Source organism: Pseudomonas sp. DVZ6, from assembly GCF_024259445.1.
In the GTDB taxonomy this organism is placed as follows: Bacteria; Pseudomonadota; Gammaproteobacteria; order Pseudomonadales; family Pseudomonadaceae; genus Aquipseudomonas; species Aquipseudomonas peradeniyensis.
Genome location: NZ_JANCLM010000048.1, coordinates 1 through 44491 on the forward strand (window position 1 = coordinate 1; position 44491 = coordinate 44491).

The following is a 44491-nucleotide window of genomic DNA, read 5'->3' on the forward strand; positions in this document are numbered from 1 at the left end:
GACTTTTTGATCCTTCAAAAAGTTACCCGCCGTAAGGGCGGAAAGGTGAATAAGCGTCGACATCACAAATGAATGCGCATACAACCCTCAAAACAACCAGTTAACCAATCAAAACAAAATCACCGAGCTTCCATGTGAGCAATCATCAACTGCACACTCTCATTCCCCCGAAACTCATTCACATCCAGCTTGTAAGCCAACTCCACCCACCGCACAGTAGGATTCGGCCAAACCTCCCGATCAACCCCAAAGGCAATCCCATCCAACCGCACCACCCCACACTCGCTCTTGAGCACCACTTTCAGATGCCGCTCCCCGACCACCCGCTGTTCGACCAGCTGAAATACCCCATGGAACAACGGCTCGGGAAAATGCTGCCCCCACGGCCCGGCATTGCGTAATGCCCGCGCCAGGTCCAGGTGAAACTCCTCGACCGCCAGGGTGCCATCGGACAACAGCCGACCGGTCAGGTCATCCTCACGCAGTTGCCGCCGCACCTCTTCATCGAACGCCTCGGCAAACGCCGGGAAGTGCTCGGCCGGCAGCGACAACCCCGCCGCCATCGCATGCCCGCCAAACTTGCTGATCAAAGCCGGATGCCGCGCCGCCACGGCATCCAGCGCATCGCGGATATGAAACCCCGCTACCGAACGCGCCGACCCCTTGAGCATCCCCTCCCCCGCATCAGCGAAAGCAATGGTCGGACGGTGGTAACGCTCCTTCAACCGTGAGGCGAGGATACCGATCACCCCCTGGTGCCAGTCGGCGTCGAACAGGCACAGGCCATAGGGCATGGACTCGACCGGCAGGTCCTTGAGCTGGGCCAGCGCCTCACGCTGCATGCCCTGCTCGATGGACTTGCGATCCTGGTTCAGGCCATCGAGCTGCTGGGCCATGTCCAGCGCCAGCGCCGCGTCATCGCACAACAGGCACTCGATGCCCAGGCTCATGTCGTCCAGACGCCCGGCGGCATTGAGCCGAGGGCCGAGGATGAAGCCCAGGTCGGTGGAGGTGATGCGTCGATGATCGCGCCGCGCCACCTCGAGGATGGCCTTGAGCCCGGGGCGGGCGCGGCCGGCGCGGATGCGCTCCAGCCCCTGGTGCACCAGGATGCGGTTGTTGGCATCCAGCGGCACCACGTCGGCGACGCTGCCCAGCGCCACCAGGTCGAGCAGCTCGCCGATGTTCGGCTGCGGCTGCGTCTCGTAGCGTCCCAGGCTGCGCAGGCGCGCGCGCAGGGCCATCAGCACGTAGAAGATCACCCCCACGCCGGCCAGGGACTTGCTCGGGAACCCGCAGCCCGGCTGGTTCGGGTTGACGATGGCATCGGCGGCGGGCAACTGTTCGCCAGGCAAGTGGTGGTCGGTGACCAGCACCTTGAGTCCGGCAGCCTTGGCCGCTGCGACGCCGTCGACGCTGGAGATACCGTTGTCCACGGTGATCAGCAACTGCGGCTGGCGCTGCAGGGCGACCTCGACAATCTCCGGGGTCAGGCCATAGCCATACTCGAAGCGATTGGGCACAAGGTAGTCGACATGCGCCGCGCCCAGCAGGCGCAGACCAAGCACACCGACAGTACTGGCGGTGGCGCCGTCGGCGTCGAAGTCGCCGACGATGAGAATGCGCTGGCGCTGGTCGAGCGCCTCGACCAGCAGGTCCACCGCCACTTCGATGCCCTTGAGCTGCTGGAACGGCAGCAGGCGCGCCAGGCTCTTGTCCAGTTCAGCCTCGGACTGCACGCCACGGGCGGCGTACAGGCGGGTCAACAGGGGTGGCAGGTTGCCCAGCAATGGCAGGGGCGACGGCAGGGGACGAGGTTCGATACGCATGGGGTCTTCGATAATCCAGTGTGAATCGGGTCAGCCGCGCTCGCCGAGCAGCCACTCCAGTTGCACTTCGTGCTGGCCACGGTCGTCGGTGACGAATACGGTACCTTCGCTGATCATCACGTCCCACTTGATGGCACGGGGCATATCGGTGGCCAGGGTTTCCAGCACTTCTTGCGGCACGGCGGCGACGTTCAGGTTCTTCAGCCCCTTCACCGCGCCCAGCACCTTGGTCGTCCAGACCCGCAGGCTGCCATAGGCCAGCAGGCTGGTGCGCTCGGTACGACGCGAGCACCAGGTCAAGCGATCGGCATCGGGCTGGCCAACCTCGATCCAATGCAGGATGCGGTCATCCAGGCTCTTTTCCCACACCGCCGCTTCATCGACATCCGACAGGCCCCGGCCGAAGGACAGGTTTTCGTTGTACCAGAGGGCATAGGCCAACAGGCGCACGGCCATCCGCTCTTCGGTTTCCGAAGGGTGGCGGGCGATCGTCTGCTTGACGCTCTCGTACACGCCGCGGTCGAGGTCGGTCAGATTCAGTTCGAACTTGTAGGTGGTGGACGGCTGGGCCATGGGCGCTGGGCTTCTTGCGGGGGAAAAGTCGCACAGTCTAACCGATCCAGGCCATCTGCGCCGGATCAGACAACGCCGATATACCTGCCACCGCCGAGCTGTGATACAACCTGCGCTCACGCCCAGCCGCCACGGATGCCCCATGCCTACGCCCAGCAAACCCCTCGCCGGCCTGAAAGTCATCGAGCTCGGCACCCTGATCGCCGGCCCGTTCGCCTCACGGATCTGCGCCGAGTTCGGCGCCGAGGTGATCAAGGTCGAATCCCCCGATGGCGGCGATCCGCTGCGCAAATGGCGCAAGCTCTACGAGGGCACCTCGCTGTGGTGGTTCGTCCAGGCCCGCAACAAGCAGTCGCTGACCCTCAATCTCAAGCACCCGGAAGGCCTCGACGTGCTCAAGCGCCTGCTGGCCGACGCCGACATACTGATCGAGAACTTCCGCCCTGGCGTGCTGGAGAAACTGGGGCTGGGTTGGGACGTGCTCCACGCCCTCAACCCGCGTCTGGTCATGGTGCGCCTGTCGGGCTTCGGCCAGACCGGGCCGATGAAAGACCAACCGGGCTTCGGCGCGGTCGGCGAGTCCATGGGCGGGCTGCGCTACATCACCGGTTTCGAGGACCGCCCGCCGGTTCGTACCGGGATCTCCATCGGCGATTCCATCGCCGCCCTGTGGGGTGTAATCGGTGCGCTGATGGCCCTGCGTCATCGCGAGGTCAACGGTGGCGCAGGCCAGGTGGTGGACGTGGCGCTGTACGAAGCGATCTTCGCCATGATGGAGAGCATGGTCCCGGAGTTCGACGTGTTCGGCTTCATCCGCGAACGCACCGGCAACATCATGCCGGGCATCACCCCCTCCTGCATCCACACCACCGCCGATGGCCGTCACGTGCAGATCGGCGCCAATGGCGATGCGATCTTCAAGCGTTTCATGCAGGCCATCGGCCGTGACGACCTGGCCAACGATGCCGCACTGGCCACCAACGACGGTCGCGATGCGCGCCGCGACGAGCTGTACGGGGTCATCGACCGCTGGGCCAACAGCCTGCCACTGGCCGAGGTGATGCAGGCGCTGAACGATGCCGAGGTGCCAGCCAGCCGGATCTACTCCGCCGAGGACATGCTGGGCGATCCGCAGTTCCTCGCCCGCGAGATGTTCCTCCAGGCCCGACTGCCGGACGGCAAGCCATTCAAGATGCCGGGCATCGTGCCCAAGCTGTCCGACACGCCGGGCTCCGCCGAGTGGGTCGGCCCCGCCCTGGGCGAACACACGGCCACGGTGCTGGCCAGCCTGGGCTACGACGCAACCACCATAGCCCGCCTGCGCGCGGCCGGTACGGTCTGACCCAGGCCCCATGCGTATCCGCCATCTGCCCATCGTGCTCTGCCTGTTGCTGACCGCACTCGCGGGGCAGGCGGTCGAGGCCAGGGAGCGCCTGCTATGGCTGGTGCGCGACCTGCCGCCGTTCACCATCTTCGAAGGGCCGGCCAAGGGCCAGGGGGTGATCGACCAGCTGTTGCCGATGCTGATCGCCCGGATGCCCGAGTACGACCACAGCATCGTCCGGGTCAACCGGGCCCGGGGTATCCAGATGCTCCAGGAGCCCAGTTTCACCTGCGACCCGACCCTGCTGTGGACCCCCGACCGCGCCAGATACGTGCATTTCTCCCAACCATCGCTGGGCGTACTGAGCAGTGGCCTGATCGTACGCAAGCAAGACCAGGCGCTGCTGGCGCCCTACCTGGAGGGCCAGCAGGTCGACCTGCAGCGCTTGCTGGCCGAGACCCGCCTGAAGCTGGGCATCGTCGCCGAGCGCAGCTACAGCGTGCAGGTCGATGAGGTCCTCAGGCAACTGCCTGATACCGCGTTCAGCCGACACTATGGCAACGATGCCACGGCCAGCTTGCTGCAGATGCAGCAATTGGGGCGCCTGCAACTGGTGCTCGGCTATTGGCCCGAGATGCGTTACCTGATCCAGCAGCAAAATGGCTCGCTGGACGACTACAGTTTCCACCCCATCCTTGGCGTGAACCGTTACCAGTTCCTGCATGTAGGCTGTTCGGATACTCCGCTGGGGCGCGAAGCGATCGCCCATATCGACCAACTGCTGCCGGCATTGCGTCGCGATACCTTGCCCGAGCTCTACGCCCACTGGCTGGACCCTGGGCTGCAGGAGGATTACCTGGAGCAGGCCAGGCACTTCTTCGAGCAGGGTGAACCGTCGCCGCGCTGAAGCGCCCTGAAGTCGATGGGACAGGGGCGTTTTGAAGTCGGGGCAAAAAGAAACCCCGGCCGCTGGGGAGGACGACCGGGGTCAAGCGAAAGCCCTTGGGACTTCCAGTGACAATCTGCACGGTACCGGAGCAAAGCACCATCAGACGGCCCTTGCTGAATCTGATGGGTCTGTCAGGCAAAGGTTCCTTGTATCTGCCGCTGATGTTGCAGGTCGGCGATCACACAGGGCTGCAGGCGGCCTTCGGCGATCTGCAAGTCACGGTGCAGGCCATCGACCAGATCAACCAGCAACTGCTGCTCCGCCAATTGACGAGTGCAGACCCCGCGCTGCAGGATCCGCACCCCGTGCTCGTCATAGAGTGTCAACTGGCGACTGCCAAGGCTGTCGGGCGTACCAAGCTCGGCCTGGTATGGGGAAAGAGCGTCGTTGAGCAGTCTGCAGATTCTTTCCATCCGGATCACTCGCTGGCTAAGGTTCGAGGAAACTGACCATCGGGCCCGACGGAAAGTTCGCCGTGGCCCGTTACCGCGAGCATGCGCGGACAACATGACAGTTTCGATGCGCCCACCCAGCGTCCGATCAGAGGCGCTCCAACACCTGTTCCAGGCCTACCATCGACATCGGCCATGGCAACTCTGCCAGCACATTCAAACCGTACTGGCGGGCCTCGAGCGCCAGATCCATTTCCCCCGCGCCAGCACACCCGACGAACAGCAATCCCCCCGCGCAGGAAGCCTGCACCAGGTACTTGAACAGGCGCCGGGCATAGCCCCTGGGCATGCGCTGGTCGAGCACCAGTACATCCACCGGGCGCTGCCGCGCCGTCGCGGTCGGCACGTCATCGGTGACCCGGACGCTGTAGACGCCCTGGGCATTGAAGGCCTGATGCAGCAGCATCTGGTGGTAGGGCCGAGCCTGGTGGATAAGAACATTGAGCTGACGCATGAGCTTCCCCCGGAACAGTGTGGCGTGTAGGTTGGAGCGACCACTTTAGTAGGGGTATGTATCGAACTACATGGGAAAAGTCTGAAAGATCCAAACCCTGTGTCGTGGACATGAAAAAGCCCGTCTAGGACGGGCTTTTTCGCGTAGTGCTCGGCTTACAGCGGCTTGCCGCGGTTGCCATGCTGGCTGACGAAGGCCTGCACCGTCTTCAGGTCGTTGGCCAGCACCGTGCAGCGCTCTTCGCGGCTGAACAGGTCGCTCAGGTGCGCCGGCAGTTCCAGGGCCTTGTCGACACCGGCCTTCTCCACCGCCTCGGGGAACTTGACCGGATGCGCGGTGCCCAGCACCACCATCGGCGTATCTAGGCTGCGACGGCACTCGCGGGCGGCCTTGACGCCGATCGCGGTGTGCGGATCGAGGACTTCACCGGTGGCCTTGAACACCTCGGCGATGGTCTCGCAGGTCTGCTCGTCGGTGACGGCCAGCGAATCGAACAGCTTGCGCGCCTCGGTCCAGCGATCCTGCTCGACGCTGAAGCCACCGCCTTGCTTGAAGGTGTCCATCAGCTGGGCGACCGCGGCGCCATTACGACCGTGCAGGTCGAACAGCAGGCGCTCGAAGTTGGACGAGACCATGATGTCCATCGACGGCGACAGGGTCGGATGCAGGGCATCCTTGACGTACTGGTTGCCGCTCATGAAGCGGTGCAGGATGTCGTTGCGGTTGGTCGCCACCACCAGCTGGCTGATCGGCAGGCCCATGTTGCGCGCCAGGTAACCGGCGAAGATGTCGCCGAAGTTGCCGGTCGGCACCGAGAACGCCACCGAACGGGCCGGGCCGCCGAGCTGCAGGGCGGCGTGGAAGTAGTAGACGATCTGGGCCATGATCCGCGCCCAGTTGATCGAGTTCACCGCCACCAGGCGGGTGCCCTTGAGGAACGACTGGTCGGCGAAGCTGGCCTTGACCATCTCCTGGCAGTCGTCGAAGTTGCCTTCGATGGCGATGTTGTGGATGTTGTCGCCGAGGATGGTGGTCATCTGCCGGCGCTGCACTTCCGACACACGCTGGTGCGGGTGCAGGATGAAGATGTCGACGTTGTCGCAACGGCGGCAGCCTTCGATGGCGGCGGAACCTGTGTCACCGCTGGTGGCACCGACGATCACCACGCGCTCGCCGCGCTTGACCAGCACGTGGTCTAGCAGACGGCCGAGCAGTTGCAGGGCGAAGTCCTTGAAGGCCAGGGTCGGGCCGTGGAACAGCTCCATCACCCACTCGTTGCCGTTGAGCTGGCGCAGCGGCGCGACGGCGGCGTGGGCGAAGTTGCCGTAGGTCTCTTCGAGAATCTTCTTGAAGTCGGCGTCGGCAATGCTGCCTTCGACGAACGGGCGCATCACCCGGAAAGCCAGTTCGTGGTACGGCAGGCCCGCCCAGGAGGCGATTTCTTCCTGGGTGAAGCGCGGCAGGTTCTCGGGCACGTACAGGCCGCCGTCGCTGGCGAGGCCCGCCAGCAGGACGTCTTCGAAGTTCAGGGCCGGAGCCTGGCCGCGGGTACTGATATAGCGCATGGGTGCAAACCTTCGATGCTGGGCGCGGGCCGCCGTCGCGGCCCGCCGCCGAAATTAATTGAGCTGTTCGACGCGGATGCGCACGACCTTGCCGACCACGTCCTGAAGCGCTTCCAGGGCGACGATGGCGTCGTCGATGCGTTGCTCGACCACACGGTGGGTCAGCAGGATCATCGGTACCAGGCCGTCCTGCTCCTCGGCTTCCTTCTGCATGATCGACTCGATGTTGATGCCGCGCTCCGAAAGAATGCTGGCGACCTGGGCCAGCACGCCCGGGTGGTCCTTGGCCTGGATGCGCAGGTAGTAGGCACTTTCGCAGGCTTCGATCGGCAGGATCGGGTGGGCCGACAGCGCGTCCGGCTGGAACGCCAGGTGCGGCACGCGGTTCTCCGGGTCGGAAGTCATGGCGCGGACCACGTCGACCAGGTCGGCGACCACCGACGACGCGGTCGGCTCCATGCCGGCACCGGCGCCGTAGTACAGGGTGGAACCGGCGGCGTCGCCGTTGACCATCACCGCGTTCATCACGCCGTTGACGTTGGCGATCAGGCGATCGTTGGGGATCAGCGTCGGGTGCACGCGCAGCTCGATGCCGTCGGCGGTGCGACGGGCCACGCCCAGGTGCTTGATACGGTAGCCCAGGGCCTCGGCGTAGTTCACGTCGGCGGTGGTCAGCTGGGTGATGCCCTCGGTGTAGGCCTTGTCGAACTGCAGTGGGATACCGAAGGCGATGGACGCCAGGATGGTCAGCTTGTGCGCGGCATCGATGCCTTCGACGTCGAAGGTCGGGTCGGCCTCGGCATAACCCAGCGCCTGGGCTTCGGCCAGCACGTCGGGGAAGGCGCGGCCCTTGTCGCGCATCTCGGTGAGGATGAAGTTGCCGGTGCCGTTGATGATCCCGGCCAGCCAGTTGATGCGGTTGGCCGACAGGCCCTCGCGGATCGCCTTGATCACCGGGATGCCACCGGCCACGGCGGCTTCGAAGGCGACGATGACGCCCTTCTCGCGGGCCTTGGCGAAGATCTCGTTGCCGTGCACGGCGATCAGCGCCTTGTTGGCGGTGACCACGTGCTTGCCGTTTTCGATGGCCTTGAGCACCAGGTCGCGGGCGATGGTGTAGCCGCCGATCAGCTCGATGACAATATCGATCTCGGGGTTGCTCGCGACTTCGAACACATCAGCGGTAATGGGGGTACCGGTAATCTGGCAGTTCGGGTTCTGCGAGCGCATGGCAATCTGTGCCACTTCAATACCGCGCCCGGCACGGCGGGCGATCTCCTCGGCGTTGCGCTGAAGTACATTGAAGGTTCCGCCACCGACGGTCCCCAACCCACAGATGCCTACTTTGACCGGTTTCACTGTGAACTCCCCATAGAACGGCCGGCACCTGCGCCGACCGTGAAACATGCCGTCACCCCATGACGACGGCGTACTGAATTGATTACTTGCTTTCGGCCAGGGCCAGCTTGGCCACTTGCGGCGCCGGCTGGTAACCCGGAATCACCTGGCCATTCTGTAGAACGATCGCCGGCGTGCCATTTACACCAATCGATTGGCCCAGCTGGAACTGCTTGCTGACCGGGTTGGCGCACTTGGCGGCCTTGATCTCCTTGCCGTCGACCATCTTGTCCAGCGCCGCGCGGCGATCGCTGGAGCACCATACCGCCTGCAGCTGCTCGTCACCCGGCGAACCCAGGCCCTGGCGCGGGAAGGCGACGTAGCGCACTTCGATGCCACGGCGGTTGAGTTCCGGCACTTCGGCGTGCAGCTTGTGGCAGTACGGGCAGGTGGTGTCGGTGAACACGGTGATGTGCGACTTGGTTTCACCCTTGGCCGGGTAGACCACCATCTCGCCGGCCGGGATGCCGTTGATCAGCTTGGCAATGCCCTGGCGCTCGGTCTTCTCGGTGAGGTTGACCGGCTTGCCGTCCTGGATCTGGAACAGGTAGCCCTGCATGACGAACTGACCGTCGGCGCTGGCGTACAGCACGCGCCCGCCCTGCAGCTTGACTTCGTACAGGCCATTGAGCGGGCTGCTGCTGACGCTCTCGACCGGCACTTCCAGCGCGAGGTTCTGCAAGGATTTGCGGATCGCCTGCTCGGCACCGGCATTGGCATCGGTGGCCGCGGCGACGGCAAAGGTACTGGCCAACGCCAGGGCGGCGGCGGCGAAAATCTGGGTCACGCGCATGGGGTACTCCTGAAGGCGGACGGGGCCGTGGGGGCGTTGCTTGACCCTGGCGGGTAGCGAACATTCGGCCCTTGCAACAAACCGTCCAAGCCTACCACAACAAACTGGCGCAGTAGGGGTACTCAGGCACCGGTCGGCGGAACATGAAAAGCATTCATCCACGTGGGTGGTGTTCGGCGTGCAGCTGTTGCAGCCGGGCCTTGGCCACATGGGTATAGATCTGCGTAGTGGACAGGTCGCTGTGGCCCAGCAGCATCTGCACCACGCGCAGGTCGGCGCCATGGTTGAGCAGGTGCGTGGCAAAGGCGTGGCGCAGCGTGTGCGGCGACAGCGGCTTGTCGATGCCGGCCACCCGCGCCTGGTGCTTGATGCGGTGCCAGAAGGTCTGCCGCGTCATCTGCTCACCGCGCTGGCTGGGGAACAGCACGTCGCTAGGGCGCCCGCCCAGCAGCTCGGCGCGACCATCGCGCAGGTAGCGCTCGATCCACACCACCGCCTCCTCGCCCATCGGCACCAGGCGCTCCTTGCTGCCCTTGCCCATAACCCGCAGCACGCCCTGGCGCAGGTTGACCTGGTCCAGGGTCAGGCTGACCAGCTCGGTCACGCGCAGGCCGCAGGCATAGAGCACCTCGAGCATGGCACGGTCGCGCTGGCCGATGGACTCGCCGAGGTCCGGTGCCTGCAGCAGGGCCTCGACATCGGCCTCCGACAGCGACTTGGGCAGCGGCCGGCCCAGTTGCGGCATGTCCACCTGCAGCGTCGGGTCGACTGTGACCAGCCGCTCGCGCAGCAGGTAGCGGAAGAACCCGCGCACCCCGGAAAGAAAGCGCGCGGTCGAGCGTGGCTTGTAGCCCTGGTCGAAACGCCAGGCCAGGTGGTCGAGGATCAGCTCGCGGCCGGCATCGGGCAGTGCCACGCCATGTTCCTGAAGCCAGCCATTGAACAGCGCCAGGTCGCTGCGGTACGACGAGCGGGTGTTGTCGGACAGCCCCTTCTCCAGCCAGAGGGCATCGAGGAACTGGTCGATCAGGGGGTGGTCCAGTGCTGGCATGAAGACTCGGTGGCAAACGACGAAATGACGCTTAGTCTTTCATAACACGGCATGCAGAGGGAGCCCGCGTGAACGAACAGCAGATTCTTTTGAGTGTCGGCGGCATCGGCGCCGCCGCCCTGCTTTGCCAGTGGCTGGCCTGGCGCCTGAAGCTGCCGGCGATCCTGTTCCTGTTGCTGTGCGGCATCCTCGCAGGGCCCGTGCTGGGCTGGCTGCAGCCCCAGGCGCTGTTCGGCCCGCTGCTGATGCCGCTGGTGTCGCTGGCGGTGGCGCTGATCCTGTTCGAGGGCAGCCTGACCCTGCACCTGTCGCAATGGCGCGAGATCGGCAGCGTGGTCCACCGCCTGGTCACCGTCGGCGCGCTGAGCACCTGGCTGGTGATCGCCCTGGCCACCCATTGGCTGCTGGGCTTCGACTGGCCGCTGGCGATCCTGTTCGGCACCCTGACCCTGGTCACCGGCCCCACGGTGATCGTGCCCATGCTGCGGGTGGTGCGGCCAAAGGCGGCGATCGCCAACATCCTGCGCTGGGAAGGCATCGTCATCGACCCGATCGGCGCGCTGCTGGCGGTGGTGGTGTACAGCTTCATCATCGCCAGCGCCGCCGGCGAGGGCCTGAGCCACAGCCTGGCGACCTTTGCCGGGGTGATCTTCTGCGGCAGCGCGCTGGGTGTTGCCGGTGGCTGGCTGCTCGGTCAGGTCATGCGCGAGCAGTGGCTGCCGGAATACCTGCACAACCTGGCCTCGCTGGCGGCGGTGCTGGGCATCTTCATCGCCGCCAACCAGATCGTCCATGAATCGGGCCTGCTGGCGGTCACGCTCATGGGCATGTGGCTGGCCAACATGCCCGGTGTGGACGTACGGCAGATCCTGCATTTCAAGGAGAACCTCAGCGTGCTGCTGATCTCCGGGCTGTTCATCCTCCTGGCCGCGCGGCTCGACTTGCAGGCGCTGCTGGCCCTGGGGCCGGCGGTGCTGGCGCTGTTGCTGGTGATCCAGTTGCTGGCGCGGCCGCTGAACGTCCTGCTGTCGACCCTGGGCTCGCCGCTGAGCTGGCGGGAACGGGCGTTGCTGGCCTGGATCGCGCCACGGGGCATCGTGGCCGCGGCCGTCTCGGCGATCTTCGCCATTCGCCTGGACCAGGCCGGGCACGACGGCGCGCTGCTGCTGGTGCCGCTGACCTTCGCCGTGATCATCGGCACCGTGGTGCTGCAAAGTGCCACCGCCAGGCCCCTGGCGCGCCTGCTGAAGGTGGCGGAACCGGCGCCGAGCGGGTTTCTCGTGGTCGGCGCCAACCCGCCTGCGCGGGTCATCGCCAAGGCCCTGCAGCAACTGGGCTGCCGGGTGCTGCTGACCGACTCGAGCTGGGAGAACATCCGCGCCGCGCGCATGGACAACCTGCCGACCTACTTCGGCAACCCCGCCTCGCAGCACGCCGACGCCCACCTCGACCTGGTCGGCCTGGGCCACCTGCTGGGGCTGTCACCGGCAGGCGAGCTCAATGCCCTGGCCTGCGCGCGTTTTCGTCATGACTTCGGCCAGGCCCGGCTGTTCGTGCTGGCCAGCGGCCTGGAAAAACAGCGCAGCGACAAGCACCGGGCCAGCGAGGAGCATCGCGGGCAATTGTTTGGGTCGAGCCCCATGACCTATGGGCAGCTGGCCAAGCTGCTGCACCAGGGTGCCGAGCTGTACAGCACCACGCTGACCGAGGCCTTCGGCTGGAGCGACTACCAGCAACTGCATGGCCCGCGGGCCACGCTGCTGTTCGCCCGGGACGGCCAAGGCTGGGTGCATGTGGCCAGCCCGGACAATCCGCTCAAGCCGCAGCCTGGCTGGACACTGGTGGCGCTGGTGGAGCCGGAGCTGACCGAGCAGCCTGTGGCGCATTAACCTGTAGGAGCGGCTTTGGCCGCGATGCAGGCGTCGCGGAGCCTGGCACCCGCCTTGCGGGTGATCGCGGCTGAAGCCGCTCCTACAGGGTCCACGTGAGGGCAATCAAGCCAGCGGCAGCACCGGTACCGGGCGCTTGTCCTCGTCGATGGCGACGAAGCTGAACACGCCATGAATCGCCCGCTCGCGGCCGTCGAGGTACATGTTCTCGACGAACACATCCACCTGCACCTGCAGGCTGGTGTTGCCGACCTTGATCACCGTGCCCACCAGCTCGACGATCGAACCGGCCGGGATCGGGTGCTTGAAATCGATACGATCGGTGGACACGGTCACCAGGGGCAATCGACAGAATCGGGTGGCGGCGATGAACGACACTTCGTCCATCCATGCCAGGGCGGTGCCGCCGAATAGTGTGTTGTGGTGGTTGGTGGTGTTAGGGAACACCGCCTTGGTCACGCGGGTCACCGACAGTTCGGTGCGGCGCTGGATTTCCTGGTCTCGGGGCGTCGTCATGGGATTCACCTCGCAAAGTCTGAAAGCAAGGTCGCCTGCTTCGCGGGTAAACCCGCTCCCACAGAGGGCGATAAACCTGTGGGAGCGGGTTTACCCGCGAAGCAGCCAACACAAATCGCAAAATGCAAAAAAGCAGCCCGAAGGCTGCTTTTTTCTCGCAAGGCGGCCTAGGCCGCCAGGCAAACTGTACTCAGGACAGTTTTTCCTTGATGCGAGCGGCTTTGCCGGACAGGTCGCGCAGGTAGTACAGCTTGGCTTTACGCACGTCACCACGACGTTTCACGGCCAGGCTGTCGATCTGCGGGCTGTAGGTCTGGAAGGTACGCTCTACGCCAACGCCGCTGGAGATCTTGCGCACGGTGAAGGCGCTGTTCAGACCGCGGTTACGCTTGGCGATAACGACGCCTTCGAACGCCTGCAGACGCGAGCGGTCGCCTTCCTTCACTTTAACCTGGACGACAACGGTGTCGCCTGGTGCGAAGGTCGGGATCTCTTTGCTCATCTGCTCGGCTTCGAGCTGCTGGATGATCTTGTTGGTCATGCTGTGCTCCTAAGATGGATACTTGATCCACCATCGATACGTTTAACTATCGTCCCGCTCGCGGATGTATTCCTCGAGCAGCTTCTTCTCTTCTCCAGAAAGCGAGCGACTTTCCAGAAGATCGGCGCGTCGTTCGAAGGTCCTACCAAGGGACTGCTTCATCCGCCAACGCCGGATATGTGCATGGTTGCCACTTAGCAACACGTCGGGAACACGCTGATCCGCATACACCTCAGGTCGGGTGTAGTGCGGGCAATCCAGCAGACCGTCGGTGAAAGAGTCTTCCTCCGCCGAGTCCACATGCCCTAAAGCTCCGGGCAGCAGCCGTGTAACCGCATCGATCAGTACCATGGCCGGCAGCTCGCCACCGGAAAGCACATAGTCGCCAATCGACCACTCCTCATCGACATGAGCCTCGATAAAGCGCTCGTCGATGCCTTCATAACGACCGGCGATCAGGATCAACGATTCCTGTTCGGCCAGGCCTTTGACCGCCTGCTGTGTCAGCTTGCGGCCTTGTGGCGAAAGGTAGATCACCTTTGCCGATGCTCCGGTCGCCTGCCTGGCGCTAACCAGGGCGTCTTCCAGAGGCTTGATCTTCATCACCATGCCCGGACCACCGCCAAACGGCCGATCATCCACGGTGTGGTGGCGATCTGTGGTGTAGTCCCGCGGGTTCCAGCAGGTCACTTGCAGCAACCCCTGTTTCACCGCGCGGCTGGTAATGCCGTACTCCGTGATGGCCGAGAACATCTCGGGGAACAACGTGATGACGTCTACGCGAAGGTTACCCATCGTCTAGAAGTCCGCGTCCCACTCAACCCGCATCACGCCTGCTTCCAGGTCGATTGCCAGCACGCACTGCCCGGTATAGGGCAACAGACGCTCGCGATCATCCAGGCTGCCTGCGCAGGGCTTGACCACCATTACATCGTTCGCGCCGGTCTCCAACAGGTGATCGATCTTGCCGAACAGCTGTTCGTCCTGATTGATGACCTTCAGGCCCACCAACTGGTACCAGTAGTACTCGTCGGCTGCCAGGTTGGGCAAAAGGCTCCGCGCAATGCAGATTTCGTAACCGCTCAGAAGACGGGCTTCATCACGATCATCGAGGCCTTTGAGTTTCACGACCAAGCCCTTCTGGGAGCCACGACCGCTGACCAGCTCGACCTGCTTTACCTTGCCTTCGTGCCGAAGCATCCAGCGCGGATAATCCAACAGGTTTTCAATCGGATCGGTAAAGGAGTACACCTTCACCTCGCCGCGAACGCCGTGAACCGAAAAAATCTTGCCAACGACGATGAGGTCGTCAGCCTTTTCTGGCGTCGCGTTCATACTGCTCAGGCTGCAGCCTTGGCAGCTTCCTTCAGCAGCTGAGCAACGCGCTCAGACGGCTGTGCGCCCTGGCTCAGCCAGTAGGTGACGCGCTCTTGGTTGACCGACAGCTTGACTTCGGCGCCCGATGCGATCGGGTTGAAGAAGCCAACGCGCTCAACGAAACGGCCGTCACGGGCGTTACGCGAGTTGGTCACGGTCAGGTGGTAGAATGGGCGCTTTTTCGAGCCGCCACGGGCCAGACGGATGGTTACCATGTGAACATCGTTCCTATAGTCGGTGCTGCAAAACTGAATGCCCAATGGGCACACGGGTGCCCAAAAGGCCGCATATTCTCGGGGAATACACGGACATTTGCAAATGCCTTTTTCGGCAATGCCGGGGCCTGCCGCTCAGTCCTGCCGGTTTGGGCCACCTCGCGGCGGCCATGATCCCGCCGGAGCGGGGGTCTGGCGGGCTTCCTCATATAAAGAGGCCCACCGGATTCTTTTACAGTTTTGGCATGCCGCCACCCGGCAGCATCCCGCCAAGGCCGCGCATCATCTTGGCCATGCCGCCCTTGGCGGAGAATTTCTTCATCATCTTCTGCATCTGCTTGTGCTGCTTGATCAAGCGGCCGATGTCCTGCACCTGGGTGCCGGAACCAAGGGCGATGCGGCGCTTGCGCGAACCGCTGATCAGGTCAGGGTCGCGACGTTCGGCCGGGGTCATGGAGTTGATGATCGCCTCCATCTGCTTGAACTGCTTCTCGGCCGCGCCTTGGGCATTGCCCATCTGCGACAGGTTCACACCACCGATGCTCGGCAGCTTGTCCATCAGGCCACCCAGGCCGCCCATGTTCTTCATCTGCTGCAGCTGGTCGCGGAAGTCCTCGAGGTCGAAGCCCTTGCCCTTCTTCAGCTTCTTGGCCAGCTTGTCGGCCTTGGCCTTGTCGATGTTCTGCTCGGCCTGCTCGATCAGGCTGAGCACGTCGCCCATGCCGAGGATGCGCGAGGCGATACGATCCGGGTGGAACGGCTCCAGGGCCTCGGTCTTCTCGCCCATGCCGATGAACTTGATCGGCTTGCCGGTGATGGCGCGTACCGACAGCGCGGCACCGCCACGGGCGTCGCCGTCGACCTTGGTAAGCACCACGCCGGTCAGCGGCAGGGCGTCGTCAAAGGCCTTGGCAGTGTTGGCCGCGTCCTGGCCGGTCATGGCGTCGACCACGAACAGGGTTTCGATCGGCTTGACCGCAGCATGCAGCGCCTTGATCTCGTCCATCATGTCAGCGTCGACATGCAGGCGGCCGGCGGTGTCGACGATCACCACGTCGATGAACTTGAGCTTGGCCTCGCGGATCGCCGCCTCGGCGATGGCCACCGGCTTCTGGCTGATATCGGACGGGAAGAAGGTCACGCCGATGTCATTGGCCAGGGTTTCGAGCTGCTTGATCGCCGCCGGACGGTAGACGTCGGCCGACACCACCATCACGCTCTTTTTCTTGCGCTCTTTCAGGTGGCGCGCCAGCTTGCCGGCGGTGGTGGTCTTACCGGCGCCCTGCAGGCCGGCCATCAGCACCACGGCGGGTGGTGCGGCGTTGAGGGTCAGCTCTTCGTTGGCCGCGCCCATCAGGCTTTCCAGCTCGGCCTGGACGATCTTCACGAAGGCCTGGCCTGGCGTCAGGCTGCGCGACACTTCGGTGCCGACCGCGCGTTCCTTGATGCTGTTGACGAAATCCTTGACCACCGGCAGGGCAACGTCGGCCTCGAGCAGGGCCATGCGCACTTCGCGCAGCGTGTCCTTGATGTTGTCTTCGGTCAGCTTGGCCTTGCCGGTGACATGGCGCAGCGTCTGTGACAGGCGGTCGGTCAGGTTTTCGAACATGGTGATCCTTTCAGGCCCAGTGGAGCCGAGGTTTTTCAGATGCCCAGGTGAACATGTACACGCGCCGGGCAGAGCAAGGCGGCGATTATAGCGGAGAGCGGCGGCGACGCACACCTTGGAGCAGCCCCTCTGGATATTCGGTGACCATGCCGGCCTCTTCGCGGGTAAACCCGCTCCCACAGAGATCGCGCACGCCCCTGTGGGAGCGGGTTTACCCGCGAAGAGGCCGGCATATGGGGTACAAGTCGCTCGCCAGGCACCGGAGCAAGGCTTGCTGGTCTTCCTTGCCCACCGCGATCTATGCCAAACTCCGTCCCTTTAGGGCTTGCCTGCCAGGACTTATGTTCTCTTCACCCAGCCTCATCCCCAATCTGCTCGCCGCCTTCCTTTATCTGGCCGCGACCGTCTACCAGGCCACCGGACTGGCCCGAGGCGCCCGTGCCGACAAACGGCTGCTGGGCCTGCTCGGCACGCTGGCGGTGGTCGCCCAGGGCGGCGCCCTGTTCTTCCAGCTGATCACGCCCCTGGGCCTGAGCCTGGACTTCTTCAGTGCCGCCAGCCTGATCGCCGTGGCGGTGATCGGCCTGACCCTGCTCGCCTGCCTGAGCATCCCGGTGGAGAACCTGCTGGTGCTGCTGTTCCCGCTCGGCGCGGTGACCGCGCTGCTGGCCCAGTTCGCCCCACCTGGCACGGTACCGCTGATCAACGAAGAGCCCGGCATCCTCGCGCATATCCTGCTGTCGATCCTGGCCTACGGCCTGTTCACCATCGCCGTGTTCCAGGCCCTGCTGCTGTTGCTGCAGGACCACCAGCTCAAGCACAAGCACCCGTCCGGGCTGATCCGCAACTTCCCGCCGCTGCAGACCATGGAAAGCCTGCTGTTCGGCTTCCTCTGGGCCGGCTGGGTGCTGCTGTCGCTGTCGCTGATCTCCGGCTGGCTGTTCCTCGACAACCTGTTCGCCCAGCACCTGGTGCACAAGACCCTGCTGGCCTGCGTGGCCTGGGTCGTGTTCAGCGTGCTGCTGTGGGGCCGCACACGCCTCGGCTGGCGCGGTCACAAGGCGATCCGCTGGACCCTGGCCGGCTTCTGCCTGCTGATGCTGGCCTATTTCGGCAGCAAGCTGGTCCGCGAATTCATCCTGCATATCTGACGGCCGCCCATGGACACCCTGCCGTACGCCCCGCTGCTCGGCATCATCGCACTGGCGCTGCTGTGGTCGGCGCTGTTCACCGCGGTCGACAGCGCCCGCCAGCAAGCCAACGGCCAGGGCGATTCCCCCCTCCCCGCCCAGGGCCTGGTGCTTGGCGCCAGCCTCGGCAAGCTGCTGGTACTGGGCCTAGCCTGCCTGATCGGCCAGCGCTACGACGGTGAACACGGTTTCTGGCTGGCCGGCCTTGGTGCCACCTTCACCCTGCTGGTGCTCGCCGACTACCTGCCGCGCCGCCTGGCCCGCCGCGACCCGCACGCCTTCCTGAGCCTGGGCGGCAACCTGCTGAAATGGCCGCTGGCGCTGCTGCAGCCGCTGGGCTGCCTGCTCGATGGCTGCGCCAGGCTGATCCTGCGCCCGTTCCGCGTGCAGCCCACTGCAGTGGCCCTGCACCCGCAGGCAGACGACGACTTCGACGAAGACGGCCCGGTCGACAGCGCCCGCCACGGCCTGCTGGAAGGCCTGCAGGCACTGGACAAGATCACCGTCAACGACATCCTGGTACCACGCAACGAAGTCGACGGCATCAACCTCGACGACCCCATCGAGCGCATCATCGAGCAACTGATCGTCAGCCGTCACACCCGCCTGCCGGTCTATCACAACGACATCAACCAGGTCGAAGCGGTACTCAACACCAAGCTGATCAGCCACCTGCTGCCACGGGCCGAACTTACCCCGGAGAAGCTTCAGGCAGCCTGCTACGAACCCTACTTCGTCCCCGAAAGCACACCGCTGCAGATGCAGTTGCTGAACTTCCACAAGCAGCAGCGGCGCATGGGCGTGGTGGTGGACGAATACGGCGAGGTGCTCGGCATCGTCACCCTGGAGGACATCCTCGAGGAGATCGTCGGCGAGTTCGAGGACGAGCAGAGCCTGGACAACCCTCATGTCCATCCCCAGCCCGATGGCCGCTTCGTCATCGAAGGCACGGCCTCGCTGCGCGAGATCAACCGCACCCTGGGCTGGCACCTGCCCTGCGACGGCGGGCCGAAAACCCTCAACGGCCTGGTCACTGAGGCCTTGGAAAGCATCCCGGCAAGCGCTGTATGCCTTAAAATTGGCAGATATCGGCTGGAAATCCTCGAAACCGAGGATAATTGCGCAAGCAAGGTACTGGTCTGGACACTGACTCGCTAGCTATACTCGAGTCACGCTTACCCAGCCCTGCCGTCTCGCCCGCTACCCGCACCCGGCGTCCGACGGCCAGTCCGCACCACTGACACGCCCCGCGGTCCTGCTTCAGCACCCCGAACAGCAACCGCTCACTGCCTATCCCCTGGGCTATCGTCAGTCGCGCGACCAACAACAATACGCTCCGGCTCCCGTGTGCCCGTCACATGGGCCGTGCCCCATGGAGCATGACTGTCAGGGACCTTCGCATGACTACCAGCAGCACCTACGCCGAACCTGCCTCGGCAACACCGGTCAATTCACCGGCCCGGGTGGCCACTGCCAGCTTCATCGGCACCGCCATCGAGTTCTACGATTTCTATGTCTACGCCACCGCCGCCGCGCTGGTGATCGGGCCGGTGTTCTTCCCGTCCGGCTCCGGCACCGCGCAGATGCTCGCGGCCTTCCTCACCTTCGGCATCGCCTTCCTTGCCCGCCCCTTGGGCTCGGCGCTGTTCGGCCACTTCGGCGACCGTATCGGGCGCAAGTCGACGCTGGTCGCCTCGCTGCTGCTGATGGGCGTGTCCACCACGCTGATCGGCGTGCTGCCCGGCTATGACAGCATCGGCGTCTGGGCGCCGATCATTCTCTGCCTGCTGCGCTTCGGCCAGGGCCTGGGGCTGGGCGGCGAATGGGGCGGCGCGGCGCTGCTGGCCACCGAGAACGCCCCGCAGGGCAAGCGCGCCTGGTTCGGCATGTTTCCGCAGCTTGGCCCGTCGATCGGCTTTCTCGCCGCCAACGGCCTGTTCCTCACCCTGGCCCTGGTACTCAGCGACGAGCAGTTCCGCGAATGGGGCTGGCGCATTCCGTTCCTGCTGAGCGCGGCGCTGGTGCTGGTCGGCCTGTACGTACGCCTGAAGCTGGAGGAAAGCCCGGTGTTCGCCAAGGCGGTGGCCCGTCATGAGCGGGTGAAGATGCCGGTGGTCGACCTGTTCGCCCGCTACTGGCTGCCGACCCTGCTGGGCGCCGCGGCCATGGTGGTGTGCTACGCGCTGTTCTACATCTCCACGGTGTTCTCGCTCAGCTATGGCGTGACCACCCTGGGCTACAGCCGCGAGACCTTCCTCGGCCTGCTGTGCTTCGCGGTGGTGTTCATGGCCCTGGCCACGCCCCTGTCGGCCTGGCTCAGCGACCGTTACGGGCGCAAGCCGGTGCTGGTGGTCGGCGGCCTGCTGGCGATCGCCTCGGGCTTCACCATGGAACCGCTGCTGACCTCGGGTTCGACCACCGGCGTGGCGCTGTTCCTGGCCATCGAGCTGTTCCTGATGGGGGTGACCTTCGCGCCGATGGGCGCGCTGCTGCCCGAGCTGTTCCCGACCCATGTGCGCTACACCGGCGCCTCGGCGGCCTACAACCTGGGCGGCATCGTCGGCGCCTCGGCGGCACCGTTCTTTGCCCAGAAGCTGGTGAGCATGGGGGGATTGAGCTGGGTGGGGGGGTATGTGTCGGTGGCGGCGGTGATCAGTCTGATTGCCGTGTTGTGCCTGAAAGAGACACGTAATACCGAACTTTGAATCAATCGCGGGGCAAGCCCGCTCCCACGCCAGACTGATACTGACGTGGGAGCGGGCTTGCCCCGCGATCGTTTCAGATCAGAACTCGACCTTGATCGCCTGCGAAGCACGGGTCGCCTTGGCCCGGGCCGCCTCGACCGACTCGTCGCGCGCCAGGCACACGCCCATGCGCCGGGTGCCGTTGATCTCCGGCTTGCCGAACAAGCGAATAGCGGTATCCGGCTCGCTCAGGGCGGCGCCGAGGTTGGCAAAGCTGGTCTGCTGCGACTGGCCTTCCGGCAGGATCACCGCCGAAGCCGACGGGCCAAACTGGCGCACCACCGGGATCGGCAGGCCGAGAATGGCCCGGGCATGCAAGGCGAACTGCGACAGGTCCTGGGAAATCAGGGTCACAAGGCCGGTGTCGTGCGGACGCGGCGAGACCTCGCTGAACCACACCTGGTCGCCCTTGACGAACAGCTCCACGCCGAACAGGCCACGCCCGCCCAGCGCATCGGTGACTGCCTGGGCCACGCGCTGCGACTCGGCCAGCGCCTTGGGGCTCATGGCCTGGGGCTGCCAGGACTCCTGGTAGTCGCCCTTCTCCTGACGGTGGCCGACCGGCGCGAGGAAGGTGGTGCCGCCCACATGGCGCACAGTCAGCAGGGTGATCTCGTACTCGAAGTCGATGAAGCCCTCGATGATCACCCGGCCCTTGCCGGCGCGCCCGCCTTCCTGGGCATAGTCCCAGGCCTTGCGCAGGTCATCGTCGCCGCGCAGCAGGCTCTGGCCCTTGCCCGAGGAACTCATCACCGGCTTGACCACGCACGGGTAGCCCAGGTCGGCCACGGCCTTGGCGTAGTCCTCGTAGGTGTCGGCGAAGTGGTACGGCGAAGTCGGCAGGTCGAGCTCTTCGGCCGCCAGGCGGCGGATGCCTTCGCGGTTCATGGTCAGCTGGGTGGCACGAGCGGTGGGCACCACGTTGAAGCCTTCGTTTTCCAGCTCGACCAGCGTGGCAGTGGCGATGGCCTCGATCTCGGGCACGATGTAGTGCGGCTTCTCGGCCTCGATCACCGCACGCAGGGCGACGCCGTCGAGCATGTTGATCACGTGGCTGCGGTGCGCGACCTGCATGGCCGGCGCGTTCGCGTAACGGTCCACGGCAATCACCTCGACACCCAGGCGCTGCAGCTCGATCACCACTTCCTTGCCCAGCTCACCGCAGCCGCACAGCAGTACACGGGTCGCGGTGGGCGACAATGGGGTTCCGATACGGGTCATTTCAGGTCCTCGAAGGCGTCCGGGGCCGCGCCACGCTGGCTGCCGCCCGCTGAAAAATGGACCGCTATTCTACAAGATTCCGTGGGAGCGGGCTTGCCCCGCGATAGCCGCGACGATGATCAGCCGGCCAGCGCCGCGCGCCGTGCCCGCCAGGCCATGATCAACCACACCGCCGTCACCCCGGCAAATTTCGAGGCCAGCGCTGTGCCGATCACTACGGGGGTCAACGCGCCGATCATGCCGAAGAAGATGAAGGTGTCCACCGGGATGCTCAGCGCTGAACTCAACCACAGGCGGTCGCGCAGGGGCCGGCGGGTGACGCTGAACACCAGCCAGTCGATCAGCTCGGAGACGAAGAACGCGGTGGCGCTGGCCAGGGCGATGGCCGGCTCCGATGTCGCGTAGGACAGCACCAGCGCCACCAGCATGGCCAGCAGCGCGCCGTGGCCGTAGCGGGTCTGCACCATGTCGCGCAGGATGAACACCAGCCCGCCCCAGGCGGACCAGATCACGTCCAGGTGCGGCGCGCTGGAAAAGGCGTAGTTGATCAGCACCACGCTGCTGATGTAGGCGATGAGATAGAACATGGTCTGTGTGTTCGGTGGGCCAGCCGCACAGAGTACTTGAATTTAAAGTCAACGCCAGACTCTTCGCGGGTAAACCCGCTCCCACAGGAGGGGTGCGATCCCTGTGGGAGCGGGTTTACCCGCGAAGATGCCCGCGCAGATTCTACGATCCGATGATCAGCCCGGCCGCCAGCGCCCGCTCGTGGCACTTCTTCAGCACCTCCCGGCGCTGCTCGTTGTCCATCCGCCCCCAGCGGGTGATCTCGTCCACCGTGCGCTGGCACCCAGTGCAGATGTCCTGCTCGTCCAGCGCGCAGATGCTGACGCAGGGCGAGGCCACGGGCCGTTCGTCAGTCTTCATCGATCACCAGCTCGCGCGCATAGCGCTGGGCATTGTGCACGTAGTGCGCGGCGCTGGCCTCGAGCATGCGCTTCTGCTGCTCGGTGAGTTCACGCACCACCTTGCCCGGCGAGCCCATCACCAGCGAACCGTCGGGAATTTCCTTGCCTTCCGGGATCAGCGCGTTGGCGCCGATGATGCAGTGCCTGCCGATACGCGCCCCGTTGAGGATCACCGCGTTGATGCCGATCAGGCTGTAGTCGCCCACGTTGCAGCCATGCAGCATGGCGTTATGGCCGATGGTCACGCCCTTGCCGATGTTCAGCGGCGAACCCATGTCGGTATGCATCACCGTGCCGTCCTGGACATTGCTGTCCTCGCCGATGTCGATCAGCTCGTTGTCGCCGCGCAGCACCGCGCCGAACCACACGCTGGCGCGGGCCTGCAGGCGCACCTTGCCGATCAGCGTGGCGTTGGGCGCGGTCCAGCTCTCAGGATGGGTATCGACCCGCAGGTCGCCCAGGCGGAATTTCATGTATCGCTCCTCACGGTTTGAAGCCGGCGGGGTGTGCCCCACTCAGTTCTTGATGAAACGCTCGGGTGGGTGGTGCAGGCTGATGCCGGCATCGAACAGCAGGTTGACCAGCTCGACGATCATGATCGCCGACAGCCCCCAGATCTTGTAGTCGCCGTAACGGTAGCTGGGCACGTACCAGCTGCGCCCCTGGTAATCGATGCGGTGGGTGTGCTCGCGAGGATCCTGGCGGAAGAACGCCAGCGGCACGGTGAACACCGCGGCAATTTCGGCGTCGTTGGCGCGGTACTCGACATAGTCGGGGATCAAACCGACGAACGGTGTCACCTTCAGGCCGTGCAGCGAAATTACCGGGCTGAGCGGCCCGATCACCTCGACCAGCCCCGGCGGCAGGCCGATTTCTTCCTCGGCCTCGCGCAGGGCGGTGAACACCAGGTCGGGGTCTTCCGGATCGCGCCGCCCGCCAGGGAAGGCAACTTCGCCGCCGTGGGTCGACAGGCCCTTGGCGCGCAGGGTCAGTACCAGCTCCGGCTCTTCGCTGCGGGTAATGGGCAGCAGCACCGCCGCTTCGGGGAAACGACGATCCGTCTCCAGTGACGCGGGGGTATGGTTGCTCATTCGGCGAAGAAGCTCGTCCAGCATTACGCACTCTCGTGTCCAAGGCCTGCCGTGCATGATGCACCAAAGCCGCGAGGCACCCAAGCCCCGCCCGCAGGCCGCTTGCGGTGGGCGGGCCGGGCGCGCCAAGATAGTCCGACCCCATAGGAATGAATGTAAGCATGAAATTCTGCAGCGCGTGCGGCCAAACGGTCACCCAGCGGATCCCCGAAGGCGACAGCCGCCTGCGGTATGTCTGCGACCATTGCCAGACCATCCACTACCAGAACCCCAACATCGTCGCCGGGGTGTTGCCCACCTGGGGCTCCCAGGTGCTGCTGTGCCGCCGCGCCATCGAGCCGCGCCGGGGCTTCTGGACCCTGCCCGCCGGGTTCATGGAGAACGGCGAGACCCTGGATGCCGCCGCCCGTCGCGAAACCGTCGAGGAAGCCTGCGCCCGGGTCGCCGAGATGAGCCTGTACCAGCTGTTCGACCTGCCGCACATCAATCAGGTGCACGTGTTCTTCCGCGCCGAACTGGCCGACCTGGACTTTGCCGTGGGGGTCGAGAGCCTGGAGGTGCGCCTGTTCGAGGAGCACGAGATCCCCTGGGGCGAGCTGGCTTTCCGCACCGTCACACGCACACTAGAATGCTATTATCGCGACCGCATCAGGCAGCACTACCCGATAGGCCATGAATACCTGCCGCCGATGAACGTTTCGTCGTCCACCACTTAAGTCTTCAGGGATACGGTTTCATGCGCTGGCTGCTTGCCCTCTTCTGCCTCAGTGTCGCCTCGGTGTCGCAAGCCGCCTTCACCGAGACCATCATCCGCAAGACGCCGTCGGCCGTGCCGTCGCCGGTCCAGCCCGCTGCTGGCAGCGCCCAGCAGGAGCGACTGATCGACAAGGTGCTGGTGATCAAGTCCGAACGCCGCCTGCAATTGATCAGCCGTGGCGAGCCGCTCAAGACCTACCGCATCTCCCTGGGCAAGCAGCCCAAGGGTGCCAAAGAGCGCGAGGGCGACAAGAAGACTCCTGAAGGCCTGTACTGGCTGGACTGGCGCAAGGTCAGCGACCGCTACAACCTGGCCATGCACATCTCCTACCCGAACATCACCGATGCCGCCAAGGCCCGCAACGAAGGCGTGGCCGCCGGCAGCATGATCATGATCCACGGCACGCCGATCAACGAGGAGTACCCAGAGTGGTACTTCCACACCCTCGACTGGACCGAGGGCTGCATCGCCATGCGCAACGACGACATGCGTGAGGTATGGAGCATGGTCAAGGACGGCACGCTGATTGAAATCCGGCCCTGAACCACCCTCGACAGCTTTCGATTACAACAAAGGCCTGCCCCGCTCTCGCGGGGCAGGCCTTTGTCTTTCACCGCCGATATTCCCTTTCGACGCATAACCGCTCACTTTTCCTACGCACACAATAGCCTTCCTTCCCACAAGGCGATGGCTTTGAGCCATACAAATGCCATCACCGGCATTCTTAAAATTCCCGCAAATGATTTCTCTGTTTCATACATCACTTGCGAGGTTCCCATGCAAATCCCTACACCCAAGACCAGGCCTGACACCCTACGCTGGGCCGTCTTTCTCGCCCTGCTGGGCAGCACCCAGGTCGAGGCGCAGGGCGCCCTGACGCCGACGCCCGGCCCGGGTGGCACGCCGATCATCGACAATGGCCACGGCGTGCCGGTGATCGACATCGTCGCGCCCAATGCCGGCGGCCTGTCGCACAACCAGTTCCTCGACTACAACGTTGGCAAGCAAGGGCTGGTACTGAACAACGCCCTGCAGGCCGGGCAATCGCAACTGGCCGGTCAATTGGGCGCCAACCCGCAGTTCCAGGGCCAGGCCGCCTCGACCATCCTCAACGAGGTGGTCAGCCAGAACGCCTCGCGGATCGAAGGCGCGCAGGAAATCTTCGGCCAGAAGGCCGACTACCTGCTCGCCAACCCCAATGGCATCACGCTTAACGGTGGCAGCTTCATCAACACCACCCGCGCCGGCTTCCTGGTCGGCAATGTCGACATCCAGGACGGCCAGCTCAAGCACCTCGACAGCCGCGAAGCCAGCGCCACCCTGCAGGTACTGGGAGGCGGCCAGAGCAACGCCAGGGGCGCCCTCGACCTGATCGCCCCACGCATTGACAGCAAGGGGCCACTCCTGGCCCAGGGCCAGTTGAACCTGACCGTTGGTCGTAACCGGATCGATGCCGGCAACCGCGAAGTGCTCGAGCACCTGCCCGCCGCCAGTGCCTCCATCGATGCCAAGCTACTCGGCGCCATGCAAGGCGGTCGCATCCGTATCGTCAGCACTGCCGAAGGCGCCGGTGTGCAGGTCGGTGACGCCAGCCTGCTGGCGGACCGTGACCTGATCATCCACTCCGCCGGAGACCTGCATGTGCAGGGCAGCGACAGGCGCCAGGCCAGCCTCACCAGCAATACCGGCAAGCTCGACCTGAACGCCGCCGGCGACCTGCGGCTCACCGCCACCCAGGGCAAGGCCAGGCAGATCGAGGTCAATGCCGGCAAGAAACTGACCCTGGACACCGTCACCCGGGAGAAGGTGCTGGACGATCCTACCAGCTGGAAGAAAGAGTGGGCGTTCATCACTACCGAAGCGTTCGACGGCAATACCAAAACGACCCGCCGCGAGCAACTGGGCAGTCGGCTGCGCGCCGAAGACAGCATCAACCTGCAAGCTGGCAGCGACCTGCACCTGACCGCCGTGCAGTTGAATGCAGATAACGGGCTAAAGCTGCGCAGTGGCGGCACGATGACCATTGATGCCGGCGTGGACAGCGAGCAGGTCGATGAGCGGCTCAACCATCGCGTCTACCTGAACAATACGGGCATCGACAGCAAGTCCTACTCCGAGAAAGTAAAATCCAGCACGCTCAAGGCCGACACCCTGGTTGCCAGTGCCGGCGGCGACCTGCAACTGCGCGCAGCCAGGCTCGAGGCCGAGAAGACAATCGCGCTCGACGCCAACGGTGACTTGACCATCGAAAGCGCCGAGGAAAACGCCCGTACCGAGCGGTCCACTGGCAAGCGCCATTTCACCGCCAGCGCCGGGCGGACCCAGCCCGGGCAGGATGGCCAGCCAAGCTCGGGCCAGTACACGGCGAGCGTGGGCTACGAAGCCCTGCACAGCGACGAGCAGACCTCGGCCACACGCCAGGTCGCCAGCAACATCAGTGGCGCCGCCGTAACCGTGCGCACAGGGCAGAAACTGACGGTGAGTGGCTCCGAGATAAAGGCGAACGCCGGGAGCCTTGAGGTTTCGGCCAGCGAAATCGAACTCGCCGCCGCCCACGACAGCGTGGCCCGACAAACCATCGACACCCGTACCGGCGCCGCGCTGGCCGTCACCGGCGGCATGGACCGCCTGGGCCTGGGCATCGATGCCTATCGTGGCCCAGCCGGCCTGATCGAACGTGAAAACAACGTGCGCCGCAGCACCCTGCAGGCCAGCGGCGACTTGCGACTTGATACCCGGCAACTGACCACCGAGGCGGCGAATGTGCAAGCGAGCCGTACGTTGCACGTAAACGCCGAGCGTATCGACAACCGCGCGGTCGCCAATATCCGGGAAACCGAAACCAGCCTGAACCAATGGGACGGTAGCCTCGGCATCAGCACCGACTACCAGCGCATCACCCGCCCTATCGAACGGCTGTTCACCGGCAAGCAAGCCGAAAGTGCACGTCCCTCTACGGTGATCGACAAACTGGCCCTGCCCAAGACCGGCGCCGAACTGGCCATCGGGCACCAGACCCGCCTGCAGAAAGACATCGACAGTACCGCGCAGGTCAGCACCTTCAACGGCGCCGATGTCCGGGTCAAGGCCGACCACATCAAGGACGAGGGCACCGACTACAACGCCAGGACCGGCAGCCTGCGAATCGAGGCCGGAGAGCACCAGGCACTGGCCGCCAACGACCGCAAGACCCGTGAGGTCAAGTACATCACCGGGGGCGGCAGCCTGCAGGTGGACACCACCCTGGCCACGGACATCAACGCCAGGCTCGAAGGCAAAGGCTCCAACCTGACACAAAAAGAGGAAGCATCGGTCGCCCGTGTCGGCAGCCTGCGTGGCAAGAGCGGCATCGAGGTGCAGCTTGAACGCGCAGGCCACTACCAAGGCACCTACATCGCCAGTGAAGAGGGTGCGGTCAGCCTGGAAAGCAGCGGCGACCTGACCCTTGCCGCAGCCCAGGATCACACCTCCAGCAGCAGCACCAAATTCGAGGCCGGTCTGGCAGCCAAAGGTGGTACCGGTCTGCTCGGCCCCAACGGCGGGCTGGACGGCAACCTCAAGCACAGCACACTCACGCAACACACCGAAAAGGCAAGGGTGGCGCAGATCGACGGCAAGGGCACGATCGAGCTGTCCAGCACAGGCGACATGCACCTGCAAGGCACCCGTATCGACAGCCGTGAAGGCGATATCCGCTTGCACAGCGACGGCGTGCTGAAAGTGACCGCTGCCCACGACACCCGCAAAAGCGAGGGCAAGACCTGGGGTGGCGGCCTGGATGTCACAGGTAGCGCCACCGGTGGTGCCCTGGGTGGCCACGGCACCTTTGGCTGGGTCAACGAACAGGCCAGCATGGCTGTTGGCGCGCAGTTCACCGGCAAGGGCGCGGTGCAGCTCACCAGCCTTGCCCGCGAAGATGTCGCCTTGCAGGTGCAAGGGCTGCAGGCCAGTGCCGAGCGGATTGGCCTGGATGCCCAGAATGGTGGCCTGCTGATCGAGGCGGCCAGGAACACCGAGCATCACGACAATCTCGCCGTCACAGTCGGCGGCGGCCTCAAATTGGCGGCCCTGGATCTGGGCGGCATCAACGGCCAGGTCGACCTGAAGCTGGACAAGCGCAACAACACCACCTGGCACGACAGCAACCTGCGCGCCGACCTGGTAGACCTGCGCAGCCAGGGCGATACCCGCGTCGAAGGTGCTCAGGTGCAGGCCAAGCGGATCGAAGGCAAGGTCGGCGGTGACCTGCTGGTCGCCAGCCGCCAGGATCAGGTCGACAGCCTGGTCCTCGACATCGACGCCAGCCTGACCCAGAAGGCATCCACGCAAGGCACTGACGAGTCGAGCAGCCCATTGGAGACGCTCGCAAGCGGCAACCTCGGGGAAATTGCTGGTGCGCTCTGGAGCAAGATCACCGCGAAGTTCACACCGTCCCTCAAGGCCGAGTACGCCCAGCGCAAGAACGACACCGTCAACCAGCAGACCACGCTGTCCGCAACGCACGGCATCGACCTGGAAGTCGGCGGCGAAACCCGCCTGGTCGGCGCCACGCTGCGCGCCAGCGAAGGCCAGGTCGAGCTTGGCGAAAGTAGCGTTTCGCGCAAGACCTTGAACGGTCGTGACCATGAGCGAAAGGTGAAGGTCGATGCCTCGTTCTCGCCGGTCGACCTGGCAGGCACCCTGTTCTCGTTCATCAAGGACAAGGTCACGGGCAATGACGGTGCCGACAACGGTGACAAGCCACTCGATCTCGGTCTGGTCCGCACCAGCGGGCATGACCGCAGCGTCGAGTACGTCTCGAAGATCGAGGAGGGTCGCAGGCACTGAGCCAGCCCCTATGGAAAAACGCATAACCCATTGATTTAGCTTGATCCTGTGGGAGCGGGTTTACCCGCGAAGAATCCAACGCGGTGCCTGGCACCGGCTCCGCCGGTGTTCGCGGGTAAACCCGCTCCCACAGAGATAACAGTTCCTTGCGCGACAGCGTATCCCAAGGGCTGGGCGATCTCCCACAGGGCACGCGGACTACCTGCGAACTCCGATTCCTGCACAACGGCTCCGTGACCAGACCAGATGCCAATGACCAGACAAAGACTCCACTCAACCGTCGAAACACGACACATCATTCACCTGCTGCTCGCCTGCCTCGCACTGGCAATGCCCCTGGCCCAGGCCGATCCGGCCAGTCAGCAACTGCGCAACGAGCAGCAGAAGCTGCGGCAGTTGGAACAGCAACAGCGCTTCGATCGCTGGCAACGTCCCCAGCCCTCCACCGCCCTGGAGGCCACCGACTCAACCTTCACTGCGCCCGATCAGCACTGCTGGGCAATCAGCGGCGTGCGCCTGGCTGGAAACCGCACACTCGATACGCGGCAGCTGGAATCGAGCGTGCGCGCAGTGTCTTCCTCATGCATGGGCGTCGCCGATATCGACCGATTGCTCAAGCACCTGACCCAGCACTACGTCGAGGCCGGCTACCCCACCAGCCGCCCCTATGTGGCCAGCCCGCCCGAGCACGGCGCGCCGCTGGACATCGTCATTGTCGAAGGCTTCATCGAGTCGATCGAGCTCGCTGGCGCCGACCTGCCACTCTCGCTGCACGGCGCGTTCCCCGGCCAGCTTGGCCAGCCGCTGTATCTGCCGGACCTCGAACAGGGTCTGGACCAGCTCAACCGGCTGCGCGCCTATGACCTGGAGATGGCCCTGCTGCCAGGTGAGTTGCGCGGTGGCACCCGTGTCATGATCGAACCACGACGGGCCGCCTCGCCCGTGCATCTGGATGCCCTCCTCGACAACCGCGGCGGTGAGCTCACCGGCCGCCACCGCCTCAACCTGGGCCTTGGCCTGGACAGCCCGCTGGGGCTGAACGACGACCTGCGCCTGTCGCTTAGCTCGGTGGTGTTCGGCGCGCCCGGGCAAAGCAAAGGGACCAGCCTGTACTACAGCCTGCCCCATGGCCGCTGGACCTTCACCCTCAACGTCAGCCGCATGCGCTACCGCGCGCCGATCCCGAACACCCGTTATGCCAGCAACGGCCGCAGCGAGTTCTTCGGCCTCGGCGCCGAGCGCGTGCTGTGGCGCAATCACCAGGGCATGCTCAGCGCCAGCGCCCGGCTCGACCGCAAGCAACTGGTCAACCGTTTCGGCCCCGCCGTGCTGGCCCTGCAGAGCCCGACCCTGGCCACCGTCGAGGCCGGGCTCAACCTGCTGTGGCTCGAAGGCGGGCTGTGGAACGCCTACCTGGGGCTGAGCCAGGGCATGCACTGGCTCGGCGCCGACCGCCCATTCGCCCACAAGCAGGCGCCACGACCGGATTTCACCAAGTACCGCGCCAACCTGCTGCACCTGCGCCAGGGCCCCGCCCAATGGCCGTGGCGCTGGCAGAGCGAACTGGCGCTGCAATACAGCACCCATGTGCTGCCTGCCGTCGAACAGATGTCACTCAGCGACCATTCGGCCGTGCGTGGTTTCCGCCAGCACAACGTCTCCGGCGCCAGTGCCGGCGCCTGGCGCAATACCTTCAGCCAGCCACTGCCGCTGCCGGTACAGGTGCGCCCCACCGCAGGCCTGGACCTGGGCTGGGCCCGCTACGCACGCACCAGCCCGTCGCAGCGCCTGGTCGGTGCCTCGGCAGGCGTCGAACTGAGCCTGCCGCACAGCCAGCTGCGCCTGGACTACCAGCGCGGGCTGTATGCCAGCGATCGACCACGCAAGGCGCTGGAGCAAGGCTTCTGGGTCGCGCAGTGGTCCCTGAACCTCTGAGCTACCAGCTCAGCCGGCGCTGCCCGACGCGGTCTTGCGGCCCCAACCATTGCAGGCCGCGCAGCACCGGTGTCAGGCCGGCGTCAGCCGACATTGCGAAGTCGAGCTGCGCCCGCCGTGCCACCAGGTCGGCCTCCAGGCCAAGCTGGTGCTGACCTTGGCGAACCAGCCCCGCAGCCAGCCGCCAGCCCTGGCGGCAGTCCATTTCCAGCGTCCCCTGCCCCAATCCCAGGGACCACGGGGCGCTCAAGGCCAGATCGGCCACCGTGATCCGCCCTTCAGCGGCCAGGCAACGCTGCCCCGAGCCTTGCAGGCTGATGCCCCCTTGCCACTGCCCAGTCAGGCGGTATCCCAGGGCAGCGCTGGGCTGCGAGCCCACTGCCTGCAGCCCGGCCTGCCAACGCCACGGCCAGCCGCTCAGGCGCCCTTGCCAACCCTGGCCTTGAAAACCCAACCGCACCTGCAGGTCGCGCTGCCACGGTCGCCACGTCCATTGCACCGGGCCTGCCGCACCCAGCCGAACGGCCTGCCCTTGCCACAGGCTGCCGCTCACGCCCTCGGCCGGTAGCCCAACCCCCGCGACCAGCCAGCGTGCCGGCAGCTCGGTCAACAGTGTCAGGCAGAACACCAGGGCCACCCACAGCCCAGCCCGCCGGTTCATGGCCGCAGCCGCACGGTAAAGCGCAGCCCCTCGGTGTCTCGCTCCAGCCCCCACTGCAAAGGCTGCGCACCATCATCGCGCAGGGCCTGCAACCAGCCTTGCAGCGCCTGGGCATCGGCCACCTTGCCACGCGCCAGCCAACCTTCGTCCTCGGGCTGCACCTCGGCCAGCTCGATGCGTCGCGCCTGTGCCGACTGGTGCAACTCTTCCAGGGTCAATGCGGGTTGCTGTGCTGGCGCCGTCAGCGATTCGGCCAGCGCCCGCCACTGCGCCTGTTCGCGCCAGTAGGCGTTACCCTCGCGCAGCGCCAGCAGCACAACCAACAGCGCGACGGCGCCCCAGGCCAGCGATAACCGATGCTGCTGCAACCATTCGCGGTTCATGCTGCGCTCCCCAGGTCGAACACCACACGGCGCGCCTCGTCTTCCACCTGTACCTGCACACCGATCGCCGTGGCCATGTCGTGCCAGGGCGCGACGTCGCCCTCGCCTTCCAGCTCCAGGTGCCAGCGCTGGCCGTCGAAGCGCACCGCCCGCACCTGCCAGCCAGGGTGATCGCTCAACCAGGCATGGACCTGCGCCTGCACCGCGTCGAGCAGACGCAGGCGCACCTGGCTTTCGCCGGCATCGTCCCGCAGACGCTTGAGCGCCAGCGCCGCCTGGCGTGGTGTCGCCTGGGGACCGGTCACCGCCAGCACCTGGGCGCGATACACCTGAGCCTGTCGCAACTGTTGCGCACACCAGAGTCCGCCCCAGGCCAGGGCTAGCGCCAGGCAGGCGACGGCCAGGCGCGACTGCCCGACTTGCAAGCGCGGACGTGAACGCGCGCGTCGCGCCTCGAACACTCCCGGCAGGCCATCGAGCGGCGCCAGCACCTCTGGCCATGGGCCCTCGATGCATTCGGCGTCATCGGCCAGCCCGTCCAACGCCGGCGGCAGGCCGAGCGCCTGTGGCCAGGCCAACCAATGTGCCTGGCTTTTGTACAGGCTCATCGTCCCTCGCCGCCAATGCCAACCCGCCGCGCCCACGCTGTCGGGCAGCAGCTGGAACTCAGCCCAGCAACGCTCCAGCGGCAGCGCCCAGGCGGCGCACTGCGCACGCCATTCGTCCAGCCTCGCCCGCGCCACCACCAGCAATTGCACCTGCCCCGCGTGACGCCCGATACAGGCACACAGCACCTCATCGACGCCTTGCAGCAAGCGGTCCTCGACCAGCAACGGCCACTCTTCGCGCTTGAGCCCGGGTGGCGCGGCCAGCTGGAAGTGGCTGCAATGCTCGCCGGGGACGATCAGGGCGATGCGCGCCTCGAGCCCTGGCGGTGGTTCCCCCAGACCCTCGCGCACGGGGCGTCCCTGGATTACCAGCAGCCACTCCCAGACCTCGCCTGGGCGCAGCAGCAGCCAGGGTTGTGCCGGCGCCCGGCGGCGCCATTCAAGCTTCATGAGCGCCCCCAGGGCAGAACGAAGGTGCAGGTAAACGGTGCTCCATCACGCACTAGCTCCACGCGCACACCCCGCCCGGGGTGCGCCGGTTGTTCGGAAGGCCAGGCCAGCCAGCGGCCGGACTGGTGGTAGAGGATGTTCATCGCGCTGACCCGCTCCAGCCGCTCGCGCATCACCCATTGCGGGGCTGCGGCGGCGTAGAGGTCGGCCGAGGTTTCCAGCAGCAGGCGTTGTTCGCGGGGCTCGAAATGCAGACGCTGGCGTTGCAGACGCGAGCCGCCCTCGGCCTGGGGCCAAGCCGCGGCGGCCACCCACAGCAGTTGACGGCGGTCGGGTTGCCAGTCGAGCCAGCGCAGCGCCAGCGGCAGGCGCTGTTCATACACACGGCGCAACACCGGGCTGTCGAAGCGCCGCTCCAGGGCCAGGCAGAAATCCAGCACGCCGGTTTCGCGTACCTGTTCGTCGAGCCGCTCGCGCACCTTCAGCCAACCGTTGACCAGCGCCGACAGCATCACCCCGAGCAAGGCGGTGAGAGCCAGGGCCACCAGCAGCTCGATCAGGGTCATGCCCGCCTGGCGCCGCTTCATGGTCGCTCCAGGAACACGGTGTACTGCCCAAGCGGCAGGCGCTGGTCGCGGTCGGCATGCAGCAGCAACTCACCACGGCGCAGGTCGCGCACGCCGGTACGGCGCAGCTGCAGCTGCCAATGGCAGGCCTGCCCGCCCTCGACCAGCACGCCGCTGTCCTGGTTGGCCACCGGCCAGTACTGCTCGACCGCGAAACGTGCCTGCAGCTCGCGGGCGCACAGCAGGCCCAGGCGATGCTGCTGCACGGTGTCCTGCACAGCCAGGCGCTGGCGCAGGACCTGACTGGTGATCACCGCCAGGACCGCGGCGATGCCCAGGGCCACGCTCACTTCGAGCAAGGTGAACCCCCGTTGCCCGCGTTTCATGGCATCACGCTCACGCGCAACTGGCCACTGCGGTCCCAGTCCCAGCGCCGGCCGCCCTCGGCCCAGCGCCAGCGCACGGTGCCCGGGCGAGCCCAGCCATCGGGGGTGAACAGCAGCGCGGGCGTCTGGCTGGCCGGCCAGTCCGGGCGCAGGCCCTTGGGCCAATCGCCCAAGGCCACGGTTTCCACCTGCCATTGATCACCTTGGCGGCGCACGAACTCAGGTCGCTGGCCGTTCCAGCGAATCCCCCGCAGTTGCCCGGCATGACGTGCCAGGTCGGCCTGGGCCACGGTGGCGGCGGCCAGGCGGTCGAGGGTCTGGTCGACGCTGCTCCTTCCGCTGTCGAGCCAGGCCACCGCAAGGCTGGTCATCAGCGCGGCGATGGCCAGCACCACCAGCAGTTCGAGCAGGCTGAAGCCGCGCTGTTGGATCGCGACAGCGTGGGAGCGGGCTTGCCCCGCGATGGCGGTGGCATGGCCAACATTGCCATCGCGGGGCAAGCCCGCTCCCACGCAGTTGCGCTCATTTCGGGCAGGCATTTCAGAGCGCCCAATTGCCCAGGTCGGCATCGAGCCCTTCGCCGCCCGGCACGCCGTCGGCCCCCAGCGAATAGACATCGACCCGGCCATGCTCACCGGGCATGCGGTACTGGTACGGCGTGCCCCACGGATCCTCCGGCAGGCGACGGATATAGCCGTCGCTACGCCAGCTGCGCGGCAGCGGTTCCTGGGTCGGTTTCTTCGCCAGCGCCGCCAGGCCCTGCTCGTTGCTGGGGAAACGCAGGTTGTCCAGGCGGTACATGTCCAGCGCCTGCTCCAGGGTCGCAAGGTCGGCCATGACCTTCTGCTTCATAGCCTTGTCCTGGTTGCCCAGCACGCTGGGCGCGACCACGGCGATCAGCAGGCCGATGATGAAGATCACCACCATGATTTCCATCAGCGTGAAGCCACCTTGGCGGTTGCGTCGTTGTTGCATGAAAGGTCTCCTTGTCACAGTTGCAATCCCTGGTTGAGCTGCATGATCGGCAGCAGCACCGCCAGCACGATGAACAGCACCACCGCGCCCATCACCAGGATCATCAGCGGTTCGAACAGCGCCATGGCGGTGTCCACCTGGCGGGCGAAGCCACGTTCCTGGTCATCGGCCACCCGCTCGAGCATGTCGGCCAGGGTGCCGCTGGCCTCGCCGCTGCCAACCATGTTCACCAGCAGCGGCGGAAACTGGCCGGCGCCGTCCAGCGCGCGGTGCAGGCTGGTACCACCCTGCACCTGCTGGCGGACCTGCTCCATGGCGGCACGAATACGCAGGTTGCCGACCGTCTCGGTGGCCACCTGCAGGGCTTCGAGCAGGGCCACGCCACTGCCGGAGAGAATCGCCAGGCTGCGCGCCAGGCGCGCGCTTTCCAGCACCTGCAGCAGCGCGCCGACACGCGGCAGGCGCAGCAGCAGGTCGTCGCGACGCAGGCGCCAGTGCGGCTTGCGCAGCAGCCAGCCGCCAGCCACGGTCAGGCCGATCGCCAGCGCCAGCAGGTACGGCCCGGCATGGACCAGCCCCTGGCTGATGCCGATCAGCAGCGAGGTAATCAACGGCAGGCTCTGCCCGGAATGGGCGAACTGCTCGGTGAGCTTGGGCACCACGAAGGTCATCAGACCGACCACCACCGCCAGCGACACGCCCATCAGCACCGCCGGGTAGATCAGCGCAGTGCGGGCCTTGTGACGCTGGCGCTGCACCTGCTCCAGGTGATCGGCCAGGCGCGCCAGCACCTGGCCCAGGCGCCCGGAGCGTTCGCCGGCCTCGACCAACGCGCAGTACAGCCCGGTGAACGGCGCGCCCTGGCGAGCCAGACTACGGGCCAGTCCAAGGCCTTCGGCGAGGGAACCACGCAGGGTCACCAGCACCGCATGCAGGGCCGGCTGGCGCAGTTGCCGCTCCAGCGTCGCGAGGGCATCGACCAGTGGAATGCCGGCACCGACCAGGGTCGCCAGTTGCCGGGTCAGCTCGCACAGCTGGGCGCGGGTCAGGCGCTGGCGGCGGGGCTGTGCGCTGTCGTGGCGCTGCAACTGCCGGGCGAACAGGCCCTGCTCACGCAGCAACTGGCGCGCATGCCGCTCGCTATCGGCCTGCACGCTGGCCTTGTGCGCCTTGCCGGCAAGATCCACGGCCTGGTAGCGATAGGTCGGCATGCTCAGCCCTGCACCACGCGCAGCACTTCGGCCAAGCTGGTCTCGCCACGGGCCAGGCAGTCGCGGGCCTCAGCCACCAGGCTCTGCCGGCGGCCATCCAGGTAGGCCTGCATGGCCAGTTCACTCTCGCCGTCATAGAGCAAGGCGACCAGCCCGGCATCCAGTTCGATGAACTCGTACAGCCCCAGCCGGCCGACATAGCCACTGCCCTGGCAGTGCTCGCAGCCGACCGGGTGATAGCTCTCGCGCAGGCTGCCCAGCTCCGGCCACAGTTCGCGCTCGGCGCCTTGCAGCGGCTGGGCCACCGCGCAGGCACACAGCCGCCGCACCAGGCGCTGGGCCAGCACGCCGCGCAGGCACGAGGCGATCAGGAAGGGTTCGATGCCCATGTCGCGCAGGCGGGTCACCGCGCCCACGGCGCTGTTGGTGTGCAGGGTGGACAGCACCAGGTGACCGGTGAGGCTGGCCTGCACGGCGATCTGCGCGGTTTCCTGGTCGCGGATTTCGCCGAGCATGATCACGTCCGGGTCCTGGCGCAGGATCGCGCGCAGGCCGCTGGCGAAGGTCAGCCCGGCGCGGGGGTTGATGGCGGTCTGGCCGATGCCGGCGATGGCGTACTCGACCGGATCCTCGACGGTGAGGATGTTGCGGCTGCCGTCGTTCAGACTGTTGAGGCTGGCGTATAGCGTGGTGGTCTTGCCCGAGCCGGTCGGGCCGGTGGACAGCACGATGCCGTTGGGCCGCGCCAGGCATGAGCGCAAGCCGCGCAGCACGGCGGCGGGCATGCCCAGGTTGTCCAGCGCCAGCAGGCTGGCCTGCTTGTCGAGCACGCGCATCACCACCCGCTCGCCATGGATCCCGGGCAGGGTCGAGACCCGCACATCCACCTCGCGCCCGGCCGCGCGCAGGGTGATGCGGCCGTCCTGGGGCTGGCGCTTCTCGGCGATGTCCAGCCGGGCCATGACCTTGATCCGCGACACCAGCATCGCCGACAGCGCCCGGGGCGGGCGCAGCACTTCGCGCAGGTGGCCGTCGACGCGCAGGCGCACCACCAGGCTCTGCTCGAAGGTCTCGATATGGATGTCCGAGGCGCGCAGGCGCAGGGCCTGGCCGAACAGGCCGTTGATCAGGCGGATCACCGGGGCTTCGTCATCGCTTTCCAGCAGGTCCTCGATGCGCGGCATCTCGCTCATCAGGCTGTCCAGGTCGACCTGCTCGCCGATGCCTTCGATCAAGGCCTCGTTCGCCGCCTCGCCGGCCTGGTAGAGCTGGCCGAGCCGCTCGTCGAAGTTCGCGCTGTCGAGGTGCTCGACGCCCACCGGCTGGCCATGCACGCGCAGCAGTTCCTGCAACTGGTCGCTGTCGGCGTCGCTGCGCAGCCACAGCTGCCAGCCGCCTTCGGTCGGCGCCATGGCCACGCCGCTCTGGCGCGCCAGGCGATAGGGCAGCATCACCAGTCACCGCCTTCGAGGCGTGCCCGGCTGGAGGGAAACACCTGCAGCAGCGGCAGGCCTTCGGCCAGAGCCGGCAGCTTGAGCGGGGTGTTCTGCTGAAGGCTCTGGTACTTCTGCTGGCTCAATCCGGCCAGGCTCTCGCCGTCGCGCAGGATGCGCGGACGGATGAACACCATCAGGTTCTGCTTGGTGTTCTTGCTGGCGTCGGAGCGGAACAGCCGGCCCAGGTAGGGAATGTCGCCGAGCAGCGGCACGCGCTGGTTGCTGGTGGAGAGCTCGTCGCTGATCAGCCCGCCGAGGATCACCAGGCCGTTGTCCTCGACCATCACCTTGGTCTTGATCTCGCGCTTGTTAGTGATCACGTCGCTGGCGGCGCTGGAATCGGCGATCGACGACACTTCCTGGACGATGTCCAGGCGCACGCTGTTGTCGACGTTGACTTGCGGCTTGATGCGCAGCTTCACCCCCACCTCCTTGCGCTCGATGGTCTGGTAGGGGTTGGCGTTGTTCTGGGTGACGGAACCGGTGACGAACGGTACTTCCTGGCCGACCAGGATCGACGCCTCGGCGTTGTCCAGGGTCAGTAGGGTCGGCGTGGACAGCAGGTTGAAGCCGCTCTTGCCCTTGAGCGCGTTGACCAGCATGGCGAAGTTGAAGCCGCCGCCGATATGGCCGATGCCGGCGGTGGCGCCGGTGGTGGCCGACAGCAGCTTGCCGAGTTTTTCGTTGTCGCCGCTGCTGGCAGCCCCGGCGATGCTGGCGATGTTCACCCCGTTGCCGCCGAAGTTGACGATGCCGGCGCCGAACTTCTCGTCGGCGAACAACCACTGCACGCCCAGCTCCTGGGCGCTGCTGTCGGACACCTCGGCGATGATCGCCTCGACCACCACCTGCGCCCGGCGGATGTCCAGCTGCTCGACGATGCTGCGGAAGGCGGCCAGCTCGCTGTCCGGGCCGACCATGACCACGGCGTTGGTGCCCTCCTCGTATTCCAGGCGGATCCCCGAATCGCTGGCCGCCGGCACCGGCGCCGCGTCCTTGCCCTCGCCTTCGGCGGCCGGTACCGCGCCGGCCTGGCTCAGGCCGCGCAACACCTTGACCACCTCGGCGGCGTTGGCATGGCGCAGGTACATGACCTGGGTATTGCTGCTGCGCAGGTTGTCGCCGGGCCGGTCGAGCTGGGCCAGCAAGGCCCGCACCCGCTCGCGGCTGTCGGCGCTGCCGCGTACCAGCAAGGCGTTGCTGCGCGGATCGGCGACCACCTGGGCGGCATCGCCGCCCTGCTCGCGGGCCAGCAGGCGGGTCACCAGGCCCGCGGTGTCGGCGGCGCTGGCGTGCTTGAGCGGGATGACCTGCAACGGCTCGTCGCTGACCTGGTCGAGCTGGCGCAGCAGGCTGTCGATGCGCTCCAGGTTGCTGCGCCAGTCGGTGACCACCAGCAGGTTGGCGGCCGGGTACGGGGTGATCACGCCGACCCGTGGGTCGATCAGCGGCTTGAGGATGCCGAGCATCTGCTCACTGGCGGCGTTGCGTACGTTGAACACGCGGGTGGCCACGCCATCGCTGCCCTCGGACTTCTTGCCGGCGCTCTCCACCGGCACCGGCTCCAGGCGCGCGGCCTGGTCGGGGACGATTTTCACGCTGCCATTGGGCAGGTCCACGGCGGCGAAGCCCTGGGCCCGCAGCTGGGCCAGGAAGATATCGTAGATGGCGTCGGCGTCATGCCGATCGACCGTGCGCACGGTGACCTTGCCCTGCACCCGCGGGTCGACGATGAAGGTGGTGCCGGTGATGCGTGACACGCTGTTGATGAACTCACCCAGTTCGGTGTCGACGAAATTGACCTCGTACAGCGGCGTGCCGTCGTCGGCGAACACCTCCGGCTCTTCGGCCCGGGCCAGGGACATACCGAGCATCAGCAGCCCGGCCAGACAGTACCTTGCAATCATCATTCATCCTTGGCGCTTGAAGCCGGTCACGGCGGGGCGTGGCGGCCAGGGCAGGCGCTCGCGCCGGCCGTTGTTGTCGAAGATCAGGCCATCGACGTCGATGTCCTGCAGCACGATGCCCGGCGCCAGGCGCTGGCCGCGGCCGAGGGTGCGCACCTGCTGGCCGTGGCGCAGCACCACCACGCTGGCCGACAGCGGCTGGGCCTTGAGCCCGCCCAGGTAGGCCAGGGGCAGGCGGGTGATGGGAATACTTCCGTCATCGACGGGGGCTTGCCAGTGCTCCACCAGCAGGCCCGGCAGCGCGACATCCGCCTGAACCGGTGCGCTGGCCGGCAGCGGCTGGCGGCTGAGCAGCAGCACGCATTGCGCCGCCAGCCAGCCGGCCAGGCTCAGCAAGGCGAAGGTGGCCAGGCGCGAAGTCACGCCGCCACCTGGTGCGGGTGCCAGCCCGGATGGCCCTGGACGTAGCGCACCGCCGGCAATTGCAGTGTTGCCAGCGCCCAGCCCGGCGTCTGCCGGGTCAGCCAGGCTTCCAGGGTCTGCCACAGCGGTACACCGGCCTGGGCGTCGAAGTGCAGGCCGAAGGTGCGGCACAGGCCTTCGACCGGTTGCAGGCCGATGATGCGCTTGCCGTTAGGGCTGTAGCTCACCTGCCAGTTCTGGCTTTGCCAACGCGGCAGGTCCTGGCTGTTGTCCAGCAGCAGCGGGTCGCCGAACAGTTGCTCGGCGGCGTTCTCCAGCACCTGTTCGACCTGACGCGCCGGGGCTTCGACCACCGGCGCGGGGTAGCCGCCGGTGAGGCTGATCAGGTGTTCGCGGGTAATCGGCTCGCCCGCTTGCAGCGGGTAGTCGTAACGCAGGCCGGGCAGCAGCACCGGCATGCTCGAATCGTCGGCCAGGGCCTGGTGCAGCAAGCGGTCCCAGCTGCCGCCACGGGTATCGCGGCGCCACAGCGCCTCGGGGGCACGGACCAGGGGCTGGTCGAGCCAGGCGGCATGGCCGCTGCGCTGGCGTTGCAGCTCGCCGCGCAGCTGGCTGGCGCGGGCCTGGGCTTGCGGCCCGAGGCTGTGCTCGAAGGCCGGGAAGAACCGCGCCTCGAACTGCCACTGGCCACCGGCCTGGCGGCACCGCAGGCGAAACGCGCCGCTGGCCCGGCAGCCGGCGAACAGCACCGGCACCCGCCGGCCACTGGCCTGGCTCGCCAGTACCGGCGCGGGCCACAGGTCCTGGCCGCGGGCGCACAGCAGCACATCCACTTCCGGCACCCGCTCGGCCAGCCACAGTCCGGGGCCGGTACCGACATCCGCCAGCGCCACCACCAGGTCGGCCTCGCGCCGGGCCTGCTGGAAGCTTGGTTGCAGCGACTGGTACCACTGTTTCAGCGAGGCTTTCTGGTCCTGGGCGTAAGGGTCGGTGACACCCACCACCGCAATGCGCACGCCGCCGCGCTGGAACACCTTGACGCCTTCGACGCCCAGCGCCTTGGCCTGGGTGTCGGCAAGGCCGGCGCCGAGGGTAATAGAGGAAGACTGGCGATAGAGCCCGGCGCTGCGCTGCGGCCACAGCACCCGCTCGTCGCTGCTGACCCGCACCTCGCTGCCGAGCAACTGGCTGCCCTGCACGCCGCTCTCGCCCTGGGTGAGGTAGGCCAGGCCGCTGCCGTTCCAGCACTGGCCGTTCTCCAGGGTCAGGCACTGCTCGCTGCCGGCTTCGACGCGCAATTGCTCGAGCAACGCCGCGAGTACCGCGTAACCACCGGTACGGGCTTGCCCGCTGAGGCCGGCGTCGAGCAACGGCGCCAGTTCCGGCTGCCCGGCACTGGCATTGGGCCCACTCATCCACGGCGCGCGGCCCAGGTGGCTCACCGGCCCCAGGCGGGTGGCCGGCACCACGGCCTGGCCCGGCTGGCGGGCATCGAGGGTGTCGGCCACATACAGCAGGTCCAGCGCCCGGTCGCTGCCGCCACGCGGCCCCGGTAGCGCGGAACAGGCGCCGAGCAACGGCGCCAGCGCACCGACGCCCATCCACCCGATCACCTCGCGCCTGCCCACACTGCTTGCCATCGACTCCGCCATCCCTGTTCACGTTGGGCTCCGGATATTGCGGCGTTGGCGTGACAGTTTGATGGCAGAAATCCGCTGCTAATTCCAAAACAGACTTGATTAGGCCTTTAGTAATAGCAGCGCGTTTTAAACGCCCTTTAACATTTCTGCCAATCAATCGACATACTTGCCGTCTACAGTCGCGGTTTCCTTCAACTCAGCCAAAAAAAGGACACCCTGATGAGTCGAGATACCGGCGATAACCTGGACCGGAACCTGAGCGGCAACCTGCCGATGGCCAGTGTCATGGACACCTACCTGAGCCGTCGCGCCGTGGTGCGCGGCAGCCTCGGCGCCGCCATCGCCATGATCGCCGGCACCGGCCTGACCGGTTGCTTCGACGGCGGCGGCGGTTCCGACAACGACGATCCAGCGCCCCAGCCGGAGAAACCGAAACTCAAGCTGGGCTTCAATTCAATCCCAGGCTCGCGCACCGATGCCTGCGTGGTCGCCGCCGGCTACAGCGCCTATGTGCTGGCGCCCTGGGGCACGCCGCTGAACGCCACCGCCAACCCATGGAAGGCCGACGGCAGCAACACCTCCACCGACCAGGCCAACGCCATGGGCATGCACCATGACGGCATGCACTTCTTCCCCATCAACGGCAGCTCCAGCGATGGCCTGCTGGCGATCAACTTCGAGTACATCGACACCGCCGCCCTGCACCCGGCCGGCCCTACCACCGTCGCCGGCAAGCGCCCGGTCGAGGAGGTGCGCAAGGAGATCAACGCCCATGGCGCGGGCGTGGTGCGTATCAGCAAGGTCGCCGGGCGCTGGCAGGTGGTCGACAACGACCCGCTCAACCGCCGCTTCACCACCGTCTCGCTGATGGACATTGCCGGCCCCCTGCGCGGCACCGACCACGTCAAGACCAAGTTCTCGCCCACCGGCACCCAGTGCCGCGGCACCAACAACAACTGCGGCAACGGCTACACCCCGTGGGGCACCTACCTGACCTGCGAAGAGAACTGGCCCGGCATCTTCGTCAACAAGGGCACGCGCCCGGCCAACCAGGTGCGTATCGGCGTCGCCACCAGCAGCGGCCAGTACAAATGGGAAACCGCGGCCGGTGACGCCAGCGAAGTGGCCGGCGAGTTCGCCCGCTTCGACATCACCCCCACCGGCGCCAGCGCCACCGACGACTTCCGCAACGAAGCCAGCACCTACGGCTACATCGTCGAGATCGACCCGTACACCAGCAACACCCTGGCAGTGAAACGCACCGCTCTAGGCCGTTTCCGCCACGAAGGCTGCTGCCCGGGCCTGCCGGTGGCCGGCAAGCCGCTGGTCTGGTACACCGGCGACGATTCCAACAACGAGTACCTGTACAAGTTCGTCTCCGACGCGCTATGGGACCCGGCTGACGCCAACCCGGCCGACCGCCTGGCCACCGGCGCCAAGTACCTGGACAAGGGCAAGCTCTACGTGGCCCGCTTCGACGCCAACGGCACCGGCGCCTGGCTGCTGCTCGACGTCGCCACCCCGACCACCGGCGGCAGCACCCTCGGCGCGCTGTTCACCGATTTGCCAGGCATCATCCTCAACACCCGTGGCGCCGCCGACGCCGTGGGCGCCACGCCCATGGACCGTCCGGAGTGGACCGCCGTCAACCCGCTCAACGGCGACGTCTACCTGACCCTGACCAACAACAGCGCGCGCACCGCCGCCAAGGTCGACGCGGCCAACCCGCGCGGCCCGAACCGCCATGGCCACATCATCCGTTGGCACGACAGCGACGACCACAAGACCTTCACCTGGGACATCTTCGTGTTCGGCGCCAACGCCGCCGGCGCCCCGGACATCAACCGCTCGGGCCTGACCGAACTGAACCAGTTCGCCAGCCCCGACGGCATGAGCTTCGATAGCCGCGGCGTGCTGTGGTTCGAGACCGACAACGGCGAGGCTACCCTGACCAGCTACACCAACGACCAGCTGCTGGCGGTGATCCCCACCGACCTTGTGGACGCCAACGGCAAGCAGATCCCGGTCAACGCCACCAACCAGGCGGCCCTGCGCCGCTTCTTCGTCGGGCCGAACGGTTGCGAGGTGACGGGCATCGCCTTCACCCCGGACAACAAGACGATGTTCGTCAACATCCAGCACCCGGACAACTGGCCGACCACCGACAAGGCCACCGATGTCACGCCGACCGGCACCTCGGTGCGGCCACGGGCTTCGACGGTGGTGATCCAGCGTAACGATGGCGGGGAGATCGGTACGGCCTGATCGATCAGCTTTAGCCTCACGCCGCTCCCACAAGGACTTGCATACTCCTTGTAGGAGCGGCCTTGTGCCGCGAATGGGCTGCGCAGCAGCCCCGACGAATGCAGCGTCAACACCGAACCCTGGGGCCGCTGCGCGCCCCATTCGCGGCACAAGGCCGCTCTCATGGCACAAAACATAATTCTTTGATTTGACTGGAGCAGCGGGGGGGGGGGGGGGGGGGGGGGGGGGGGGGGGGGGGGGGGGGGGGGGGGG

42 protein-coding genes are annotated in these 44491 nt (G+C 66.1%); 11 read left to right on the forward strand and 31 right to left on the reverse strand.

Annotated elements, in window-relative coordinates:
* Nucleotides 1-119: 119 nt before the first annotated feature.
* A complete protein-coding gene (gene recJ / locus NMG10_RS22785) occupies nt 120-1829 on the reverse strand; it encodes a single-stranded-DNA-specific exonuclease RecJ (protein WP_232855921.1) in 1710 nt (569 codons plus the stop codon).
* A gap of 30 nt (nt 1830-1859) precedes the next feature.
* Entirely contained in the window at nt 1860-2402 is a 543-nt protein-coding gene (locus NMG10_RS22790) for a YaeQ family protein (RefSeq protein ID WP_203651035.1), read from the reverse strand.
* Nucleotides 2403-2544: 142 nt separating this feature from the next.
* On the opposite strand from NMG10_RS22790, the gene NMG10_RS22795 reads away from it, so the two are divergent.
* The gene (locus tag NMG10_RS22795; protein WP_203651034.1) at nt 2545-3744 is read left to right on the forward strand and encodes a CaiB/BaiF CoA-transferase family protein; all 1200 of its coding nucleotides are present in this window, start codon (nt 2545-2547) and stop codon (nt 3742-3744) included.
* Nucleotides 3745-3754: 10 nt separating this feature from the next.
* Nucleotides 3755-4633, forward strand: coding sequence for a TIGR02285 family protein (locus NMG10_RS22800; protein ID WP_203651033.1), 879 nt, complete (start codon nt 3755-3757; stop codon nt 4631-4633).
* Nucleotides 4634-4806: 173 nt separating this feature from the next.
* Here NMG10_RS22800 and NMG10_RS22805 read toward each other — a convergent pair whose 3' ends face one another.
* The 6 genes from NMG10_RS22805 to xerD form a co-directional block, all read right to left on the reverse strand.
* Nucleotides 4807-5088: a DUF3509 domain-containing protein gene (locus NMG10_RS22805; protein WP_254465190.1), complete on the reverse strand. Its 282-nt coding sequence runs from the start codon at nt 5086-5088 to the stop codon at nt 4807-4809.
* 127 nt (nt 5089-5215) lie between these two features.
* Nucleotides 5216-5581 carry a hypothetical protein gene (locus tag NMG10_RS22810; RefSeq protein ID WP_050704208.1) on the reverse strand — a complete coding sequence of 122 codons (366 nt, stop codon included), beginning with the start codon at nt 5579-5581 and terminating at the stop codon, nt 5216-5218.
* Nucleotides 5582-5736: 155 nt separating this feature from the next.
* Nucleotides 5737-7146, reverse strand: coding sequence for a threonine synthase (gene thrC, locus NMG10_RS22815; protein ID WP_203651031.1), 1410 nt, complete (start codon nt 7144-7146; stop codon nt 5737-5739).
* Between the two features lie 54 nt (nt 7147-7200).
* Entirely contained in the window at nt 7201-8505 is a 1305-nt protein-coding gene (locus NMG10_RS22820) for a homoserine dehydrogenase (protein ID WP_023630110.1), read from the reverse strand.
* Nucleotides 8506-8587: 82 nt separating this feature from the next.
* The gene (locus tag NMG10_RS22825; RefSeq protein WP_234562171.1) at nt 8588-9337 is read right to left on the reverse strand and encodes a thioredoxin fold domain-containing protein; all 750 of its coding nucleotides are present in this window, start codon (nt 9335-9337) and stop codon (nt 8588-8590) included.
* Nucleotides 9338-9491: 154 nt separating this feature from the next.
* Complete coding sequence (gene xerD, locus NMG10_RS22830) at nt 9492-10388, reverse strand: site-specific tyrosine recombinase XerD (RefSeq protein WP_254465191.1); 897 nt, start codon at nt 10386-10388, stop codon at nt 9492-9494.
* 68 nt (nt 10389-10456) lie between these two features.
* On the opposite strand from xerD, the gene NMG10_RS22835 reads away from it, so the two are divergent.
* Complete coding sequence (locus tag NMG10_RS22835) at nt 10457-12277, forward strand: sodium:proton antiporter (protein ID WP_254465192.1); 1821 nt, start codon at nt 10457-10459, stop codon at nt 12275-12277.
* Nucleotides 12278-12382: 105 nt separating this feature from the next.
* Here NMG10_RS22835 and NMG10_RS22840 read toward each other — a convergent pair whose 3' ends face one another.
* The 6 genes from NMG10_RS22840 to ffh form a co-directional block, all read right to left on the reverse strand.
* The gene (locus NMG10_RS22840; protein WP_110738367.1) at nt 12383-12793 is read right to left on the reverse strand and encodes an acyl-CoA thioesterase; all 411 of its coding nucleotides are present in this window, start codon (nt 12791-12793) and stop codon (nt 12383-12385) included.
* Between the two features lie 190 nt (nt 12794-12983).
* Nucleotides 12984-13334, reverse strand: a complete 351-nt coding sequence (gene rplS, locus NMG10_RS22845) for a 50S ribosomal protein L19 (RefSeq protein WP_011535315.1) — start codon at nt 13332-13334, stop codon at nt 12984-12986.
* Nucleotides 13335-13376: 42 nt separating this feature from the next.
* Nucleotides 13377-14129: a tRNA (guanosine(37)-N1)-methyltransferase TrmD gene (gene trmD / locus NMG10_RS22850; RefSeq protein WP_028691588.1), complete on the reverse strand. Its 753-nt coding sequence runs from the start codon at nt 14127-14129 to the stop codon at nt 13377-13379.
* 3 nt (nt 14130-14132) lie between these two features.
* On the reverse strand, nt 14133-14669 hold the full coding sequence (rimM, locus tag NMG10_RS22855; RefSeq protein ID WP_203651024.1) for a ribosome maturation factor RimM: 537 nt from the start codon (nt 14667-14669) through the stop codon (nt 14133-14135).
* Nucleotides 14670-14674: 5 nt separating this feature from the next.
* Complete coding sequence (gene rpsP, locus NMG10_RS22860) at nt 14675-14926, reverse strand: 30S ribosomal protein S16 (protein ID WP_011535318.1); 252 nt, start codon at nt 14924-14926, stop codon at nt 14675-14677.
* 232 nt (nt 14927-15158) lie between these two features.
* Nucleotides 15159-16535 (reverse strand): signal recognition particle protein, encoded by a 1377-nt coding sequence (gene ffh, locus NMG10_RS22865; protein WP_254465193.1) that lies wholly within the window; start codon nt 16533-16535, stop codon nt 15159-15161.
* A 341-nt stretch (nt 16536-16876) separates the two neighbouring features.
* Between ffh and ccsA the strand changes: the two genes are divergently transcribed.
* The 3 genes from ccsA to NMG10_RS22880 all read left to right on the forward strand — a co-directional run bounded on the left by ccsA (nt 16877) and on the right by NMG10_RS22880 (nt 20430).
* Nucleotides 16877-17686 carry an inner membrane protein YpjD gene (gene ccsA / locus NMG10_RS22870; protein ID WP_050704198.1) on the forward strand — a complete coding sequence of 270 codons (810 nt, stop codon included), beginning with the start codon at nt 16877-16879 and terminating at the stop codon, nt 17684-17686.
* 9 nt (nt 17687-17695) lie between these two features.
* Entirely contained in the window at nt 17696-18883 is a 1188-nt protein-coding gene (locus NMG10_RS22875; RefSeq protein ID WP_203651022.1) for a transporter associated domain-containing protein, read from the forward strand.
* A 242-nt stretch (nt 18884-19125) separates the two neighbouring features.
* Entirely contained in the window at nt 19126-20430 is a 1305-nt protein-coding gene (locus NMG10_RS22880) for an MFS transporter (protein ID WP_062574980.1), read from the forward strand.
* 78 nt (nt 20431-20508) lie between these two features.
* Here the strand turns inward: NMG10_RS22880 and purT are convergent, their stop codons facing one another.
* The 5 genes from purT to NMG10_RS22905 form a co-directional block, all read right to left on the reverse strand.
* On the reverse strand, nt 20509-21690 hold the full coding sequence (purT, locus tag NMG10_RS22885) for a formate-dependent phosphoribosylglycinamide formyltransferase (RefSeq protein WP_254465194.1): 1182 nt from the start codon (nt 21688-21690) through the stop codon (nt 20509-20511).
* Nucleotides 21691-21809: 119 nt separating this feature from the next.
* Nucleotides 21810-22277 (reverse strand): VUT family protein, encoded by a 468-nt coding sequence (locus NMG10_RS22890; RefSeq protein ID WP_234562182.1) that lies wholly within the window; start codon nt 22275-22277, stop codon nt 21810-21812.
* A 142-nt stretch (nt 22278-22419) separates the two neighbouring features.
* Entirely contained in the window at nt 22420-22617 is a 198-nt protein-coding gene (locus NMG10_RS22895) for a DUF1289 domain-containing protein (protein ID WP_110738362.1), read from the reverse strand.
* Nucleotides 22607-23131, reverse strand: coding sequence for a gamma carbonic anhydrase family protein (locus NMG10_RS22900; protein WP_203651020.1), 525 nt, complete (start codon nt 23129-23131; stop codon nt 22607-22609). Before NMG10_RS22900 ends, NMG10_RS22895 begins: the two co-directional genes overlap by 11 nt.
* A 42-nt stretch (nt 23132-23173) precedes the next feature.
* Entirely contained in the window at nt 23174-23773 is a 600-nt protein-coding gene (locus NMG10_RS22905; RefSeq protein WP_203651018.1) for a CoA pyrophosphatase, read from the reverse strand.
* A gap of 137 nt (nt 23774-23910) precedes the next feature.
* On the opposite strand from NMG10_RS22905, the gene NMG10_RS22910 reads away from it, so the two are divergent.
* The 4 genes from NMG10_RS22910 to NMG10_RS22925 all read left to right on the forward strand — a co-directional run bounded on the left by NMG10_RS22910 (nt 23911) and on the right by NMG10_RS22925 (nt 31268).
* Complete coding sequence (locus NMG10_RS22910) at nt 23911-24465, forward strand: NUDIX hydrolase (RefSeq protein WP_254465195.1); 555 nt, start codon at nt 23911-23913, stop codon at nt 24463-24465.
* A 20-nt stretch (nt 24466-24485) separates the two neighbouring features.
* On the forward strand, nt 24486-25049 hold the full coding sequence (locus NMG10_RS22915; protein ID WP_186713920.1) for a murein L,D-transpeptidase family protein: 564 nt from the start codon (nt 24486-24488) through the stop codon (nt 25047-25049).
* Nucleotides 25050-25283: 234 nt separating this feature from the next.
* On the forward strand, nt 25284-29333 hold the full coding sequence (locus NMG10_RS22920) for a hemagglutinin repeat-containing protein (RefSeq protein WP_254465196.1): 4050 nt from the start codon (nt 25284-25286) through the stop codon (nt 29331-29333).
* 330 nt (nt 29334-29663) lie between these two features.
* Nucleotides 29664-31268, forward strand: a complete 1605-nt coding sequence (locus NMG10_RS22925; RefSeq protein WP_254465197.1) for a ShlB/FhaC/HecB family hemolysin secretion/activation protein — start codon at nt 29664-29666, stop codon at nt 31266-31268.
* A 1-nt stretch (nt 31269) separates the two neighbouring features.
* Here NMG10_RS22925 and NMG10_RS22930 read toward each other — a convergent pair whose 3' ends face one another.
* The 12 genes from NMG10_RS22930 to NMG10_RS22985 are packed head-to-tail and all read right to left on the reverse strand — an operon-like array spanning nt 31270 to nt 41974.
* A complete protein-coding gene (locus tag NMG10_RS22930; RefSeq protein WP_232855930.1) occupies nt 31270-31929 on the reverse strand; it encodes a type II secretion system protein N in 660 nt (219 codons plus the stop codon).
* Nucleotides 31926-32312 (reverse strand): type II secretion system protein GspM, encoded by a 387-nt coding sequence (gene gspM, locus NMG10_RS22935; RefSeq protein ID WP_203651008.1) that lies wholly within the window; start codon nt 32310-32312, stop codon nt 31926-31928. Before gspM ends, NMG10_RS22930 begins: the two co-directional genes overlap by 4 nt.
* Nucleotides 32309-33370, reverse strand: coding sequence for a GspL/Epsl periplasmic domain-containing protein (locus NMG10_RS22940; RefSeq protein ID WP_254465198.1), 1062 nt, complete (start codon nt 33368-33370; stop codon nt 32309-32311). The genes gspM and NMG10_RS22940 overlap by 4 nt, the downstream gene beginning before the upstream one ends.
* On the reverse strand, nt 33367-33957 hold the full coding sequence (locus NMG10_RS22945) for a prepilin-type N-terminal cleavage/methylation domain-containing protein (protein WP_254465199.1): 591 nt from the start codon (nt 33955-33957) through the stop codon (nt 33367-33369). The genes NMG10_RS22940 and NMG10_RS22945 overlap by 4 nt, the downstream gene beginning before the upstream one ends.
* Complete coding sequence (locus NMG10_RS22950) at nt 33954-34322, reverse strand: type II secretion system protein (protein ID WP_203651006.1); 369 nt, start codon at nt 34320-34322, stop codon at nt 33954-33956. The genes NMG10_RS22945 and NMG10_RS22950 overlap by 4 nt, the downstream gene beginning before the upstream one ends.
* A complete protein-coding gene (gspH, locus tag NMG10_RS22955; protein WP_232855934.1) occupies nt 34319-34861 on the reverse strand; it encodes a type II secretion system minor pseudopilin GspH in 543 nt (180 codons plus the stop codon). Before gspH ends, NMG10_RS22950 begins: the two co-directional genes overlap by 4 nt.
* A 1-nt stretch (nt 34862) precedes the next feature.
* Nucleotides 34863-35297: a type II secretion system major pseudopilin GspG gene (gene gspG, locus NMG10_RS22960; protein WP_028691608.1), complete on the reverse strand. Its 435-nt coding sequence runs from the start codon at nt 35295-35297 to the stop codon at nt 34863-34865.
* A 14-nt stretch (nt 35298-35311) separates the two neighbouring features.
* Nucleotides 35312-36508: a type II secretion system inner membrane protein GspF gene (gene gspF / locus NMG10_RS22965; RefSeq protein ID WP_232855935.1), complete on the reverse strand. Its 1197-nt coding sequence runs from the start codon at nt 36506-36508 to the stop codon at nt 35312-35314.
* Nucleotides 36509-36510: 2 nt separating this feature from the next.
* The gene (locus NMG10_RS22970) at nt 36511-37959 is read right to left on the reverse strand and encodes a GspE/PulE family protein (protein WP_254465201.1); all 1449 of its coding nucleotides are present in this window, start codon (nt 37957-37959) and stop codon (nt 36511-36513) included.
* On the reverse strand, nt 37959-39911 hold the full coding sequence (gspD, locus tag NMG10_RS22975; protein WP_203650996.1) for a type II secretion system secretin GspD: 1953 nt from the start codon (nt 39909-39911) through the stop codon (nt 37959-37961). Before gspD ends, NMG10_RS22970 begins: the two co-directional genes overlap by 1 nt.
* A 3-nt stretch (nt 39912-39914) precedes the next feature.
* Nucleotides 39915-40334: a pilus assembly protein PilZ gene (locus tag NMG10_RS22980; RefSeq protein WP_203650992.1), complete on the reverse strand. Its 420-nt coding sequence runs from the start codon at nt 40332-40334 to the stop codon at nt 39915-39917.
* Nucleotides 40331-41974 (reverse strand): lipoprotein UxpA, encoded by a 1644-nt coding sequence (locus NMG10_RS22985; RefSeq protein WP_254465200.1) that lies wholly within the window; start codon nt 41972-41974, stop codon nt 40331-40333. The genes NMG10_RS22980 and NMG10_RS22985 overlap by 4 nt, the downstream gene beginning before the upstream one ends.
* A gap of 219 nt (nt 41975-42193) precedes the next feature.
* Between NMG10_RS22985 and NMG10_RS22990 the strand changes: the two genes are divergently transcribed.
* Complete coding sequence (locus NMG10_RS22990; RefSeq protein WP_203650988.1) at nt 42194-44239, forward strand: PhoX family phosphatase; 2046 nt, start codon at nt 42194-42196, stop codon at nt 44237-44239.
* The last annotated feature ends 252 nt before the right edge of the window (nt 44240-44491 follow it).

Coding starts and splice junctions, on each gene's coding strand:
- recJ (WP_232855921.1), bottom strand. CDS start 1,829: ATGCGTATCGAACCTCGTCCCCTGCCGTCGCCCCTGCCATTGCTGGGC.
- NMG10_RS22790 (WP_203651035.1), bottom strand. CDS start 2,402: ATGGCCCAGCCGTCCACCACCTACAAGTTCGAACTGAATCTGACCGAC.
- NMG10_RS22795 (WP_203651034.1), top strand. CDS start 2,545: ATGCCTACGCCCAGCAAACCCCTCGCCGGCCTGAAAGTCATCGAGCTC.
- NMG10_RS22800 (WP_203651033.1), top strand. CDS start 3,755: ATGCGTATCCGCCATCTGCCCATCGTGCTCTGCCTGTTGCTGACCGCA.
- NMG10_RS22805 (WP_254465190.1), bottom strand. CDS start 5,088: ATGGAAAGAATCTGCAGACTGCTCAACGACGCTCTTTCCCCATACCAG.
- NMG10_RS22810 (WP_050704208.1), bottom strand. CDS start 5,581: ATGCGTCAGCTCAATGTTCTTATCCACCAGGCTCGGCCCTACCACCAG.
- thrC (WP_203651031.1), bottom strand. CDS start 7,146: ATGCGCTATATCAGTACCCGCGGCCAGGCTCCGGCCCTGAACTTCGAA.
- NMG10_RS22825 (WP_234562171.1), bottom strand. CDS start 9,337: ATGCGCGTGACCCAGATTTTCGCCGCCGCCGCCCTGGCGTTGGCCAGT.
- xerD (WP_254465191.1), bottom strand. CDS start 10,388: ATGCCAGCACTGGACCACCCCCTGATCGACCAGTTCCTCGATGCCCTC.
- NMG10_RS22840 (WP_110738367.1), bottom strand. CDS start 12,793: ATGACGACGCCCCGAGACCAGGAAATCCAGCGCCGCACCGAACTGTCG.
- rplS (WP_011535315.1), bottom strand. CDS start 13,334: ATGACCAACAAGATCATCCAGCAGCTCGAAGCCGAGCAGATGAGCAAA.
- trmD (WP_028691588.1), bottom strand. CDS start 14,129: ATGGGTAACCTTCGCGTAGACGTCATCACGTTGTTCCCCGAGATGTTC.
- rimM (WP_203651024.1), bottom strand. CDS start 14,669: ATGAACGCGACGCCAGAAAAGGCTGACGACCTCATCGTCGTTGGCAAG.
- rpsP (WP_011535318.1), bottom strand. CDS start 14,926: ATGGTAACCATCCGTCTGGCCCGTGGCGGCTCGAAAAAGCGCCCATTC.
- ffh (WP_254465193.1), bottom strand. CDS start 16,535: ATGTTCGAAAACCTGACCGACCGCCTGTCACAGACGCTGCGCCATGTC.
- ccsA (WP_050704198.1), top strand. CDS start 16,877: ATGTTCTCTTCACCCAGCCTCATCCCCAATCTGCTCGCCGCCTTCCTT.
- NMG10_RS22875 (WP_203651022.1), top strand. CDS start 17,696: ATGGACACCCTGCCGTACGCCCCGCTGCTCGGCATCATCGCACTGGCG.
- NMG10_RS22880 (WP_062574980.1), top strand. CDS start 19,126: ATGACTACCAGCAGCACCTACGCCGAACCTGCCTCGGCAACACCGGTC.
- purT (WP_254465194.1), bottom strand. CDS start 21,690: ATGACCCGTATCGGAACCCCATTGTCGCCCACCGCGACCCGTGTACTG.
- NMG10_RS22890 (WP_234562182.1), bottom strand. CDS start 22,277: ATGTTCTATCTCATCGCCTACATCAGCAGCGTGGTGCTGATCAACTAC.
- NMG10_RS22895 (WP_110738362.1), bottom strand. CDS start 22,617: ATGAAGACTGACGAACGGCCCGTGGCCTCGCCCTGCGTCAGCATCTGC.
- NMG10_RS22900 (WP_203651020.1), bottom strand. CDS start 23,131: ATGAAATTCCGCCTGGGCGACCTGCGGGTCGATACCCATCCTGAGAGC.
- NMG10_RS22905 (WP_203651018.1), bottom strand. CDS start 23,773: ATGCTGGACGAGCTTCTTCGCCGAATGAGCAACCATACCCCCGCGTCA.
- NMG10_RS22910 (WP_254465195.1), top strand. CDS start 23,911: ATGAAATTCTGCAGCGCGTGCGGCCAAACGGTCACCCAGCGGATCCCC.
- NMG10_RS22915 (WP_186713920.1), top strand. CDS start 24,486: ATGCGCTGGCTGCTTGCCCTCTTCTGCCTCAGTGTCGCCTCGGTGTCG.
- NMG10_RS22920 (WP_254465196.1), top strand. CDS start 25,284: ATGCAAATCCCTACACCCAAGACCAGGCCTGACACCCTACGCTGGGCC.
- NMG10_RS22925 (WP_254465197.1), top strand. CDS start 29,664: ATGCCCCTGGCCCAGGCCGATCCGGCCAGTCAGCAACTGCGCAACGAG.
- NMG10_RS22930 (WP_232855930.1), bottom strand. CDS start 31,929: ATGAACCGGCGGGCTGGGCTGTGGGTGGCCCTGGTGTTCTGCCTGACA.
- gspM (WP_203651008.1), bottom strand. CDS start 32,312: ATGAACCGCGAATGGTTGCAGCAGCATCGGTTATCGCTGGCCTGGGGC.
- NMG10_RS22940 (WP_254465198.1), bottom strand. CDS start 33,370: ATGAAGCTTGAATGGCGCCGCCGGGCGCCGGCACAACCCTGGCTGCTG.
- NMG10_RS22945 (WP_254465199.1), bottom strand. CDS start 33,957: ATGAAGCGGCGCCAGGCGGGCATGACCCTGATCGAGCTGCTGGTGGCC.
- NMG10_RS22950 (WP_203651006.1), bottom strand. CDS start 34,322: ATGAAACGCGGGCAACGGGGGTTCACCTTGCTCGAAGTGAGCGTGGCC.
- gspH (WP_232855934.1), bottom strand. CDS start 34,861: ATGCCTGCCCGAAATGAGCGCAACTGCGTGGGAGCGGGCTTGCCCCGC.
- gspG (WP_028691608.1), bottom strand. CDS start 35,297: ATGCAACAACGACGCAACCGCCAAGGTGGCTTCACGCTGATGGAAATC.
- gspF (WP_232855935.1), bottom strand. CDS start 36,508: ATGCCGACCTATCGCTACCAGGCCGTGGATCTTGCCGGCAAGGCGCAC.
- NMG10_RS22970 (WP_254465201.1), bottom strand. CDS start 37,959: ATGCTGCCCTATCGCCTGGCGCGCCAGAGCGGCGTGGCCATGGCGCCG.
- gspD (WP_203650996.1), bottom strand. CDS start 39,911: ATGATTGCAAGGTACTGTCTGGCCGGGCTGCTGATGCTCGGTATGTCC.
- NMG10_RS22985 (WP_254465200.1), bottom strand. CDS start 41,974: ATGGCAAGCAGTGTGGGCAGGCGCGAGGTGATCGGGTGGATGGGCGTC.
- NMG10_RS22990 (WP_203650988.1), top strand. CDS start 42,194: ATGAGTCGAGATACCGGCGATAACCTGGACCGGAACCTGAGCGGCAAC.